The organism is Pseudomonas sp. MM227, from assembly GCF_947090715.1.
Classification (GTDB): domain Bacteria; phylum Pseudomonadota; class Gammaproteobacteria; order Pseudomonadales; family Pseudomonadaceae; genus Aquipseudomonas; species Aquipseudomonas baltica.
Map to the genome: position 1 here is coordinate 57,672 of NZ_OX352319.1, position 44,829 is coordinate 102,500.

A 44,829-nucleotide genomic window follows, 5' to 3' on the forward strand; every position below is an offset into this window, starting at 1 on the left:
AGGCTCCAGGCGAGTGTCACGCAAGTGAAGTGGGAACGATAGCTGGCCCATCGGGAAGGCTAAGACGCATTTGTCATAATCAGGACACATTTCATAACGGCGCTTGACCACTACCCTCGCTGCGGCTCGCCTGATAACGTCGCCTCCTCCAACGTCTCTCGATCCCAGGCTCATGACCCGAACGCAGAAAATCGTGTTTACCCTTGCCGGCGCCCTTGCCCTGCTGATCGGGCTGAGCGTTCATCACCTGCTCAGTGGACAGCGTCAACCCGACCGCGCCGGGTTGGTCGATGCGGGCATCATCCTGTTGGCGCAAAGCCGCGCGATGCCTGCCCTGCACATGACCGACGAGAACGGATCGGTGGTCGACCTGACCCGGCTGCAGGGTAAATGGTCGCTGCTGTTCTTCGGCTACACGTTCTGCCCGGATATCTGCCCCACCACGCTGGCCAACCTGCGCGATGTGCAGAACCAGCTACCGGACGCCACGCGCGAGCGCCTGCAAGTGGTGCTGATCAGCGTCGACCCGCACCGCGACACGCCCGAGCGGCTCAAGCAATACCTGGGTTATTTCAAGGCGGGATTCCAGGGGTGGGTGGCGCCGGTCGACACTCTGCAGACACTGGCCAGGGCCATCAGCATTCCATTCATCGCGGCCGACACGCGCAAGCCCAATTACCTGGTGGAGCACAGTGCCAACCTGGCGTTGATCGGGCCGGATGGGCGCCAGCGTGGGTTCATCCGCGGGCCGATCGACAATGCCAAGATGATCGCCCAGCTTCCAGGGCTGGTCGCGGGCGATTGAGGGACGCGCCGGTCAAGCCGTCACGGGCTCAGAAGGCCGGCAATACTGCACCCTTGTACTTCTCGGTGATGAACTGCTTGAGCTCGGGGCTGTGCAGCGCGGCTGCCAGCTTCTGCATGGCCGGCGCATCCTTGTTGTCGGGGCGTGCCACCAGGATGTTCACGTACGGCGAATCGCTGCCTTCGATGAACAGCGCGTCCTTGGACGGATCTAGCTTGGCTTCCAGGGCATAGTTGGTGTTGATCAGGGCCAGGTCGACCTGGGTCAGCACGCGCGGGATGGTCGCTGCCTCCAGCTCGCGGATCTTCAAGCCCTTGGGGTTCTCGACGATGTCCTTGGTGGTCGCCAGGATGTTGCTCTGGTCCTTGAGGCGGATCAGCCCGTACTTCTGCAACAGCAGCAGCGCGCGGCCGCCGTTGGTGGCGTCGTTGGGCACCACTACGTTGGCGCCGTTGCCCAACTCGTCGAGGGTCTTGATCTTGCTGGAATAGGCGCCCAGCGGCTCCAGATGGACGCCGGTCACGGCGACCAGGTCGGTACCCTTGCCCTTGTTGAATTCATCCAGGTAAGGCTGGTGCTGGAAGAAATTCGCGTCCATGGCTTTCTGCGCCACCTGGACGTTGGGCTGGATGTAGTCGGTGAACACCTTGATGTTGAGGTCCACGCCCTGTTCGGCCAACTGCGGCTTGACGAACTCGAGAATCTCCGCGTGAGGCACTGCAGTGGCTGCCACGCTCAGGGTTTCGTTGGCTTGGGCGGACAGTGCAGCGACGGCGGCCATGGCGGCCAGTAGTCTTTTCATCTTCGGTTTCCTTGTCGGCCCCTGCGGGCCTGACTGTGAACTATTTACCAGGCATGAATGAGGTGCGAGGCATGAATCATTTGCGCGAGAAATGCACGACCAGACGGTCGCCGAGCATCTGCAGCAATTGGACCATCAGAATCAGAATGATCACCGTGACGTACATCACGTTGTCCTGAAAGCGCTGGTAGCCGTAGCGAATCGCCAGGTCGCCCAGGCCTCCGGCGCCCACCACACCGGCCATCGCGGTGTACGACACCAAAGTGATGGTCGTCACGGTGATGGCCGCGATGATCCCCGGCATGGCCTCGGGCACCAGCGCCCGGGTGATGATCTGCCGCGTCGTGGCGCCCATGGCCTGGGTCGCCTCGATGATGCCGCGGTCGACCTCGCGCAGCGCGGTTTCCACCAGGCGGGCAAAGAATGGCACGGTGCCGATGACCAGTGGCGGAATTGCACCGGCCACCCCCAGCGAGGTGCCTACCAACACCACCGTGGCCGGGATGAGCAGGATGATCAGAATGATGAACGGCAGCGAGCGGACCACGTTGACGATGAACGAAAGCACCGCGTACAAGCGTGGCTTTTCGAACATCTGCCGTGGGCTGGTGAGGAACAGCACGACACCCAGCGGCAGCCCCAGAAGGATGGTGAACAGCAGCGAGGTGCCGAGCATCACCAGCGTATCCAGGGTGGCCTGCCAGATTTCGCTCCAGTCGACACTGGCGAAGAAGTTGATCAGGTCCATCAGCGCAGCACCTCCATGTGAACGTCGGCTGCGGTGAAGCGAGCGAAGGCCGCTTCCATGTCGCCGCCGGTGATAGCCAGGGTCAACTGGCCATAGGGGGTGTCCTTGATGCGGTCGATACGACCGGCCAGGATGCTGTAGTCGACACCGGTCTCGCGTGCCACCGTACCCAGCAGCGGCGCATAGGTGGCCTCGCCCTGGAACGTCAGGCGCACGATCCGCCCCGCCACATGGGCGAAGTCGCTGCGCTGCTCGTTCTCGTCGACCTGCTCGTCTTCCTGGACGAAGCGACGCGTGGTTGGATGTTGCGGGTGCAGAAACACGTCGGCCACCGTGCCTTGCTCGACGATGCGCCCGGCGTCCATCACCGCAACCTGGTCGCAGACCCGGCGAATCACGTCCATTTCATGGGTGATCAGCACGATGGTCAATTGCAGTTCGCGGTTGATCTCGGCCAGCAACTGCAATACCGAGGCCGTGGTCTGCGGGTCCAGCGCGCTGGTGGCCTCGTCGCAGAGCAGGATCTTCGGGTTGGTCGACAGGGCGCGGGCGATGCCGACGCGCTGCTTCTGTCCGCCCGACAGCTGCGCCGGGTATTTGCGTGCGTGGTCGGACAAGCCCACCCGCTCGAGCAACTGGGCCACGCGCTGGTCGATTTCCTTGCGCGACAGACGGCCGGCCAGGTTCAGCGGCATCGCCACGTTGTCGGCGACGGTCTTGGACGCCAGCAGATTGAAATGCTGGAAGATCATGCCGACCTGTTGCCGGAAACCGCGCAGGGCGTCGGCGTCGAAGGCAGTGACGTCTTCACCGTCGACGATGATGGTGCCGCCGCTGGGGTTCTCCAGGCGGTTGATCAGGCGCAGCAGCGTGCTTTTGCCCGCGCCCGAGTGGCCGATGAGGCCGAACACCTGGCCTGCCGGCACCGTGAGCCGGGTGGGGTGCAGCGCGGGAATTTCCCTACCGGCCACGCGGTAGGTCTTGTGGACATCTTGGAACTCGATCACGTAGCGAACCTTGTGGGGCGCATGAATGGGGGCAGCGGGTAGCCGGGCGCGCATTTTAGCCCAGGCATGCCGTGGCATTTAGCATTTATTTTCGCGGCGACCTGCGATTTGGCAATAACGCGACTAAAGGCTCGCCCACCCACCGTTCGCGAAAAAAAAGGAACGTCCACGCAATTCGTCCGGTCACTTGCTGAGTATCCCTGGCCCATGCCTGCCGTGATCAGGTGAGGGTACTTATCAGAGTCCGTCCACGGACTGCCGTGAACCAAGGAGTTAAGGCCCGATGAGCAACAAGACCCCCCCTACCGGCAAGAGCGAAGCCGCTGGCACCGATACCCTGGATCGCCAGAACACCAACGCCAAGCTCGAATCGCTCGAGCAGTTCCGTGCCGATGGCACCGGACAGGCGCTGCGCACCAACCATGGCGTGAAAATCAGCGACAACCAGAACACCCTCAAGGCTGGCCCGCGCGGCCCGTCGCTGCTCGAAGACTTCATCATGCGTGAGAAAATCACGCACTTCGACCACGAACGCATCCCGGAGCGTATCGTCCACGCCCGCGGCACCGCGGCCCACGGTTTCTTCGAAACCTACGAAGACCACTCGGCGCTGACCAAGGCCGGCTTCCTGCGCGACCCGTCGAAAAAGACCCCGGTCTTCGTGCGCTTTTCCACTGTACAGGGCCCGCGTGGCTCGGGCGATACCGTGCGCGACGTGCGTGGTTTTGCGGTCAAGCTGTACACCGACGAAGGCAACTTCGACCTGGTCGGCAACAACATGCCGATCTTCTTCATCCAGGACGCGATCAAGTTCCCCGACTTCGTCCACGCGGTGAAGCCTGAGCCGCACAACGAGATCCCGACCGGCGGCTCCGCCCACGACACCTTCTGGGACTTCGTCTCGTTGGTGCCTGAGTCGGCGCACATGGTGCTGTGGACCATGTCCGACCGCGCCATCCCGAAAAGCCTGCGCACCATGCAGGGCTTCGGTATCCATACCTTCCGCTTCGTCAATGGCGAGGGCAAAGGCACATTCGTCAAGTTCCACTGGAAGCCCAAGTTCGGTACCTGCTCGCTGGTCTGGGACGAGGCGCAGAAACTGGCCGGCAAGGACACCGATTTCCACCGCCGTGACCTGTGGGAATCCATCGAGATGGGCGACTACCCGGAATGGGAACTGGGCGTGCAGATCGTGCCGGAAGAAGACGAGCACAAGTTCGAATTCGACCTGCTCGACCCGACCAAGATCATTCCCGAAGAGTTGGTCCCGGTCACTCCACTGGGCCGCATGGTGCTGGATCGCAATCCGGACAACTACTTCGCCGAAACCGAACAGGTCGCGTTCTGCCCGGGCCACATCGTGCCTGGCATCGACTTCAGCAACGACCCACTGCTGCAGGGCCGTCTGTTCTCCTACACCGATACCCAGATCAGCCGCCTCGGTGGGCCGAACTTCCACGAGATCCCGATCAACCGTCCGATTGCGCCGAACCACAACGGTCAGCGTGATGCCCAGCATCGCACCCGTATCGACAAGGGCCGTGCTTCCTACGAGCCGAACTCGATCGACGGCGGCTGGCCGAAGGAAACCCCATCGGCACCGATCGACGGCGGCTTCGAGACCTATCCCGAGCGTGTCGATGCGCACAAGGTCCGCGAGCGCAGCGAATCGTTCTCCGACCACTTCTCCCAGGCCACGCTGTTCTTCAACAGCATGAGCCATGCCGAGAAAGAGCACATCATCGCGGCCTACAGCTTCGAGTTGGGCAAGGTCGAGCGCGAGTACATCCGTGCCCGTCAGGTCAACGAGATTCTGGCCAACATCGATCTGGAACTGGCTTCGCGCGTTGCGGCCAACCTGGGTCTGCCGGCGCCTACCAAGGGCACCGTATCGGTCAAGCCTTCCTCGCTGAAGGAATCGCCTGCGCTGAGCCAGATGAACCTGTTGTCCGGCGACATCAAGAGCCGCAAGGTCGCCATTCTGGTTGCCAACGGCGTGGACGGCAATGCAGTCGCTGCGTTGCAGAAGGCGCTCAAGGCCGAAGGCGCGCATGCCAAGGTGCTGGGCCCTACCAGCGCACCGGTCAAGACGGCCGATGGCAAGACCCTGGCCGTCGACGCGTCCCAGGAGGGCCTGCCTTCGGTGGCCTTCGACGCAGTGTGGGTGCCGGGCGGTGCCGATTCGATCAAGGCGCTGAGCGCCGATGGCGTGGCATTGCACTACCTGCTCGAGGCCTACAAGCACCTCAAGGCAATCGGTATCAGCAAGGATGGCAAGGCGCTGCTCGAAGCGCTGCGCCTGAAGGAAGATGCCGGGCTGCTGGTGGGTGACGATGACAGCACCATCAAGGCGTTCATCGCCGCCATCGCCAAGCACCGCGTGTGGGATCGCGAGCCGGCCGCCAAAGCCATTCCGGCTTAACGGCGCGGTATAAGCACCACTTGGGTCGGTTGTCCGTGGACCACACGGCGACCGACCTTCAGTTGCATCTCTGGCAACTGTTCGCTGACGCGCTGCTTGAGCAGCGCTTCCAGCCGGCGATACTCGCCCGGTTGGGCCACCTGAATGATCACATCGCATTGGTAATGAACGACGTCCGTCGCGATGTCGTGCATCTGTGCGCGCAGCTGCGGCGCGCTGTACATCTTCAACGGCACCGCTGAAACGCTGGCGTTCGGATCCAGCACGAGGGCCTTGGGCCTGGCTTCGGCAGCTTTCAGGGCGGCTTCGGCTTTCTCCAGTTCAGACTTGCGCGCCTGGGCGATGGCGCCGTTGACGCCACCGGTGAGCGCCGGTGCCTGGGGCATCAGCACGCGGGCGCGGCCCAGCGCAGTGGCGGCAGCGTTGACGTCACCCTTCTGCAGCATCACCTGGCTGCGCTGCAGGTAGGCTTCGGCCAGCTGCCGCTGCGCCTCGGTGAGGCGTGGATCCTGCGGTGCCTGCGCCTGCAGCTTGACCAGCTGATCCTCGGCCGTGGCCAGTTCGCTGCTGGCAATGTTTGTTTCCAGCTGCTGCCAAGCATCCGGACCCGCATCAGCGGCGTGGTCGGCTGGTGAGGTCTGGCAAGCGGTCAACACCAGGGAAAGTGTGGCAAGTAGCAGGTAACGGGAGACGAACGGCTTCATTGCTACGACTCTCTGTTTGCCCAAAAAACGGCCAAGTCTACACCGTGGGGGTGTCGGCGAAAATATGGACGCCGAAAATCGCTAGAGCCACGACTCTTTGGCCGAAGCAAGCGGGGTCTGTGCCGTGTCCAGACACCGCTTTGTGATACAGTGAATACAGGTATTACACAGGAGCCCTCGACATGGCAACTTCCATTCGCCTTGCCCCTGAAACCGAGCAGCGTCTCGATTTCCTGGCGAGCAGCACTGGGCGGACCAAAGCCTATTACTTGCGTCAAATCATCGACAATGGCCTGAGTGACCTTGAGGACTACTACCTTGCGGCGGAAGTACTGGAGCGGGTTCGCAAAGGTCGGGAAACCGTGCATTCGGCAGCGGACGTAAGGAAAGACCTTGGCCTGGACGATTGATTACACCGATACGGCCAGAACCCAGTTACGCAAACTCGACAAACAGACAGCCAGGCGCATCCTCGACTTCATGGACGAGCGCATTGGCGGTCGGGATGACCCGCGCAGCACGGGCAAAGCGCTGACGGGTCCGCTGGGCGGTTTGTGGCGATATCGGATTGAAGATTTCCAAGTGGTTTGCGATATCCAGGACGGAGCCCTGCGAGTGCTGGTCGTACAGCTGGGCAATCGACGCGAGGTGTACAGATAACAGCGACTCGCGCCGGCCACTCCACTACCGCTTGGGCAACGCAAAACTCAGCAAAAACAACAGCGCCGCACTGACCACGATCGAAGGCCCGGCCGGCGTGTCCTTGAACCACGACAACGCCAGCCCGGCACATACCGCGATCACCCCCAGCACACTGGCACCCAGCGCCATCTGCTCGGGGGAGCGCGCATGCCGCTGTGCGGCTGCCGCCGGGATGATCAGCAATGAGGTGATCAGCAACACCCCGACGATCTTCATTGCCACCGCGATCACCACCGCAATCAGCAGCATCAAGGCCATGCGCAGGCCCGCCACGGGCAGTCCTTCGATCCGTGCCAGCTCTTCGTGAACGGTGATTGCCAGCAACGGCCGCCACAGGGCGATCAACAGCGCGAGCACGGCCACACTGCCACCGATGATCCAATACAAATCGGTCGGACTGATCGCCAGCAGATCACCAAACAGATAACCCATCAGGTCGATGCGCACGTCGTGCATGAAGCTCAGCACCACCAGACCCAACGACAGGGTGCTGGGCGCGAGAATCCCCAACAGGGTGTCCGAGGCCAGCGGCTGGCGTTGCTGCAGGGTCACCAGTAGTATCGCCAGCAGCAGGCAGCCTACCGTGACCGCCAGTGCCGGGCTGATGTCGAGCACGAAGCCCAGGGCCACGCCCAGCAAGGCCGCGTGGGACAAGGTGTCGCCGAAATACGCCATGCGCCGCCACACCACGAACGAGCCCAGCGGTCCCGCCACCACTGCCAGGGAAAGCCCCGCCAGCAAGGCATACAGTAAAAAATCAGCCATGCTTGCAGCTGTCTCCGTGTACATGAGTGTCACTGACCACGCTGCCGTGCAGGTCATGGGCATGGTCGTGATGGTGGTGATAGATGGCCAGGCTGGGAGCGTGGCTGCCGAACAGCTCGACGAATGCCGGATCACCGCTGACCTGTGCAGGGTGCCCGGAGCAGCACACATGCCGGTTCAGGCAGACCACCTGGTCGGTGGTGCTCATGACCAGGTGCAGGTCGTGGGAAACCATCAGCACACCGCAGCCGTGGCGTTCGCGCAGGCGCGTGATCAGGGCATACAGTTCGGCCTGGCCGGCCACGTCGACGCCTTGCACCGGCTCGTCGAGCACCAGCAGTTCCGGCTCGCGCAACAGTGCCCGGGCCAGCAGCACCCGCTGCATCTCACCGCCGGACACCGTCTGGATCGGGCTGTCGATGGTCTGCGCGGCGCCTACTTCTTCCAGCGCCGCCAGAGCGCGGGCACGGTCCACACCCGGCACCAGGCGCAAAAAGCGCAGGACCGACAGCGGCAGGGTGGGATCCACGTGCAGCTTCTGCGGCATGTAGCCGATGCGCAGTCGCGGCTTGCGCCACACGCTGCCCGAATCGGGCTTGAGCAACCCGAGCACGGCACGCACCAGGGTGGTCTTGCCGGCGCCATTGGGGCCGATCAACGTCACGATTTCGCCGGGCTGCACGCACAAGTGGATGTCATCGAGCACCCGCTGGCCGGCGAATGCCACCGTGACCTGGTCCAGGCGGATCAATGCTTCGCTCATCACGCCCCCTGACAGGCCGCGCACAGGCCGACCACTTCCACGGTTTGCCCCTCGACGACGAAGCCGACACCCAGGGCGCTTTCGACGATGGCGTCGCTGATGGTCTTGTGCTCCAGCTCCACGGCCACGTGGCAGGCGCGGCAGATCAGGAACTGGCCCTGATGCGCATGCTCGGGATGGTTGCAGCCAATGAAGGCGTTGAGCGAGGCAATGCGGTGCACCAGGTTGTTGTCGAGCAGAAAATCCAGGGCGCGGTAGACCGTGGGGGGCGCCGCGCGGCGGCCGTCCTGTTCGCTGAGCACGGCGAGGATATCGTAGGCACCCAGTGGCTTGTGGCTTTGCCAGACCAGTTCCAACACGCGACGACGCAAGGCGGTCAGGCGCAGGCCCTGTTTCAGGCACAAGGCATCGGCTTCGCTCAGCGCGTGGTGCACGCAATGTGAGTGGTCGTGGGGACGGCTGGCCAGCGGTGTTTTGGACATGAGCGGCGACGAATTCTGATAGAGACGTTATTATGTTACCTGTTCTTGCCCCCGAGAGTGTTCATTGTGGTTCGTATTTTTGCTCTTTCCATCGGTTTGCTCGCCGCGTGCCTGACCGCCCTGCCGGCACAGGCGCAAGTGCGGGTATTGACCAGCATCAAGCCGGTGCAGCTGATTGCGGCCGCCGTGCAGGACGGTGTCGGCCAGCCCGAAGTGCTGCTGCCGCCCGGTGCCTCGCCGCACCATTACGCCCTGCGGCCATCGGACGTGCGGCGGGTGGCCGACGCCGATCTGCTGTACTGGATCGGCCCGGACATGGAAGGTTTTCTGCCGCGCGTGCTGCAGACTCGGCAGAAGCCGACGGTCTCGATCCAGACGCTGCCGGGCATGCACCTGCGGCATTTTGCCGAAGACAGCCACGGCCATGACGAGGAAGCATCGGACCACGATCACGACCATCGCCCGGGCACCCTGGACGCCCACCTGTGGCTCTCGACGGTCAATGCCCGGGTGATCGCCACGCGCATGGCCGCCGACCTGTCCGCTGCCGACCCTGCCAATGCGCCGCGCTACCAGGCCAACCTGACCGCCTTCACGCAACGCCTGCAGGCCTTGGACACACGTCTGGCCGCTCGGGTGGCTGGCATTCAGGGCAAGCCCTACTTCGTCTTCCACGAGGCGTTCGATTATTTCGAAGAGGCCTACGGCCTCAAGCATGCGGGTGTATTCGCCGTGGCCGCCGAAGTACAACCCGGCGCACAGCATGTTGCCGCGATGCGTCAGCGCCTGCAGGAAGTGGGCAAGACGTGCGTGTTCAGCGAGCCGCCGATGCGCCCCAAGCTGGCGCAGACCCTGACTGCCGGGCTGCCGGTGACCCTGGCCGAGCTGGACGCTCTGGGCGGCTTCGAAGACGCCACCGCAACCGGCTACGAAACCATGCTGGGCAATCTGGCCGACAACCTCGCCGGCTGCCTGGAAAAGCTCTGAAGCTCCTCGCACATGCCTGAACCCCTGCCCTGTGAGAGAAGGTTCAGGCTAGACGCAGGTTCCTGTGGGAGCGGGCTCTGCCCGCGAAGGCCGCCCCACGGTCTCAAGCCCTAAAAAGCAAACGGCAACGGCACCCCAACTTTCTGCCGCAGCGCCAACCGGTCCTGAAACTCCTTGGGATCATGGATCAACACATCCATCCCGGCAAACGACTGCGCCGCGATCAGGCGCGACAGCCAGAACCGCACGCAAGCCACACGCAACATCAGTGGCCACAGCTGTGCCTCTGCCGCAGTGAATGGCCGCAGGGCTGCATAGGCACCCAGCAATGCCCGCGCGCGTGGCGCATCGAGGGTACCGTGCTCATCCGAGCACCAGTCGTTCACGGTAATCGCCAGGTCATACAGCATCGGCCCGGAGCAGGCGTTGTAGAAGTCGATCACACCCGTCAGGTGGGTGCCCTCGAACATCACGTTGTCACGGAACAGGTCGCCGTGCAGGTTGGCCTGTGGCAGTGCCAGAATCTGTGCGTGATGCGCCTGGATCTCGGCCAGGGCCGGACGCAGCAGCGCCGCGGCTGCAGTATCCAGGTCGGCGACCAGCTTCTCGCCCTCTTCCAGCATCCAGTCCAGGCCACGGTCGGTGCGGCGTACCAACGGTGCGTCGAGGGTGGCGGTGTGAATGTGCCCCAGCAACTCGCCCACCTGCACACAGTGCTGGTTGTTCGGCGCCTGCACATGGCGACCGTCCAGGCGCGGCTGCAGCAGGGCCGGCTTGCCTGCAAGCGTGCGCAGCGCCACGCCCTCGGTGGTGCGCAAGGCATAGGGCACCGACAGCCGAGCGTCGTGCAGTACATCGAGCAGTTCGATGAAGAACGGCAAATCCTGGGTCGGCCCGCGCTCGACCAGCGTCAGCACGTATTCACCCTGCTCCAGGCTGATGAAGAAGTTGCTGTTCTCGGTACCGGCGGCAATTCCCTGGAAGTCCCGCAGACGGCCAAGGCCATAGGGGGCCAGAAAGGTTTCGAGCTCGGCGCGGGTCAAGGGTGTAAACACAGACATGTCGTAGATTTGCCCATACTGGCGCCGCAAGGGGCGGCGCCCGGTTGAATTGAAGGTTACAGCCTCACCACTCGAAGATTTTCCAGGCCGGGATCAGCATGTCCGGCTGGTCGGAGCGGATGAAATTGTCATCGGTGCCATCGGCACGCACCAGGAAATACGGCTTGCCGTGCTTCGGGGTGATCTTGATCGCATACAGGAAGCCGTTCTGGCGATACTCCTTGATGGTCTTGTCGCCGTCCTGGCGAATGGTCACGTCCGGATCGGCCGAAGGCGCGTCGTCCGCAGCCAGGGTCATCAGCGGGCTGGTCAACAGCAGAGCCGCGAGCAACAGGTGTTTTACGTTACGCATGATAACCTTGTCCCTTTGTTGTCACAGTTCTCGTTGTCACAGCTCCGGGCATTCTAACGCCGGGCTTGCCGAAAAGGTTGATTCTGCTCATGAGCAAAGCTCCTCTCGTCCTGGTGGACGGTTCTTCCTATCTGTACCGGGCGTTCCACGCACTGCCGCCGCTGGCCACCTCCAAGGGCATGCCCACGGGTGCGGTGAAGGGCGTGCTGAACATGCTCAAGAGTCTGCGTCGGCAGTATCCGGACAGCCCGTTCGCGGTGGTCTTCGACGCCAAGGGCGGGACGTTCCGCGATGCCCTCTACGGCGACTACAAGGCCAACCGCCCGAGCATGCCCGACGACCTGCGGGTACAGGTCGAGCCACTGCACGCCTGCGTCCGGGCCCTGGGCTATCCATTGCTGTGCGTGGATAACGTCGAGGCTGACGACGTCATCGGCACCCTGGCCCGCAGCAGCGCGGCAGCCGATCGCCCGGTGGTCATTTCCACGGGTGACAAGGACATGGCGCAACTGGTCGACGGCCACATCACCCTGGTCAACACCATGACCGGCAGCGTGCTGGACATCGCCGGCGTCAAGGAGAAGTTCGGCGTCGGTCCCGAGCACATCATCGACTTCCTGGCCCTGATGGGTGACAAGGTCGACAACATCCCCGGCGTGCCGGGCGTGGGCGAAAAAACCGCTCAGGGCCTGCTGACCGGCATCGGCGGCGGCCTCAAGGAACTCTACGAGAACCTCGACAAGGTCCCGGCCCTGGCCATTCGCGGCGCCAAGGCGCTGCCCGCCAAGCTGGAAGAGCACCGGGCAATGGCTTTCCTCTCTTATGAACTGGCCACCATCAAGATCGACGTACCGCTGGACGTGGAAGTCGACCAACTGATGTGCAGCGAGCTGGATCGCGATGCACTGCTTGCCATCTACAGCGAGCTGGAGTTCCGCAGCTGGATCGAAGACGTCGAGCGTGAAGCCCGGCGCGCCGGCGAAGAACTGGCTCCGGCGCAGGAGCCGGTCGCGGCCATCGAAGTACGCTACGAAACGATTCTCGACCAGGCTCGCTTCGATGTCTGGCTGCAGAAGCTCGAACAGGCCAGCCTGTTCGCCTTCGACACCGAGACCACCGGCCTGGATGCCCAGCGCGCGCAGCTGGTAGGCATCTCCTTCGCGGTCGAACCCCACGAAGCCGCCTACATTCCGCTCACGCACTCCTACATGGGCGTGCCCGAACAGCTCGACCGCGATACCGTGCTGCTGGCGCTCAAGCCGCTGCTCGAGGATCCGCGCAAGCTCAAGGTCGGCCAGCACGCCAAGTACGACATCAATATCCTCGCCAACTGTGCCATCGGTGGCGTCCAGGACAACGGCATAGACGTGCAGGGCGTGGCCTTCGACACCATGCTCGAATCCTACGTGCTCGACTCCACCGCCACTCGGCACGACATGGACAGCCTCGCCTTCAAGTACCTGAACCACACCACGATCAAGTTCGCCGACATCGCCGGCAAGGGCGCCAAGCAGCTGACCTTCGACCAGATCGCGCTGGAACAGGCCGGCCCCTACGCTGCCGAAGACGCCGACATCACCCTGCGCCTGCATCAACTGTTCCAGGCCAAGCTGGATGCAGTGCCCAGCTTGCTGCCCGTGCTGCAGGACATCGAAATGCCGCTGGTGCCGGTGCTGGCACGGATCGAGCGCCAGGGCGCGCTGGTCGATGCCAAGCTGCTGGGTATCCAGAGCGTGGAACTGGGTGAAAAGATGGTTGCCCTGGAGCGCGAAGCGTTCGAGATCGCCGGCGAGGAGTTCAACCTGGGATCACCCAAGCAATTGGGGGTGATTCTCTACGAGAAACTCGGCTTGCCGATCATCTCCAAGACAGCCAAGGGCCAAGCCTCCACGGCAGAAGCGGTGCTCGCCGAACTGGCCGAGCAGGACTATCCGTTGCCCAAGGTGCTCATGCAGTACCGTTCCATGAGCAAGCTCAAGAGCACCTACACCGACCGCCTGCCCGAGCAGATCAACCCGCGCACCGGGCGCATCCACACGTCCTACCATCAAGCGGTCGCCGCCACTGGACGCCTGTCTTCCAGTGACCCGAACCTGCAGAACATCCCCATCCGCACCGCCGAGGGTCGGCGCATCCGTCAGGCTTTCATCGCGGCGCCCGGGTATCGCCTGCTGGCGGCCGACTACTCGCAGATCGAGCTGCGCATCATGGCTCACCTGGCCAAGGACGAAGGCTTGCTGCATGCCTTCCAGAACGATCTGGACGTGCACCGGGCCACGGCTGCGGAAGTGTTCGGGGTAGACCTGGCGCAGGTCACCACCGACCAGCGGCGCAGTGCCAAGGCGATCAACTTTGGCTTGATCTACGGCATGAGCGCGTTCGGCCTGGCCAAGCAGATCGGCGTCGACCGCAAGCAGTCGCAGGCCTATATCGACCGCTATTTCGCCCAGTATCCGGGCGTGCTCGAGTACATGGAGCGCACCCGCGCCCAGGCCGCCGAACAGGGCTTCGTCGAAACCCTGTTCGGGCGTCGCCTGTACGTGCCGGACATCAACGCCAAGAACCCCGCCCTGCGCCGCGGGCCGAACGCACCGCGATCAACGCGCCGATGCAGGGTACGGCTGCCGATATCATCAAACGCGCCATGGTTGCGGTGGACAACTGGCTGGCCGAAAGCGGGCTGGACGCACGCGTCATCCTGCAAGTGCACGATGAATTGGTGCTGGAAGTGCGCGAGGACCTGGTCGAGCAGATCGGCACCCAGATCCGCCCGTACATGAGCGGCGCCGCGCAACTCGACGTGCCCTTGCTGGTGGAAGTCGGCGTGGGTTCCAACTGGGACGAGGCGCACTGATTCGAAACCGGGTTGACGGCTTCGCGGCCGCTGACCGCTCCTACGGGCTTTTGCGCGCTGATCCGGCGCGGTGTTGCTGCTTTGCGGCCGCTGACCGCTCCTACGGGCTTTTGCGCGCTGATCCGGCGCGGTGTTGCTGCTTCGCGGCCGCTGACCGCTCCTACGGGCTTCCGCGCACTGCTTCGACGCGGTGTTGCTGTTTCGCGGCCGCTGACCGCTCCTACGGACTTTTGCGCACTGGTTCGGCGCGGTGTTGCTGCTTCGTGGTCGCCGACCATGCCTACGGATGCTCATGCTTTCTGTAGGAGCGGTCAGCGGCCGCGAAGGGGCACACGCTGAATCCACGCCAGATGAGAAACCTGAACCCCACATGAAACCAACGACTTATCGCAAATAGTTTGCATCTGCCAAGGAACTCCCCCGGCCTGTCCCAGTCAGACGTTGGGATTGGCTAGTGAAGCCTTTCGATGCTCCTATGTTGTGTTAAGTGTTGGCAGATATCCGGACCCTCAGCGGTTCGGACCTTGAGCCCCAGACTTCCCCCTCCCCATACGAAGTCCGGGGTTTTTTTTGCCCGGATTTTCTCACTCCGGGCTCAGGCCTCGGCTGTGTTCTTGTCCGGCAGCTCCATCCAGCGTGCCAGCACCGTGTAGGCATCTTCCAGGCCAAGGCGCTTGGGCGCGGAGAACAGCTGGATGCTGACGGCGTCGCCCCACCCCTTGTGGATCTCGGCCTGAACCTTGAGCAGGGTATTCTTGGCTGCGCCGTAGGTCAGCTTGTCGGCCTTGGTCAGCAGAATGTGCATGGGCATGTGGCTGGCCACCGACCAGTCGAGCATCAACAGGTCGAAGTCGGTCATCGGATGGCGGATGTCCATCATCAGAATCAGCCCCTTGAGGCTTTCACGACTGCCCAGATACGCTTCCAGGTGGCGCTGCCAGTGCAGCTTGAGCGGGATCGGAACCTTGGCGTAGCCGTAGCCGGGCAAGTCGACCAGGCGCCGCTCCTCGTCCAGGTTGAAGAAGTTGAGCAGCTGCGTGCGCCCTGGGGTTTTCGAGGTCCGTGCCAGGCTGGCGTGGGTCAGGGTGTTCAAGGCGCTGGACTTGCCGGCATTGGAACGGCCAGCGAACGCGACCTCGAACCCTTCGTCATCGGGGCACTGCTCGACCTTGGCGGCGCTGAGCGAAAAGGTAGCCTGTTGGCACAGGCCCAGGATGGGGTTTTTGAGTTGCATGTGATTTCCGGTAGAGGCAGGGCCCGATGCAGCAGCCGCAAGAACGATGCAGCGAAGTATATAGGGCTGGACAATATGTGGGTGATTTTGCCGGCAATGGCCTGCGTGCGGGCATAATGCGCCCAGGCCGGCCGTACGGTGCGGCAGGTCGAGAACTTCACCTTGGTTGGATCAGTCGATGAGCGCAATGCGTGTGATGGGCCTGCTCTGCGCGCTGCTGGCCAGCAGCGCGGCAAGTGCTGCCGGCACGACGGGCGACAGCGCCCGAGGGCAGCCACTGACGACACTGTGTGCGGCGTGCCACGGCCCGAACGGCAACAGCCTGGTGCCGATCTTTCCGAAGCTGGCCGGCCAGGGCGAGCGCTACCTGAACGAGCAGTTGCTGGACATCCGCGAAAACCGTCGCGTGGTCCCGGAAATGGCCGGTACGCTGGCTGAGCTGAGCGACCAGGATCTGCTCGACATCGCCGCCTGGTACGCCGAGCAGACGCCCGCCCCCACGGAAGCCGCAGCCGTCTTGGCGCAGCGTGGGCAGGACCTCTACCGCAGTGGCGACCCGGCGCTGGGTGTACCTGCCTGCAGCGGCTGCCACGCTCCCGAGGGTGCCGGTACCGCACTGGCCGGCTTTCCACAGCTGCGGGGTCAGCATGCACCGTACCTGATCAAGCGGCTGACCGCTTTTCGCCAAGAGGGCGATGTTGCCGCGATCATGCACGACATTGCGGGCAGGCTCAGCGATGACAATATTGCAGCCCTGGCCACTTATATTCAGGCCCTGCGCTGAACACGTTCAAGCTTTGGCCAGGTGCGGGCCTTCGCGGGCGGCTTACGCCTGGTTACATCTATTGGGCCATGAAAATAGCGCAAAGGCCCTCCTCGTCCACCCTTTTTTGACATCACTGCCGTTACACTAGCCACCTCGATCAGGCAGGTCCGGTGCTGGCACCGATCCGTCCCTTGTATGAAACTGCTCAGGAGTCACGCATGCGTAATCTGATTTTCGGCGCCTTCCTCGTTGTCGCCAGTGCCATGGGCGTGACCGCCCAGGCGGCGGATGTGCCGCTGGAAGCCGGCAAGACCTACGTTCAACTGAACAGCCCGGTAGCCGTCGCCGAGCCCGGCAAGATCGAAGTCGTCGAGATGTTCTGGTACGGCTGCCCGCATTGCTACGCGTTCGAGCCGACCATCAACCCTTGGGTCGAGAAGCTCCCGGCCGACGTCAATTTCGTCCGTATTCCAGCCATGTTCGGCGGCCCGTGGGATGCCCATGGCCAGCTGTTCCTGACCCTGGAAGCCATGGGTGTGGAGCACAAGGTCCACAACGCCGTGTTCAATGCCATCCAGAAGGAACACAAGCCGCTGATCAAACCCGAGGACATGGCCGAATTCGTCGCCACCCAGGGCGTGGACAAGGAAAAATTCCTGCAGACCTTCAACTCTTTCGCCATCAAGGGCCAGATCGCCAAGGCCAAGGAGCTGGCCAAGAAGTATGAAATCTCCGGCGTGCCGACCATGATCGTCAACGGAAAGTACCGCTTCGACCTGGGCACCGCCGGTGGTCCCGAGCAGACCCTGAACGTGGCCGACCAGCTGATTGCCAAGGAACGTGCCGCCAAGTAAGCGGCATCACCCGCGATACGACGTTTTCGCAGCGCACCCATCGCGGGTGGGTGTGAGCTGCAGGTCAACGAGCAATCCTTGTCATGAGTGACGACAGCCAGCGCTGGAAAGAGAAATACCTGCAAAGCATCGACCAGCAGGAAAAGCTCGAGCGGCGCTGGAACGCCCGTCTCGACCTGCTGCGTCGAGGCTTGGTGCGCAGCAGCCTTGCGGCCGAAGGCAGCGACCGGGCGGTGGATGTCTGCATGAAGGAGATGCGCGAGGTGCTGCGTGGCGACGACATGGACGCTCGGCTGGCGGCGCTGATTCCGCGTCTGGAAATTGCCGTGCTGGAGTCCGAGAAGCGCCGACAGTCCCGGGTGCAGCAGATAGGCACCGCGCTGGGGGCTCTGGTTACGCAACTGCAGTCGCTGCCGCTGCCGCGCGATGTCAGCAAACCTTTGAAAAAGCTCGCCCAGGGCCTTGAAGAGCGGGCTGGACAGGCGCGCGAGATGCCCTTGCTGCTCAGTGAGCTCAGTGGTTTGCAGGAGCAGGCGCTCAATACCCTCGACCGACCCTTGCGCGCGCAGCGGGCGGGCCTGCTGCAGCGCTTGTTCGGCAGCCCCGATCCGGCCGACGCCAGCCCTGTGCAGTCCATGCCCGTGCCCGCAGCGCAGGATGCACCGGCAATGGCCGGCTCGACGCCTGATCCTGTCACTGCGGAATCTGACACTGCAGTGTCCGACGCTCACGCGGCCCCCGTAGCCATTGCAGACGAGCCGGCGCCGCAGTCTGCCCCGCTCGCTGTTGCCTTGGCAGTGGCCGACCTGCGCCTGCCAGCGAGCAATACTGCCAGTGAAGCACCCGCGCTTGGCGCTGCAGACCCCGTGGCATCGCCCTTGGTCGAGCAGCCCACCGAGAAGCCCGCTGAACAGCTGCAGGTGCTCGACAGCGGCCTGACCGATGAACAGGCTTTCTATGCCTTGCCGGCCAGCCTTGAACCGCCGTACAGCAGCGTTGCCAGCCATATCGAAACCACCCTGCTCGAGCTGCTCAGCGAGTTGACCTTGCCCGAGCGCTACATGGCCCAGGCCCAGGCCATGCACGCGCGCATCCAGCGCGGGCTGAACTGGTACGAGCTGCTGCCGGTGCTCGATGAGCTCGCCGTATTGATGCTGGCCGTCAATGACGGCAGTCAGCAGGAGTTCGAACGCTACCTGCAACAGCTCAACCAGCGCCTGGAGAATTTCCAGCGCCAGTTGCAGCTGACCCATGGCGACCATGCCGACTCGCGCAGCGCCGCCCTGGCATTGGACGACGTACTGCGTGAACACGTCGACGGGTTGCAGACGAGCATGCGTGGCGCTGTCGATATCGACGGCCTCAAGCAGGTGCTGGAAAGCCGGCTCGAGGGCTTGCTGGCCAGCATGGAGCAGCACCGCCTGCAGCGCGAGGCACGCGAACAGGAAATCACCGCGCGCCTGCAGGGCTTGGGCGAGCGTGTGACGAGCATGGAACGCGAGGCCCTCGACTACCGCGACAAGCTCGAGCAGCAGCGCAACAAGGCCTTGCTTGATCCGCTCACCGGCCTGCCTAACCGAGCTGCCTGGAGCGAGCGACTGGTCCTGGAGCATGTCCGCTCGCAGCAGACCGGCAATGGCCTGCTGCTGGCCATACTTGACCTGGATCACTTCAAGTCGATCAACGACACCTTTGGTCATCAGGCCGGCGACAAGGTCTTGAAGATCATCGCAAACGTGCTGCGCAAAGGCTTGCGCGGTGACGATTTCATCGCCCGCTTCGGTGGCGAAGAGTTCGCCCTGCTGATGCCGGGCAGCGATCTGGGCGGCGGCAGCCGTCTGCTCGAACGCCTGCGTGCGGCCGTCGAACAATGCCCTTTTCATTTCAAGGGCGAGCGTGTGAGCGTGACGATGTCGGCCGGCGTAGCAGTGTTCAAACCCGGTGAGAATGCCAGTCAGGTGCTCAAGCGCGCGGATCAGGCGCTCTACCGCGCCAAGGAAGCGGGACGCAACCAGATCGAGCCGGCTCCCTGAGGCTCCCGCGCCATCCCGCCACGGACGCGCGCGCAACATTCGGCAACGCGACGTAACGCATGCCCGCTGAATCCAGACAACCGGCTACGCTATGCTGATGCCCTGTTCCCGAACCTGCATGTGATCTCCCTATGAAGTTGCTCCTTGTCGCCCTCTCCCTGCTGGTGCTGGCCGGTTGCTCCAACGGCTTGAGCATCGATCGCAGTCACCCGTCTGCGAACCATGACAACCGCGTGCAGTTCGTGGTGCTGCACTACACCTCGGCCGATCTGCCGCGTTCGCTGCAATTGCTCACTCATGGTGAAGTCAGCAGCCACTACCTGATCGGCGACCAGCCGGCCACCGTCTACCAGTTGGTGGACGAGAGCCGCCGTGCCTGGCATGCCGGCGAAAGCCAATGGGACGGCCGCACCTGGCTCAACTCCAGCTCCATCGGCATCGAAATCGTCAACCCCGGCTACAAGGACACCCCGAACGGCCGGGTCTGGTACCCCTACAGCGAAGCGCAGATCCAGGCCGTGATCGCCCTGCTCAAGGATATCGTCCAGCGCAACGGCATCGCCCCGCGCAACATCATCGGCCACAGCGACATCGCGCCGCTGCGCAAGACCGATCCGGGGCCGATGTTTCCCTGGCAACGCCTGGCCGAACACGGCCTGGGCATGTGGCCCGACGCGAAGGCCGTGGCACGCTACCAGGCGCGCTTCCAGGCCAGCCCGCCGAATATCGCCTGGTATCAGCAGCAGTTGGCCCGAGTGGGTTACGAGGTGGTCCAGAGCGGCGAGCTGGACGTCGCCACGCGACACGTGATTGCGGCCTTCCAGATGCACTTCCGTCCGCAACGCTTCGACGGCGAGCCCGATGCACAAAGCGCCGCGATCCTGCAGGCGCTCATCAGCAGGTAACAACCGATTTCACGTCGATATGCTCGAAAGCGCGGGCCAATCGCCATCTGGTTGCTATACATTGATGCCCCCGACTGGATGATCCTCGATGGCCGCCGTTTTCCCGCAGCTCCGCAGTCTTCTGTACCGCCCCTGGGCGCTGGCAACGCTTGCCGCCCTGGCCAGCGCGCTGCTGCTGTTCGCGGCCAGTTTCGCGCTGATCATGCACCAGGTTCAGCTCAACGAACGGCAGCAGATGAATGCCAGTGGCGAACGCTTCCTGATCCGCCTGGAGCAGGTGTTCGGTCAGCTGCGCGAGGGGGTCGATGCGTTGCAGGCTCAACCTGTGCGCCATTGCGGCCCGCAGATGATGGATGCCCTGGAAAAGATCGGCTTCGACAACCGCTTCGTCTTCGAAGCCGCGTTCATCGACGGCGCCCAGCGCTGCTCCAACCGCCGCGGCAAGGACGTCGCCAGCCTGGGTCGACCGCCGGACATCCAGGGTTCTACCTACAGTTACTGGCTCAACACCACCACTCAGCGCAATGACAACTGGGCCGCGCTGATGCTTGGCCGCGGGCCGTTCCGGGTTTCGACCTCGCGGGGCCATCTGAGCGACGTGGTCGACCTGCCCGCCGGTGGCAGCCTGTTGGTGGTGCTCGACCAGGGACGCCGGGCGATCCCGGTGCTGGGTTCAGAGCAGCCATGGCCGCCGGTATCGGGTTGGCGTGCCGATGCGGTCGATGCCTTGCAGGTCACGTCGGACCGGTTGATCTACCGCATGTCGACCAAGTCCCCGGACTTCCAGTTGGTGCTGATCGCTCCGCGCAGCAAGGAACTGCCCATATTCGATACCCCGCTGTGGCTGCTGTTTCCTGTCAGCCTGGTGGTGGCCCTGTGCATCGGCTGGCTGGTTCTGCAACTGATCACCCAGCGCCGCTCGATGGGCGGCGAGCTGCACGGTGCGTTGCGTCGGGGCGAACTGCAGGTGCTCTACCAGCCGATCTTCGACCTGAGCAACCGTCGCTGCGTCGGTGCCGAGGCACTGGTGCGCTGGCGTCGCCCCGACGGTACGCTCACCAGCCCGGAACTGTTCATTCCGCTGGCGGAGCACAGCGGCCAGATCCGCCAGATCACCGACTTCGTCCTGCAGCAGTCGCTCGAGCAGCTCAGCCACCTCTTGCGAGCCAACCCGCATTTGTACATTTCAGTGAATCTGGCGGCGTGCGATGTCACCGTGCCGCGCATTGGCGAGGTGGTGGCCCGGCTGCTCTCCATCTACCGCGTGGCGCCCGAGCAGATCGCCTTCGAGGTGACCGAACGTTCCCTGATCGACGTCGACGTGGCGCGGGAAAACCTTCAGGCCCTTCGCGACGTGGGCCATACGGTATTGATCGATGATTTCGGCACCGGTTACTGCAGCCTGGCGTACCTGCAAAGCCTGCCTGTGGACTGCCTCAAGATCGACAAGGCGTTCATCGACGCCCTGGGCGATGACGTCGAAAGCAGTGGCGTGGCGCCCCACATCATTCGCATGGCTCATGCCCTGGATCTGCGGGTGATCGCCGAAGGCATCGAGCACGAGGCGCAAGCGCTGCTGCTCGAAAGCGAGGGCGTCGACTACGGTCAGGGTTGGTTGTTCGCGCAGGCACTGAATGCGCGACAGTTCAAGGAACTGATCACCAAGGGCCGGCGCCGCGCCGGTCGGCGCGCCGGCGACGAGGCCTGAGGGCGCAAGGCACCCAGGCCATCGCGCTAGATCGACAGGGTCATATAGAACTGGGTGCCCTGGCCGGGTCTTGAGTAGACCCCCATGCGGCCACCGTGCAACTGCACGATCTCCTTGCACAGCGCCAGGCCCAGTCCGGCACCGCCCTTCTTGCGCCCGACCTGTACGAAAGGCTCGAAAATACGCCCCTGCTGGCCGTAGGCGATGCCTTCGCCGTTGTCCTCGACGCTGATGATCACGCGCTCGGCATGGCGGCGTGCCTGCAAGCGGATATGGCCATTTTCCGCTGTGTGCCGCAGGGCGTTTTCCAGCAAGTTGTCCAGCACCCGATCCAGTTGCCCTGCGTCCACGTGCAGACGTGGCAGCCCTTCGGCCAACTCGATGGTCAGCTGGATACCCAGCTCATGGGCGCGGCTGGCGAAGCGCTCGTAGGCGCGCTGCAACAGGTCATCCAGCGCACACGGCGCCAGCACCAGCTTCTGCAGGCCGTTCTGGTAACGCGAGAAGTTGAGCAGGTCGTTGATCAGCTGCATCAAGCGCTGCATCTCTTCGTTCACCGTCATGAGCAGATCGGCCTCGCGACTCTGCTCGGGAAAATGCACACGCTCCTGCAGCAGCCCAAAGGCCATGTGCATGCCCGTTACCGGCGTGCGCAGCTCGTGGGAGGCGCGCAGGACGAATTCGCTGCGTACGCGTGCGAATGCGCGCTGCTCGGTTACATCGTGCAGCACCATGACCGCGCCGAGGATATTGCCTTGGGTATGGGTCACCGGCGTCAGGCTGTACGAAAGCAGACGCGCTTCACCATCGACTTCGAAGCTCAGGTCGTCCAGCGCGCGCTCCAGGCTGCCACCGCGCAGGATCAGGTTCAGCTGCTCGTCCAGATCAGGCCTGCCAAGCGCTTCGCCCAGGCCCAGGCCCAGGCGGTGGTCTTCCCAGCCCAACTGACGCTGCGCTACCGGGTTCAAATGCTCCAGCTGGCCTTGTCGATCGATCATCAGCAGGCCGTCGTCGATGCTGTCCAGCACCGCTTGCAGACGCTGCTGCCCGGCGCGAAGCTCATCGACATTGGTAGCCTGATGCTGGCGTAGTGCGTCGGCCATGGTGCCGAAGCGGCTGGCCAGCCGATTCAATTCCGCCGCCGGTGAAACCGGTAGCTGCACATCGAAATTGCCTTGACTGATGTCGTCCGCCGCCTTGGCCAGCGCTTCGATGGGGCCGCCGAAACGGCGCGCGATACCGTGTGCGGTAAAGAAACCGACGATCAGCACCGCCAGGCCCACCAGACCGAGCAAACCGGATACCCACATCGCCCGTTCGTGAGACTTGTGCTCCAGCGCGGCGATACTTTGCAGAGTGGTCTTGTACGAATCGATCAGGCCCGTGCGCAGGGTATTGAACGCCTGGCTCAGCGGCGGGTTATGGCTCAGCGGCAGGTGTTGCGTGGCGGTGGCCCGGTATTGCTCCACAAAGCCCTGGAAGTTTTCTGCGGACTGGAGAAATCCATAGTGGGCATTGTGACTCTGCTCGTGAGCGATGCCTTCATCGAGCAGCGCCTGAAACTGCTGTTGTGCCTGACCGATGGCCGCGGTATCCGGATCAGGCTCCAGCATCATGACCAATTGATCGCCCAGGCTCTGGCGCATCTTGAGCCCCAGGTCCAGCGTGGTGAAGTGGCTGCGCAGCATGCTTTCCTGCGAAGCAGCCATCTGCATCACGCTGACCAGACCCAACACCAGCCCCAGCAACGCGACCGTAATCAGCGCCGAGATGCTGAGAAACAGCCGGGTGTGCAGCTTCATGGCCAGTTTCATAGGTTGTACTGTTTGCGTTTGCGATAAAGCGTCGAGGCATCGATACCCAGGGTTTTGGCGGCCTGATCCAAGGTATCACTGGTGGCCAAGACGGCACCGATGTGGGCCTTTTCCAGTTCGTCCAGGCTCAGCGCCGCGCCGATGCGCGGTGCATTGTTGGCGGGCTGCTCGGCCATGCCCAGATGGCTGACCTCGACGCGCTCCTGAGGGCAGATGATGCTCGCCCGTTCGATCACGTTGCGCAGCTCGCGGATATTTCCCGGCCAGCGATAGTTGAGCAGCGCCGCCCGTGCCTCCTCGCTGAAGCCTCTTGCTGGCCGCGCGTACTCCTTGACGAAGCGCGCCAGGAAACGATCGGCCAGGGTCAGGATATCCTCGCTGCGCTCGCGCAGCGGCGGAAGGTGCAGGGTGATCACGTTCAGGCGGTACAGCAGATCCTCGCGAAAACGGCCCTCGCGAACCATGTCTTCGAGGTTGAGGTTGGTCGCCGCCAGGATGCGCACATCGGCGCGCCGCGTCACGGGGTCACCTACCCGCTCGTATTCCTTGTCCTGAATGAAACGCAGCAACTTGGGCTGCAAGGTCAGGGGAAAGTCACCGATCTCGTCGAGAAACAGAGTCCCGCCATCGGCCTGGTTGACGCGACCCAAAGTGCTTTCACTGGCACCGGTGAAAGCACCGCGACTGTGGCCGAAGAGTTCGCTTTCCATCAGCTCGGCAGTCAGCGACGGGCAGTTGATGGTTACGCAGCTTTTCTTGGCGCGCTTGCTCCAGCCATGAATGGCGCGTGCCAGCTCGCCCTTGCCGGTACCCGATTCGCCAAGGATGAGGATGTTGGCATCGGTCACCGCCACCTGGCGCGCGGTTTCCAGCACGACCATCATGGCAGGGCTGTGTGAATCAAGGCCGTCCTTGGGCTTGCGCACCTCGCCTTCGAGCGCTTCGAGCCGAGCCGACAATTGACGTACTTCCAATTGCTTGGCGGTCGCCAGGCGCAACTGATCGGGGCTGCAGGGCTTGACCAGATAGTCGGCGGCGCCGGCCTGAATTGCATCGACGGCGGTATCCACCGCCGAGTGCGCGGTGACGATCACCACACGCATCCATGGTGCCTGCACACGCATCTGTGCCAGTACATCCAGGCCGTTGTCCTCGCCCAGGCGCAGGTCGAGGAAGCACAGGTCGAACACCTGCCGCTGCATCAAGGTGTCTGCCTGATTCGCGCTGTTGGCCGTTGCCACGCTGTAGCCTTCGTCTTCCAGGCAATAGCGGAAGGTACGCAGGATGGCGGACTCATCGTCCACCAGCAGAATGCGGCCTTTATGCTCCGTGCCAGATTCCATGTTCCTACGCTCCTCAGAGAAAATTCTTGGTTAGTCCCGGACAAATCGGGCAGGTTGCATGGTCGATTCTGATTGATTCGGCAGGCTGCATGGTAGCTATTAGCAGATTACATTTCTAACTGTATGAAATATCTGAGCTTTCAGTAAGTAAAAAGTTTGGCATATGCCTTGCGATATCAACCGATCGTCTTCAATGGGAGGAGAGTACGAATGCGCGGTATCAAGCGACTCACGTTGGCAAGCGTCATCGCAGGTCTGGTAGGCCTGTCGACATTGGTCTCGGCGGCCACCCCTGCCAATCTCGAGAAACACGATGGTGAATCATCCAGCCTCGAGAGCAGGCTGCAGGCAGCACGCCAGGAGGGCTCCATCTGGACAGCGCTGGCTTTGAATCGACAGCTCAACGGCTTCGAGTTCGGCGTGCAGGTCCGTGAGGGCACCGCTACGTTGACCGGTGCCGTGGAAGACCAGGTCGATCGCGAGCTTGCCGAGCAGGTAGCCCTCAATACCCAAGGCATCGACAAGGTCGATAACCGCCTGACCCTCAATCCGGAATTGGTTGAGCACGTCAATCAGCGTCAGCAATTCGCCCAGCATCTGGAAGACGCCACGCTCACGGCAATCGTCAAGTCCAAGTTGCTGTGGAACACCAGTACCCAGGCACTGGATATCGTCGTCACCACCAGCGACGGTGTCGTGACGCTCAAGGGCCAGGCGCAGACTGCCGATGCCAAGCAACTGGCTGGCAGCCTGGCGACCAATACCGATGGCGTCTATCAGGTGAACAACCTGATCAGCCTGGGTGCAGCGGATACGGCGACGACGCGGGCCGAGACCAAGGCCAAGAAGACCGAAGAAGCCTTGAGCGATACTTGGGTGACCAGCAAGATCAAGGCGAGCCTGTTGCTCAATCGCGATCTGGACGGGCTGAGCATCGATGTCGAGACGCGCACGGGCATGGTAGCGCTCAAAGGTGACGTCGCCAGTTCCGAGCAGAAAACCCTGGCGGTCGAGGTGGCACGCAACATCCGCGGTGTCCGTGGCGTGGATGCCGATCTGTTGAAAGTGTCCAAGCCAATACTGTGATCGTGCAAATCGCCCGAGCCCAGGCGCGTTATCGTGCAGGTTGCTATTGAGTATTGAACGTCTATTAATACAACCAACTGATTTTAAAGGGTTTAATCGGAGATAAGAGGTTGGCATGCAGGCTGCAATACTTGTTTCAAGAACACGTATTCAGTCGCTATCCCAGTGCAAGGAGTTTCCGGATGAACCGTCCTCAAGCAGCTCAAGCGTCCGCCCAGTCCCAATCAATGCGCCAAGCGTTGTTTCTGGTTCTGGCGATGCTGGTGACCCTGCTGGCGGTGCAGCTGTATGCAGGCTGGGCATCTGCCCAGCAGCAGGAACTTCTTCTGCCACCTCAGGAGCGTCTGGTCGACACCGCGCACCTCAATCCAGCCAGTGCGCATTGGGTCGGGCGTCAGCAATCTGGAAACATTGAACGCGTACAAGCGAACGAGCCGGTTGAACACATTCGCAGTTGGGTGTTCTGAGGTACTGGCAACGCATCTGATCAACCGATAAAACACGACAAATCGTAAAGGAGATACACCATGCTGAGTTGGGCAGTCACATTCCTGATCATCGCCATCATCGCCGCCGTCCTGGGCTTCGGTGGTATCGCCGGCACCGCAGCAGGCATCGCCAAGATCCTGTTCGTAGTATTCCTGGTGCTGTTCGTCGTCTCGTTCATCTTTGGCCGTCGCGGTCGAGGCTGACCATGACCAGCATGACCCTCAAGGGTATAGCCATGGCGCTGTCGCTGGTCGGCAGCAGCATGGCAATGGCCGCCAATGACGGTCAGGCTCGCGTCAGCGAGCTACTGGGTTCGAGCACCGAGTACCGCGATACCTGGCAGTCGGTGATCAAGTCCGAGGAACGTGTTCCGGACTGGATCATCAATCTGTCAGGCGTTTCGCCCCAGCAGATGTCTGCAGTCCCTGAGGACGGCGACAATTACCTGGTGGGGCCGCTGTGTGAAACTGCTGAGAGCTGCAAAAGCGGGCGACTGCTCGTAGCCTTCAGCATGGACAAGGAAGATGCCTACGCATTGTATGTCCAGGTACCTGCCGGCTTGCCTGCCGATAAGTCGCCGACGCGTCACGCGACCTATCGCTTTCTCGGCAAGCCCGACGAAGGCATGCAGCAGATGCTCATGGAACAGTTGAAGAAAGACCCTGACTGGTACTGACTTCCTGTGATGCCGTGATGGTTTGCGCCATCACGGCAGTGCATCAAAAATCTACAGATTGGGCTGGGTCATCCTGGTCCGAATGGCCGGCACTCAGAAGGTGGCGGTCATGACCATGGGGTCGGGTTGTTCTGAATGCAGTCGGTTCGGAGTGACCTAGGGGTACAGGGAGGACCTCCGAACCGGGCCGGGTCAGGCAACAGCTGCTGCGCAAGCGGTGTACGATCATTACGTGCCCGGCTTGCGCAGAGCCTATCTTTGCAGCGTCGAGCTGCCTTCCATCTTGTTTCATCTTTTTCCAGCAGAAAATTCCCCGCGTTCGGTTTCGCGAACGTCGTTGGTTTTTTTGCACCCGCTTTTCGGCAAACCTGCCAATTCCTTCGGTATGGCCAGTCGTCTATCCGAACGCACATATCAAAGGCAGTAAATCACTCAATCGCGTTATGCCGATTTTGCATAGGGTAGTCGCATCCGGCATTAGACGCTGCCGCAGTGCATCGGAATAGTTGCGCCTTTTTTCGTTCGCCAAAGCGTTTCGCCATGGCGTGAAGAAACCTCTACGGATGGCCGTTCGGCTTGCGAACAGGCATCACGAGTTGACTTGGAAAAAGGGTAACGACATGAAGAAGGCAAAACTGAGCCTCGCCTGGCAAATACTCATCGGCTTGGTACTGGGCATCGCACTGGGTGCAGTGCTCAACCACTTCAGTGCCGAGAAGGCCTGGTGGATCGGCAATATCCTGCAGCCCGCAGGCGACATCTTCATCCGCCTGATCAAGATGATCGTGATCCCCATCGTGATCTCTTCTCTGATCGTCGGCATTGCCGGCGTGGGCGATGCGAAAAAGCTCGGCCGCATTGGCGTGAAGACCATCCTCTATTTCGAAGTGGTGACCACCATTGCCATTCTGGTTGGCCTTGGCCTTGCCAACTTGTTCCAGCCTGGACTGGGTATCGACATGAGTACCTTGGGCACCGTGGATATCTCGCAGTATCAGAAAACCACGGCTGAGGTGCAGCATGACCATGCGTTCGTTGCCACCCTGCTCAACCTGATTCCGTCCAACATCTTTGCGTCGATCGTTCGCGGCGACATGCTGCCGATCATCTTCTTCTCGGTACTGTTCGGCCTGGGCCTGTCGAGTCTGCCAGGTGAAACCCGCGAGCCTCTGGTCAAAGTCTTTCAGGGCGTATCGGAAAGCATGTTCAAGGTCACTCACATGATCATGAACTACGCCCCAATCGGGGTTTTCGCGCTGATTGCCGTCACGGTGGCCAACTTCGGCTTCGCTTCACTGCTGCCCTTGGCCAAACTGGTGGTGCTGGTGTATGCGGCGATCCTGTTCTTCGCCATCGTCGTGCTCGGTGTCATCGCGCGCCTGTTCGGCTTCTCGGTCTTCAAGCTGTTCCGCATCTTCAAGGACGAGCTGGTACTGGCGTATTCCACGGCCAGTTCGGAAACCGTCCTGCCGCGCGTGATCGAGAAGATGGAAGCGTATGGCGCACCGAAGGCCATCAGCAGCTTCGTGGTGCCCACCGGCTACTCGTTCAACCTCGACGGCTCTACCCTGTATCAAAGCATCGCGGCGCTGTTCATTGCCCAGCTGTATGGCATCGACCTGTCGATTGGGCAACAACTGATGCTGGTACTGACCTTGATGGTCACTTCCAAAGGCATTGCAGGCGTGCCGGGCGTGTCGTTCGTGGTCTTGCTGGCCACCTTGGGCAGCGTCGGCATTCCGCTCGAAGGCCTGGCCTTCATTGCCGGCGTCGACCGCATCATGGACATGGCCCGTACCGCGCTCAACGTCATCGGCAATGCCTTGGCCGTGCTGGTGATCTCGCGTTGGGAAGGTATGTACGACGATGCCAAGGGCGAGCGCTACTGGAACTCCCTGCCGCACTGGCGCACCAAGGACCGCGTCGCCCCCTGACGCGGCTCTGTGGGAGCAGGCTCTGCCCGCGAACGGCGCGCCGCGATGATACCTGCATCCGCAACCTACCCGGTGACGCGGCTCGTACCCTGTAGCAGCGGTGCAAGCCGCGTCCGGCCTCACGCGAAAACCCTGACACACCACGCTGCCCTGCGGGGCAGAATCCAACCTCGCTTTGGGCTATCATCCGGGCATCTTCGAACGAGGGAATACCCATGCTGAACGGCCTGTGGCTCAGCTTCTTTCTGATCGCCGCGATTTCGGCCTTCGGCCAATGGCTCATCGGCGGCAATGCCGGCATCTTCGCCGCGATGGTCGAAAGCCTGTTCGCCATGGCCAAGCTGTCGGTAGAAGTAATGGTCCTGCTGTTCGGCACCCTCACCTTGTGGCTGGGCTTCCTGAAGATTGCCGAGAAGGCCGGTATCGTCGATTGGCTGGCCAAGGTCCTGGGGCCGCTGTTCAGCCGACTGATGCCCGAGGTGCCACGCGGCCATCCGGCACTGGGGCTGATTACCATGAACTTCGCCGCCAACGGCCTGGGCCTGGACAACGCCGCAACCCCGATCGGCCTCAAGGCCATGCGCTCGCTACAGGAACTCAACCCCAGTGCGACCACCGCCAGCAACGCGCAGATCCTGTTTCTGGTACTCAACGCCTCGTCGCTGACCCTGCTGCCGGTGTCGATCTTCATGTACCGCGCCCAGCAAGGCGCCCTCGACCCGACCCTGGTGTTCCTGCCGATTCTCCTGGCCACCTCGGCCAGTACCCTCGCCGGGCTGCTGGCAGTGGCCGTGATGCAACGTCTGCGGCTGTGGGATCCAGTGGTGCTGGCCTATCTGATTCCCGGTGCGCTGCTGCTTGGCGTGTTCATGGCGTTCCTGGGCACCCTCTCGGCTACAGCCCTGGCGGGGCTGTCCTCGATCCTGGGCAACCTCACGCTGTTTGGCCTGATCATCCTGTTTCTGGTCATCGGCGCGCTGCGCAAGGTTCAGGTCTACGAGGCCTTCGTGGAAGGCGCCAAGGAAGGTTTCGACGTTGCCAAGAGCCTGCTGCCGTATCTGGTCGCCATGCTCTGCGCGGTAGGTGTGCTGCGCGCTTCGGGCGCCCTGGAGCTGGGCCTGGACGGCATTCGTCACCTGGTCGAATGGCTGGGCATGGACACCCGGTTCGTCGACGCCCTGCCGACCGCGCTGGTCAAGCCGTTTTCCGGCAGTGCCGCGCGCGCGATGCTGATCGAGACCATGCAGTCCCATGGCGTGGACAGCTTTCCGGCGCTGGTTGCGGCGACCATTCAGGGCAGCACCGAGACCACGTTCTATGTGCTGGCCGTGTACTTCGGTGCCGTGGGCATCCAGCGGGCACGTCACGCTGTCGGCTGTGCACTGCTGGCGGACCTGGCCGGAGTCATCGCCGCCATCGTGGTCTGCTACTGGTTCTTCGGTGCCACGGCGGCCTGAACCGCGTCGTCGGTCACCGTGAAGCGCAGCACGCCGACGATCTGACCGTCCTCGGTCAACACCCGCACCTGCCATTTCCCCGCGACGTTGCCGGGGAAATTCTGCTTGTGGCTCCAGGCGCGATAGCCCTCCTTGCGCCCGCCGTGGATGTCCAGGGCGATGCGATCGACCTCGGTGCCGTTCTGCTGCCACACATGATAGATACGCTCGTCCAAGCCTCGAGGCGCATTGATGGCGGTGTAGGCGTACAGCCCGCTGCTGCGCAACTGCGCCGCGCTGACCGTATCCAGGCTGTCGCCATGGGTGCGGCTGCGGTTGTCCAGCTCGGTGGTCACCGCCACCTCGGTCAGCCATAGCGTGGCCGGCGGCACCCAGGAGCGCAGCAGCCATCCAGCACCGCCGATCATCAAGGTCGCCAAGACCAGCGCCACGCCGCGACGCCAATGGTTGATCGGGAAACTGACGGCCAGGCTCGGAAAGGCCAGCAGCATGGCGGTGGCCAGCGCCAGCTTGAAACTTTCATCGGTGGTCAGGTGCAGGATGATCGGCAGCGCCGTGAGCAACGCCGCGAACAGTGTGAAAGTGTGCAGCGCCATGAACAGCCAGCGCCGGGGCGCGACCCACTTGTAGTACAGCGGGTCGATGATCGACACCAGCCCGGCCAGCGTCAGCAGGCCGGTAAACACCAGCTGGCCGCTGTTCCAGGTGGTGGTGATATAGAAGAAAGGCAGAACGAAGAACAGGCTTTCCTGGTGGATCATCTGGGTCGCGTAGCGCAGCACCGGCGTGGGTATCTCACGCTTGAACAAGCGGGTGAACAACTGGGTGAAGGTGTTCTCCAGCATCAACCAGATCCAGGTCAGCAGCATCACCACCGCGATCCAGCTGGCCAGGCCGGCCTGGCGATCGACCAGCACGAAGCTGCCGATGCCGGACAGGAAACCGCCCAGTGCGATCACACCCGGGTAGCGTTTGATAAGGTCGATGAGGCGCTGAACGATGTACGGCATGGTCTTCCATAGAAAATAGACAATGAAACGGTATTCAGGATACCGCCTCGGCAGCGATCAACGTCGTTTCGCGCGCCGCCAGACGATCAGCCCCACCAGCAATGCTGCCATGCCGATCAACACCGCCCAGGCGATCCGATAGAGCTCGTCATAGCTGAGCAGGGGTTTTTCGACACGGATATACCCCTGCGTCCCTACCATCTGACGCAAGGCAGTGTTGGCGTCCTCGACGGTGACCTGAGTCAACTGCCGCGCCGGGCTGGCGAAGCGGCCGTCGGTATAGTCGGCCAGTGCTCCCCAATAGTAGTCGGCCAGCGCCACGTTGCCTTGCGCCGCCCAGGCTTGCCGGGCGATCGCAAGATTCTTCAGGCGCTTGAAGGTCTCCGCGTCCACACCGTTGTCGCGCAGACGCGCGATCATCTGCCCCATGACCAGGCCGGTCTGACCGATATCGGCTCGATCCACATCGGCGTTCAGGCTCAGCAGGCCGCTGTCGCCGTACGACTCGCGGGCCACCCAGGGTCCGTACGACAGGCCGTGGGCAAGCCGCAGTTCGCGGTAAAGCTCCCATTCCAGATACATCTGCAGCAGGTCCAGGGTAGCGGGATGCGCGGTTTCAAGCACCGGTTCGACGAAGTACAGATGAAGCTTGGCGTCCTCGCCCAGCCAACCGCGGGTCAGTTCAGCCTGCGGCTCGGCCGCATGGGTGACCGAACGCAGGTCCTGATGGTCGCTGGGTTCCACCGCATCCAGCGCACCCCAGGTACGCTCCAGATAGGCCGGTAGCAGCTTATCCAAGCCCCCTACCACGATCAGGCTCATGTTGTTCGGTGCGTACCAGTTTTGCCGGACATCACGCACCTGCGCCAGCGTCAGGTCGGCGACTTCGGCAGGTTGCGGACACTTGAGGCCTAACTCGATAGCCAACTGACTGCTGGCATCGCTGTCCCGAGCGGGCTTGTCGAGCAAGCGCTGCAGGTGGGAATGATGGCCGCCGTCTTCGTGCTCGATGATGCGCTTGGCGCTGGCCAGGGCTTTTTCGTCGATGGTGGTCCGAGTGACGGCAGCCAGCAGCAGGTCGAGTACCTTGCGCTGGTTGTGCGCTGGCGCTTCGATGACGAAGGTGGTGTCGGCACTGCTGGTGAACGCATTCCATTCCCCGCCCAGCGCCTGCATGCGTTCTTCGAGACCGCCTTCGCCGTGCTCGTCGATACCGCTGAACAGAAGATGCTCGAGCAGGTGGGGCAGTTCTTGATCAGTACAGGAGAAGTCGTCGAAACCGACGCCAACCACCAGGCGAATCGACACGTGGGCACGCTCGTCGCCAGGTTTGAGCAGCAGTTGCAGGCCGTTGGGCAACAGATACCCTTCGACCTGGAAGCGGTCCAGCGCCACGGCTTCACGGCCGGCGCACAACAGCGTCGCCGCCAGGAGCCACAGGCACAGCAGACGATGCTGTGTGCCGGGAGCGCTTTTCACCCGCTCGTGCATGAATCCCTTCCATTGAAATCGACCAAGTCAATGGAACAGACCCCCTGGCCGGTCAGTCGTTCATAGCACATTGCTGGCCACTACCGCACGCTGCCAGTGCAACGCGCGGCTTTCCAGGCTCAGGACTCTTCCTGGGACTCGCGACGCTTGCGAGCCATGGCAGTACGCATCTTGATGTTCACGGCTTCCACAGCCAACGAGAACGCCATGGCGAAATAGACGTAGCCCTTGGGTACATGCACGTCGAACGCTTCGGCGATCAGTACGGTACCGACCACCAACAGGAACGACAACGCCAGCATCTTCAGCGATGGATGCTGGTCGATGAAGCGACTGATGGTGCCCGAAGCGACCATCATCACCAATACCGCAACGACGATGGCAGCGACCATGACCGGTACATGGGACACCATGCCCACCGCGGTGATGACCGAGTCCAGCGAGAACACGATGTCGATGATGGCGATCTGGATAATGGTGTAGATGAAGTTGCCACCCTTGCCTGCAACCTCGTCACCGCCCTCTTCTTCGCCTTCCATGCCGTGGTAGATCTCTTGCGAGCTTTTCCACAACAGGAACAGACCACCGAAGAACAGAATCAGGTCACGTCCGGAGATACCCTGGCCGAACACTACGAACAGGTCGGCGGTCAGGCGCATGACCCAGGTGATCGAAAGCAGCAGCAGAATGCGCGTGACCATGGCCAGCGCCAGGCCGAAAATCCGTGTGCGTGCCTGCATGTGCTTGGGCATGCGGCTCACCAGAATCGAGATCATGATGATGTTGTCGATGCCCAGCACGATTTCAAGTGCCGTCAGGGTCAAGAAAGCAACCCAGATTTCCGGGTTGGTGAACCATTCCATGTGAAGTCCTTCGTGTTGAATGTCAGGGCGGCGCAAGGCCGGATGCTAAAGCGCCGCTACCATGGGGTAGCGGCGCGACGGCGTCCGGCCTGGCTCGCGAATAGAATTTATAGACTGCTGAACAGAGGAAAGATCCCCATTGCCAGCGCGGCGAACATTATGCACAGGCAAACCAGTACTGCCCACTTGAGGGTGAAGCGCTGGTGGTCACCGAACTCGATACCGGCCAGGGCAACCAGCAGGTAGGTAGAGGGTACCAGCGGGCTGAGCAGGTGTACGGGTTGTCCGACGATCGAGGCACGGGCCATTTCCACCGGCGAGATGCCGTAGTGCGCCGCGGCTTCGGCCAGTACCGGCAATACGCCGTAGTAGAAGGCATCGTTGGACATGAAGAAGGTGAACGGCATGCTGACCAGCGCGGTGATCACGGCCAGGTACGGGCCCATGGCATCCGGAATCACGGCCAGCAGGCTCTTGGACATGGCATCGACCATGCCGGTGCCGGTCAGGATGCCGGTGAAGATACCGGCGGCGAAGATCAATCCGACCACGGCCAGAACGCTGCCGGCGTGGGCTGCGACACGTTCCTTCTGTGCTTCCAGGCACGGGTAGTTGACGATCATGGCGATACTGAATGCGACCATGAACAGCACCGGCAGAGGCAGCAGGCCCATGATCAGGGTGATCATCAGCAGCAGGGTCAAGCCGCCGTTGAACCAGATCAGCTTGGGCCGGCGTGCGTCAGGGAACTGCGACACGCTGATTTCGCTGTGGTCGATCTCGTCACCGGGCAGGTGCAGCTCGCCCAGACGAACGCGCTCGCGCTTGCCGTACATGTAGGCAATCACCAGGATGGCGACAACACCGACCGCCATGGCTGGGATCATCGGCACGAAGATGTCCGAAGGGTCGACATGCAGGGCACTGGCAGCGCGCGCGGTCGGACCCCCCCACGGCGTCATGTTCATGACCCCGCCTGCCAGAATGATCAAACCGGCCATGATCCTTGGGCTCATGCCGATGCGCTGGTACAGCGGCAGCATGGCGGCAACGCAGATCATGTAGGTGGTCGCGCCGTCACCGTCCAGCGAAACGATCAACGCCAGTACGGCCGTGCCGACCGACACTTTCAGCGGGTCGCCCTTGACCAGCTTGAGGATCTTGCGCACTGCCGGGTCGAACAACCCCGAATCGATCATCAGGGCGAAATACAGGATGGCGAACATCAGCATCACGCCGGTCGGCGCAAGCTTGGTGATGCCCGCAAGCATCATCGGGCCGATTTCCGGTGCGAAACCACCGAACAGAGCGAACAGGATAGGCACGATGATCAAGGCGATCAGCGCAGAAAGGCGCTTGGTCATGATCAGGAACATGAACGTGATGACCATGGCAAAGCCAAGGAATGTCAGCATGGGAATACTCCAGGCACAGCGCGGCTAAAGACGAAGAACGAGAGGTTCAGCGAGGAATGGCAAGAGCCGGGAGTATGGGAAGGGTGGCACTGCGGGTAGGGATCATCAAGGACATCGGTTTCACCATTGTTGTTGTTCAAGAGGCCGAAAGCGCACCTGAGTGCTGCCATCTGGCCGGCCGGTCTTACGCCGGGGGTGAGTCGATCCTATGTCGGCAAGCTTTCAACAACCTTTCGCCATTCAAAACGATACAATTGTCCTTGTGGGAGCGGGCTCTGCCCGCGAATACTCGTGCCCCGCTCCAAAACAACACAGTCCCCCTGTGGGAGCGGGCTCTGCCCGCGAATGGCGCCCCCTCGATCTCAAGGCAATACCAACCCACCCGCCGCCTTGTGCAACTCGCGCAGGTGTTCCCCCACCTGCTTCAGATTCGCTTCACTGGCCGCAATCTCCGCAGCCCGCTCAGGGGTCAGCAGCGCCCTCACCTCCTTGTCCAAGTCGGTACTCAGGCGCTGCAACCGTTGCTGGCGCTGACTGCTTTCCGATTCCAGCCGCTGCCACTCCGCCGTCTGCGGCAACCCGTAGCCACCGTTGTCGAGCAGCTCCGCCGGCCGGCTGAGAAAACCACTGTTGGCCAGGATTTCCTGCAGCATCTGATTGGCATTGGCCACGCTGCCATCCCCCAACTCGCGGGCGCCCAGATAGCGTTGCTTGACCTCATCCTGCGCCAACAGCAACTGGCGCCGGTAACTGGCCTGCTCCAGCAGCAACAGCGCAGCACTGGTGCGCAGGTCAGCCTGGGCAAACCAGGGCCGTCGCTGCTGAGCGTCCTGCGCCAACCAATCCTCGACGGTTTGCTGAGGGATGGGCAGGTGCTTGCGCAGCACCTCGAACATGGCCTGGTAACGATCGCGATAGGAATCGAACCGATACCCCAGTCGCAATGCTTCACGCGGATCATCGAGCACACTGCCATCGGCCAGCCCGCGCCCTTCCAGCACCTCGAGCAAACCGTTGGGCAAGATACTGTCGATGCCCTGGAGCCTCGGATCATGGGTACCGCTACGCAGCAGCTTGAGGTTCTCCACTGCACAATTGTTGGACAGGAAGTAATAGCTGCCGTCGTAGCTCCAATGCATTTCCGCGGCATGCCGCACCAGCGACTCGATCTCGGCGCGGTCCAGCTTGAGCGGCACCGACGCCAGGCTGCGCAACTCGGTCTTGGTGTACTCGTCGATCACCTGGGACAGCGGCAACACGAACAGTCGCGACGGGTATTGCCCCATCAGACCGCCCCACGTGGACAGCTGCACATCATTGACGAATGCCCGGTAAGACAGCACCAGATGCTGCTCCAGATCCAGTCGGCAGTCCGGCCCCCGCGGGCGTCCCGGGGCGCAGATGACCAGGCGCAGCATGCTGTGCCCCCAACGGCTGGCGAGGTTCTGATTGGCTTCGGCAAGCAGGTAGTCCACCGCGTAGACACGTTGCGGATCGATCTTGCCCAAGGGCGTCTTGCCGAAGTCGCTGCCGGCATTCAGGTAAGGCAGGCCTTCGGCGCAGCTTTGCTGGCGCGCCGGCGCCCAGTTGAAACGCGCCTTGAAGTACTCGAACAATGCCGGCCGACGGCAGGCATAAGCCGGGTCGAGGAGAAAGTACTCCATGTTGACCGCGACGAATTCCTTCGGACTGCTGACTTCGTAGATGTCGGGACTGCGTACGATCTGACGGTTCTGCTCTTCGCGCTCGCCCCGGCGTCCGACGTATTGCTGCCAACCGGCCAGGTCCAGCAGGCGCGGGTCGTCGCTCAGGGTAAAGCGCCGCATACCCTGGCCACGGCACTCATCGGGCAAGCCAATCTTGCCAAGGCTGGCATTCTGACGGTTGCAGCGGTTGATCAGTGCACGGTCCGCAGGTGTCCACAGGCGCGCCCGATCATAGATATGCGTGAGTTCGTGCAGCACGGTGGCCAACAGCTCTTCGCGCACTGTGCCATGAGGACGGTCGGTCTGCCGCTGAGCGGAAGAGCCGTCGGCCAGCCCCTGCAATTGATTGAGGTTCAATTCCAGGCTGGATACCAGAGACGCTTGGCCATAGGCATTGTCGGGCATGCGCGATGACCAGCTGACGTCGATACGCCGGTCCAGCTGCGCGACGAACTGTGGTGGCAATGCGGCCATCGCATCGTCGAGCAGCGCCTGGCTGGCATCGGCCTGCCGGGCATCCAGCCCGCTGCGGTCAAGCACCAGCTGCAGGCTGGCAGAAGCCTGCGCAGCCGTCAGCAGAAGGCCTGCTGTCAGCAGCCAGCGGGCCAATCGCCTCACAGTGCGAGAATGGCTTCGGCAAGGTCCTGGTCACTGGCGGTGCGCGCCTGTGGAACGCGCTCACGCAGCGCATTGAAGGCGGCCTCCAGCTGCGCGCCACGGATGTTGCCCTGGCTGGCCACATAGCTGGCCGCGTCGTCCCGCGCTTCCAGGACCACCTTGGCGTCGCGGATCGAGGTCGTGGTGTCGGAAGTGAAATCGATCGACCGGCCAAATGCACGGACGATGATATTACTGGTGGCCACGACAGTTTGGGCCTGGGCCACATCGGCCAGCAGGAACAGGCCGAGGGTAGCGGCAATCAGCGGGGTACGCATGGAGCTTCTCCGTAATACGAGGTGTTTATTGGACGAGTATCGCCTGCGCCAGTTCAAGGTCGCCGGCAGCCATTCGAGGGTGCGCCTGGCGAATGACGGCCATGGCCGCTTCGAGCCGTGCGCCGCGGCATTGGCCGCCGCTGGCGACGAAGCAGGCGGCATCGTCCCGGGCAGACAGAATCAACTTGCGATCGAACGGTGCCGTGGTGACTTGGCTGGTCACATACAAGGTGATTACCGATGACTGCAGGCTCACATCGAAGGCCGCAGCCGACGACGCCCAGAGGGCAAGCAAGAATGGCAAATAACGCATCGGGCTTCAGGTGTCGAGCAATTGGGACGGCAAGGCTAGCCCAACGCCTGCGCGAGAGCCACCTCCGATGTCCGGCAGCCGGTAGCCTGCCGGTTCTTTCATCTGGAGCAGCACGCGCTGCAACGTATCAGATGGCAAGGATTGCCTGGGCCAGTTGGGTGTCGCTGGCTTGCATCTGAGGTGCAACCTTGCGGATGTGGGCAAAGGCACTTTCCAGCTTCACGCCGCGGATGTCGCCCTGGCTGGCCACGAAGCTTGCAGCGTCATCGCGCGCTTCACGGACGATCTTGTCGTCACGCAGCGAGGAAGACAGGTCGGACGTGGCGTTGGTCGACGCGTTGACCCCACGCACCAGCGCATCGGTGGTGACAACGAAGCTTGAAGCCTGTGCGCCACTGGCCAGAGCCAACAGTACGGCGGCACTGAGCAAATGATTACGGGTCATGATGAATCTCCAGGTCTGAACGAGGTTTGAGCGCAATAAAGCTTATTAGAGCGCCTGGAAGCCTCGGGCGCCAGCACTCCGACCACACCGGCAGCGCAATGACTCAACTGTTATGGTTATAAATTAATAACCAAAAACTGTACTTGTCCTGTTTCACGCAGGCGAAAAAAAACCCGTCAGCGTAGACCGCGACAGGTTTCTTGAATTCGGTGCTGGTTCGGCCTTCAGGCTCTGTTACCAGCGGGGCGTTGCATCAACGCCAGAACGGCTTGCTCAACTCTTCGCAACGCTGGGCTTCGCTGATACCGGCATCGGCCAGCAGACGAGCATCCAGACGAGCCAGTTGATGACGGCTGGCGATACGGCGCTGCCAGAGCATCAGGTTGGCGAAGAAGCGCAGAGGAGCCGAAGTTTGCGCGGTTTGGGTGTTGGCCTGGAACAGGTCGGAACTGAGGGTACGTTCCATGATGTACATCCTTCCGCTTGTGGCGGGGCTGAGTAGTGGTTTATCTGGTACCCATTTTCCACGCTCGCCGTCCATAACAGTAGGCACAGTTCACCTGTATTGTGTGCAGTCAGTTAGCTGTGAAACCAAACTGTCTCGCTCTCGAATGAGGCAACTGTATGGGTCTGCACCAATTTAATGCATTTATCGTCAATCCAGTGCTCTGGGGTGCCTCGATTCTCATTTCTTTACCAGTACAGTAGTACAGTTAAATTTATTCGCTGCGATCTCTGATCACGTTGCACAAAAGCTCAGTCGCTGCAGCCTGCAACTGTATGCGTGGGTGTGCAACCCGGTACTGATTTCACGTAGATCGGTGCGCCATTGCAGTGCCGAGCGCCTACGGGTCCGCAGTGCTCGTTCAGCTCTGCCAGCTGTTCTCCCTCCCTAAAGAAAAACCCCGCCATGGGGCGGGGGTTTTCAGTACGGCAGCCCATCAGGTGCGTGGGCTCGGAATGCTATTCCACGGCCTTTACCATGTCTTCGATGACCTTCTTCGCATCACCGAACACCATCATGGTCTTGTCCAGGTAGAACAACTCATTGTCCAGTCCCGCGTAGCCACTGGCCATCGAGCGCTTGTTGACGATGATGGTCTTGGCCTTGAACGCCTCCAGGATCGGCATGCCGGCGATGGGCGACTTCGGATCGTTCTTGGCGGCAGGATTGACCACGTCGTTGGCACCCAGCACCAGTACCACGTCTGCCTGACCAAATTCGGAATTGATATCGTCCATCTCGAAAACCTGGTCGTAAGGCACCTCGGCCTCGGCCAGCAGCACGTTCATGTGCCCCGGCATGCGCCCAGCCACCGGGTGGATCGCATATTTGACAGTCACTCCCGCGTGGGTCAGTTTTTCCGTCAGCTCTTTCAGCGCATGTTGCGCGCGGGCCACCGCCAGGCCGTAACCCGGCACGATGATCACGGTGTCGGCGTTGGTCAGCAGGAACGTGGCGTCATCCGCCGAGCCCGATCTCACCGGCCGCGCTTCCTTGGCGCCAGCCGGGCCTGCGTCTGCAACGGCACCGAAGCCTCCGCCGATGACATTGAAGAACGAACGGTTCATGGCCTTGCACATGATGTAGGAAAGAATTGCGCCGCTGGAGCCCACCAGCGAGCCGGCGATGATCAGCATCGAGTTGTTCAGCGAAAAGCCGATGCCGGCTGCCGCCCAGCCCGAATAGCTGTTGAGCATCGACACCACCACCGGCATGTCCGCGCCGCCGATCGGGATGATCAAGAGCACGCCCAGCACGAACGCCAGTGCCAGCATCAGGCCAAAAGCGGCATAGCTGCCGGTGAACATGAAGATCAAGCCACACAGCAAGGTGCCCAGACCCATCAGCAGGTTCAGCTTGTGCTGCCCGGAGAACTGCACGGGTGCACCCTGGAACAGGCGGAACTTGTATTTTCCGGACAGCTTGCCAAAGGCGATCACCGAACCGGAAAAAGTGATGGCGCCGATTGCCGCGCCGAGGAACAGCTCCAGGCGATTGCCGGTCGGGATCGGATCGCCCAGCTGCGCGACGATGCCCAGGGATTGCGGCTCGACCACGGCGGCAATGGCAATGAACACCGCCGCCAGCCCGATCATGCTGTGCATGAACGCCACCAGTTCCGGCATCTTGGTCATTTCCACGCGCTTGGCCATGATCGACCCGGCAGTACCGCCAACCAGCAACCCGACCAGCACGTAGCCGATCCCGGCGGTGGCCAGTTCTGCGCCCAGCTTGTAGATCAGACCGACGGTGGTGAGCACCGCCAGCGTCATGCCGAGCATGCCGAACAGATTGCCGCGCCGGGACGTGGTCGGATGGGACAAGCCTTTGAGCGCCTGGATGAAGCAGACCGATGCCACCAGATAAAGAAGCGTAACCAGGTTCATGCTCATTGTTTGGATGCCTCATCCTTCACTTTCGGTGCTTTCTTCTTGAACATCTCCAGCATCCGCCGGGTTACCAGGAACCCCCCGAATACGTTCACCGCGGCCAGCGCAACGGCCAGCGTACCCATGGTCTTGCCCAGTGGCGTCACGGTGAGCGCTGCGGCGAGCATGGCGCCGACGATGACGATGGCCGAAATGGCATTGGTCACGGCCATCAGCGGAGTATGCAGCGCGGGTGTCACGTTCCAGACCACGTGGTAGCCAACATAGATGGCCAGCACGAAAATGATCAGGTTGTAGATACCGTGGGAAATCAGCATGTCTTCCATTGTTATTGTCCTCAGCCGTTCTTGCGCACGATCTGGCCATCGCGGCACATCAAGCATGCGGCGACGATGTCGTCTTCCAGGTTGATGGTGAACTGCCCGTCCTTGTCGAACAGCAGCTTCATGAAGTCCAGCAGGTTGCGTGCATACAAGGCCGACGCATCGGCACCCACCTGCGCCGGAAGGTTGGTCGGGCCCACGATGGTCACGCCGTTGTGCACCACGATCTGATCGGCCACGGTCAGCGGGCAGTTGCCGCCCTGCAGCGCCGCCAGGTCGATGACCACCGAGCCTGGCTTCATCTGCGCCACCGTCTCGGCGCCAAGCAGCGTGGGTGCTTTGCGGCCGGGAATCAGCGCGGTAGTGATGACGATGTCAGCCTGCTTGGCGCGCTCGTGAACCGCTTGCGCCTGACGCCGCATCCAGCTGGCGGGCATGGGGCGGGCATAGCCGCCGGTACCGACGGCACATTCACGTTCTTCGTCGGTTTCGTACGGCACATCGAGAAACTTCGCGCCCAGCGATTCGATCTGCTCCTTGACTGCCGGGCGCACGTCGGAGGCCTCGATCACCGCGCCCAGGCGCTTGGCGGTGGCGATGGCCTGCAAGCCCGCAACGCCAGCGCCCAGAATCAGCACGCGAGCAGCTTTGACGGTACCGGCGGCAGTCATCAGCATCGGCATGAAGCGCGGATAGTGGTGCGCGGCCAGCAACACCGACTTGTACCCGGCAATGTTGGCTTGCGAAGACAGTACGTCCAGGCTCTGTGCGCGTGAAGTGCGCGGGGCCGCCTCAAGGGCAAAGGCGCTGACGCCTCGCGCGGCCATCTTGGCGATCACTTCGTTGTTGAACGGGTTGAGCATGCCCAGCAGCACTGTACCGGCAGCCATCTGCTGCAGCTCTGCGTCACTGGGCGCATTGACCTTGAGCACCAGTTGCGTGGCAAATGCCTGGGCAGCACTGCCAATGGTCGCGCCAGCGGCCTGGTAGGCATCGTCGGTCACGCTGGCGAGAACCCCCGCACCACGTTCAACCGTCACCGCATGGCCTTGAGCGACCAGCTTCTTGATGGTTTCCGGGGTAGCGGCTACACGTGTTTCGCCCTGCTGCGTTTCGAGAGGAACACCAATGTGCACGTTATATCTCCTGCTGGATCTTTTTCCTGGTCGTACCCAAGCCCTGGCCATGGCCATCGTGCCAGAGCGCCATCAGCGCGATACCGCCTGAGAGCGGCGGGCCGCGGCATTTTGCAGGCCCCGACGAGCGGCTTCAACAGGTTATGGAGCGATACACTCTGGGCACTACAAGTCACGCTGTGACCGAATGTCACAGCATTCCTGCTTCCGCCCTTCTAGTACGGGCGTTGCAGGCGCGGCTGGGCTTCTCGAAATATTTTGCGAAATATTTATCGGCTGCAGGCGATAGCGTGTCAAAAACCTGCCATATGCAGGCAGTTCAACGGCTGTAGCGGAAATACCGCGGTTTATCAAAGCTTTCAATAACGCGCCAGAAACGTACATCTGTAGGTTGCTACCGTTCGCCACTACCGATTTCCAGTCCATGTGGCAGGGGTTGGCGATAATCCTCTGCCTGCTGCATCAACCAGTCGCGAAATGTCCGCAGTGCCGCCAGCTCGCGATGCCTTTCTGGCACGGCAAGGTAGTAGGCCTTGCTACTGCGCAACTCGTGGGCATTGGCAACGACCAGGCTGCCCTCGCGCAACTCGCGCTGGATCAGGAACGGAGGAATGAGCGCCAGCCCCATCTCATGTACCGCCGCCTGGGCCAGCATGGAGAATAGTTCATAGCGCGGCCCACTGAGGTCGCGGGACACGTTCAGCTCAAGGCTGGCAAACCATTGCCGCCATGCATAGGGGCGTGTGCTTTGCTGCAACAGCGCAAGCTCGGCAATGCGTGTTGGCGCCAGCGCTGGCTGCCCCTGCAGCAGCGCCGGGCTGCATACCGGGACAGGATGCTCTTCCATCAGCCTGCTGGTCTGCGTCCCCGACCAATCACCATCACCGAAGTAGATCGCCGCATCGAAGTCGGTATCGGCGAACAGAAAGGGTCGAGTTCGGTTGGTCAGGTTGACCGTGATCTGCGGATGACGCCGCTGGAAGTCCTTCAGGCGTGGCAACAGCCACTGCGTACCGAAGGTCGGCACCACCGCCAACTCCAAGGTGCTGGCACCTTGCTGCCCCATCACCGCCAGTGTCTCGCGCTCGACAGCATCGAGCTGCGCGGCCACCCGGCGGCTGTAAGACAGCCCAGCCTCGGTTAGCTTCACGCCACGCTTCGAGCGCCGGAACAGGCGCACGTCGAGAAACTCCTCGAGGTTGGCAATCTGTCGACACACCGCGCCCTGAGTCAGGAACAGTTCCAGGGACGCCTTGGTAAAGCTCTCATGGCGTGCCGCCGCTTCGAAACAGATCAGTGCCGCCGTACTGGGAATTCGTCTACGCATGTAACTGTTCCTCACATCACTGCCGGCTATGTTGCCTGGCGCAGGTTCTTGAAGTGAGAAATTATCACAAGCTCATGCGTAATACTCCTTTGCTCACCAGCGCATGAGCACCTACCCTCGGGCTATACAGCTTTTCCGAGGACGCGCACATGGCAAGCTTCAACTGGATCGACCCACTGCTGCTGGACCAACAACTGACGCAGGAAGAGCGCATGGTGCGCGACTCTGCCGAGCAATACGCTCAAGGCAAGCTGATGCCGCGAGTGCTGGAGGCCTTTCGCCACGAAACCACCGACCCTGCCATCTTTCGCGAGATGGGCGAGATGGGTCTGCTCGGTGCGACCATCCCCGAAGAGTTCGGCGGCAGTGGCCTGAATTACGTGTGCTACGGCCTTATTGCCCGTGAGGTCGAGCGGGTGGACTCTGGCTATCGCTCGATGATGAGCGTGCAGTCGTCGTTGGTCATGGTGCCGATCAATGAATTCGGTACCCAGGCGCAAAAGCAGAAATACCTTCCCAAATTGGCCAGCGGTGAATGGATCGGCTGCTTCGGCCTGACCGAGCCCGACCATGGCTCGGATCCAGGGGCGATGGTCACGCGAGCGCGCAAGGTCGAAGGCGGCTACCGCATGAGCGGTAGCAAGATGTGGATCACCAACAGTCCGATTGCCGACGTATTCGTGGTGTGGGCCAAGGACGATGCGGGAGACATCCGCGG

42 protein-coding genes and 1 pseudogene (1 of these 43 cut by a window edge) are annotated in these 44,829 nt (G+C 62.0%); 18 read left to right on the plus strand and 25 right to left on the minus strand.

Translation table 11 applies throughout. From position 1 onward, the window contains the following. Positions 1-172: 172 nt before the first annotated feature. Entirely contained in the window at positions 173-805 is a 633-nt protein-coding gene (locus ONG87_RS00270; protein WP_192055218.1) for an SCO family protein, read from the plus strand. A gap of 28 nt (positions 806-833) precedes the next feature. Here ONG87_RS00270 and ONG87_RS00275 read toward each other — a convergent pair whose 3' ends face one another. From ONG87_RS00275 to ONG87_RS00285, 3 genes are all read right to left on the minus strand, one after another. Further along, positions 834-1,607, minus strand: coding sequence for a MetQ/NlpA family ABC transporter substrate-binding protein (locus ONG87_RS00275; protein WP_264382003.1), 774 nt, complete (start codon positions 1,605-1,607; stop codon positions 834-836). Between the two features lie 76 nt (positions 1,608-1,683). Beyond that, positions 1,684-2,355, minus strand: a complete 672-nt coding sequence (locus ONG87_RS00280) for a methionine ABC transporter permease (RefSeq protein WP_122480089.1) — start codon at positions 2,353-2,355, stop codon at positions 1,684-1,686. Continuing rightward, positions 2,355-3,362, minus strand: coding sequence for a methionine ABC transporter ATP-binding protein (locus tag ONG87_RS00285; protein WP_192055222.1), 1,008 nt, complete (start codon positions 3,360-3,362; stop codon positions 2,355-2,357). Before ONG87_RS00285 ends, ONG87_RS00280 begins: the two co-directional genes overlap by 1 nt. Positions 3,363-3,645: 283 nt before the next feature. Between ONG87_RS00285 and katE the strand changes: the two genes are divergently transcribed. Further along, a complete protein-coding gene (katE, locus tag ONG87_RS00290; protein ID WP_185794590.1) occupies positions 3,646-5,784 on the plus strand; it encodes a catalase HPII in 2,139 nt (712 codons plus the stop codon). Here the strand turns inward: katE and ONG87_RS00295 are convergent. Then, complete coding sequence (locus ONG87_RS00295) at positions 5,781-6,488, minus strand: PA5502 family lipoprotein (RefSeq protein WP_192055224.1); 708 nt, start codon at positions 6,486-6,488, stop codon at positions 5,781-5,783. The two genes, katE and ONG87_RS00295, sit on opposite strands and share 4 nt — an antisense overlap. 182 nt (positions 6,489-6,670) lie before the next feature. Here ONG87_RS00295 and ONG87_RS00300 point away from each other — a divergent pair, with 182 nt between their 5' ends. Next, the gene (locus ONG87_RS00300) at positions 6,671-6,898 is read left to right on the plus strand and encodes a CopG family transcriptional regulator (RefSeq protein ID WP_264382004.1); all 228 of its coding nucleotides are present in this window, start codon (positions 6,671-6,673) and stop codon (positions 6,896-6,898) included. Then, a complete protein-coding gene (locus ONG87_RS00305; RefSeq protein ID WP_264382005.1) occupies positions 6,882-7,148 on the plus strand; it encodes a type II toxin-antitoxin system RelE/ParE family toxin in 267 nt (88 codons plus the stop codon). The genes ONG87_RS00300 and ONG87_RS00305 overlap by 17 nt, the downstream gene beginning before the upstream one ends. A gap of 24 nt (positions 7,149-7,172) precedes the next feature. Here ONG87_RS00305 and znuB read toward each other — a convergent pair whose 3' ends face one another. Genes znuB through ONG87_RS00320 form a run of 3 tightly spaced genes read right to left on the minus strand, consistent with a single transcriptional unit; the run spans position 7,173 to position 9,200 of the window. Next, complete coding sequence (znuB, locus tag ONG87_RS00310) at positions 7,173-7,955, minus strand: zinc ABC transporter permease subunit ZnuB (protein ID WP_122480093.1); 783 nt, start codon at positions 7,953-7,955, stop codon at positions 7,173-7,175. Further along, entirely contained in the window at positions 7,948-8,718 is a 771-nt protein-coding gene (znuC, locus tag ONG87_RS00315) for a zinc ABC transporter ATP-binding protein ZnuC (protein WP_122480094.1), read from the minus strand. Before znuC ends, znuB begins: the two co-directional genes overlap by 8 nt. Then, complete coding sequence (locus ONG87_RS00320; RefSeq protein ID WP_122480095.1) at positions 8,718-9,200, minus strand: Fur family transcriptional regulator; 483 nt, start codon at positions 9,198-9,200, stop codon at positions 8,718-8,720. The genes znuC and ONG87_RS00320 overlap by 1 nt, the downstream gene beginning before the upstream one ends. A gap of 75 nt (positions 9,201-9,275) precedes the next feature. Between ONG87_RS00320 and ONG87_RS00325 the strand changes: the two genes are divergently transcribed. Continuing rightward, positions 9,276-10,187 (plus strand): zinc ABC transporter substrate-binding protein, encoded by a 912-nt coding sequence (locus tag ONG87_RS00325; RefSeq protein WP_264382890.1) that lies wholly within the window; start codon positions 9,276-9,278, stop codon positions 10,185-10,187. Between the two features lie 110 nt (positions 10,188-10,297). Here the strand turns inward: ONG87_RS00325 and ONG87_RS00330 are convergent, their stop codons facing one another. Then, positions 10,298-11,248: a homoserine kinase gene (locus tag ONG87_RS00330; RefSeq protein ID WP_185794585.1), complete on the minus strand. Its 951-nt coding sequence runs from the start codon at positions 11,246-11,248 to the stop codon at positions 10,298-10,300. Positions 11,249-11,312: 64 nt separating this feature from the next. Beyond that, positions 11,313-11,600: a DUF2782 domain-containing protein gene (locus ONG87_RS00335; RefSeq protein ID WP_264382006.1), complete on the minus strand. Its 288-nt coding sequence runs from the start codon at positions 11,598-11,600 to the stop codon at positions 11,313-11,315. A gap of 89 nt (positions 11,601-11,689) precedes the next feature. Between ONG87_RS00335 and polA the strand changes: the two are divergent. Then, positions 11,690-14,454 (plus strand): annotated as a pseudogene (gene polA, locus ONG87_RS00340) (DNA polymerase I). A gap of 595 nt (positions 14,455-15,049) precedes the next feature. Here the strand turns inward: polA and yihA are convergent. Then, positions 15,050-15,688: a ribosome biogenesis GTP-binding protein YihA/YsxC gene (yihA, locus tag ONG87_RS00345; RefSeq protein ID WP_122480098.1), complete on the minus strand. Its 639-nt coding sequence runs from the start codon at positions 15,686-15,688 to the stop codon at positions 15,050-15,052. Positions 15,689-15,866: 178 nt separating this feature from the next. On the opposite strand from yihA, the gene ONG87_RS00350 reads away from it, so the two are divergent. From ONG87_RS00350 to ONG87_RS00370, 5 genes are all read left to right on the plus strand, one after another. Then, positions 15,867-16,472 (plus strand): cytochrome c, encoded by a 606-nt coding sequence (locus tag ONG87_RS00350; protein ID WP_264382007.1) that lies wholly within the window; start codon positions 15,867-15,869, stop codon positions 16,470-16,472. Between the two features lie 200 nt (positions 16,473-16,672). Continuing rightward, on the plus strand, positions 16,673-17,308 hold the full coding sequence (locus ONG87_RS00355; protein WP_122480100.1) for a thiol:disulfide interchange protein DsbA/DsbL: 636 nt from the start codon (positions 16,673-16,675) through the stop codon (positions 17,306-17,308). A gap of 83 nt (positions 17,309-17,391) precedes the next feature. Beyond that, positions 17,392-19,341 carry a GGDEF domain-containing protein gene (locus ONG87_RS00360; RefSeq protein WP_264382008.1) on the plus strand — a complete coding sequence of 650 codons (1,950 nt, stop codon included), beginning with the start codon at positions 17,392-17,394 and terminating at the stop codon, positions 19,339-19,341. Between the two features lie 131 nt (positions 19,342-19,472). Continuing rightward, positions 19,473-20,246, plus strand: coding sequence for an N-acetylmuramoyl-L-alanine amidase (locus ONG87_RS00365; RefSeq protein WP_264382009.1), 774 nt, complete (start codon positions 19,473-19,475; stop codon positions 20,244-20,246). Positions 20,247-20,334: 88 nt separating this feature from the next. Beyond that, positions 20,335-21,954, plus strand: a complete 1,620-nt coding sequence (locus tag ONG87_RS00370; protein WP_122480103.1) for an EAL domain-containing protein — start codon at positions 20,335-20,337, stop codon at positions 21,952-21,954. A gap of 26 nt (positions 21,955-21,980) precedes the next feature. On the opposite strand, the gene ONG87_RS00375 is transcribed toward ONG87_RS00370, so the two are convergent. Together ONG87_RS00375 and algB are read right to left on the minus strand one after the other, a co-directional pair. Then, a complete protein-coding gene (locus tag ONG87_RS00375; RefSeq protein WP_264382010.1) occupies positions 21,981-23,768 on the minus strand; it encodes a KinB sensor domain-containing domain in 1,788 nt (595 codons plus the stop codon). Continuing rightward, the gene (algB, locus tag ONG87_RS00380) at positions 23,765-25,111 is read right to left on the minus strand and encodes a sigma-54-dependent response regulator transcription factor AlgB (protein ID WP_049860524.1); all 1,347 of its coding nucleotides are present in this window, start codon (positions 25,109-25,111) and stop codon (positions 23,765-23,767) included. The genes ONG87_RS00375 and algB overlap by 4 nt, the downstream gene beginning before the upstream one ends. Positions 25,112-25,321: 210 nt before the next feature. On the opposite strand from algB, the gene ONG87_RS00385 reads away from it, so the two are divergent. The 6 genes from ONG87_RS00385 (at position 25,322) to ONG87_RS00410 (ending at position 30,753) form a co-directional block, all read left to right on the plus strand. Then, on the plus strand, positions 25,322-26,197 hold the full coding sequence (locus tag ONG87_RS00385) for a BON domain-containing protein (RefSeq protein ID WP_192059206.1): 876 nt from the start codon (positions 25,322-25,324) through the stop codon (positions 26,195-26,197). A gap of 182 nt (positions 26,198-26,379) precedes the next feature. After that, entirely contained in the window at positions 26,380-26,664 is a 285-nt protein-coding gene (locus ONG87_RS00390) for a hypothetical protein (RefSeq protein WP_264382011.1), read from the plus strand. A gap of 60 nt (positions 26,665-26,724) precedes the next feature. Beyond that, positions 26,725-26,889: a DUF1328 domain-containing protein gene (locus tag ONG87_RS00395; protein ID WP_043191899.1), complete on the plus strand. Its 165-nt coding sequence runs from the start codon at positions 26,725-26,727 to the stop codon at positions 26,887-26,889. Positions 26,890-26,891: 2 nt separating this feature from the next. After that, positions 26,892-27,362: an inhibitor of vertebrate lysozyme family protein gene (locus ONG87_RS00400; protein WP_192055232.1), complete on the plus strand. Its 471-nt coding sequence runs from the start codon at positions 26,892-26,894 to the stop codon at positions 27,360-27,362. 620 nt (positions 27,363-27,982) lie between these two features. After that, positions 27,983-29,296 (plus strand): glutamate/aspartate:proton symporter GltP, encoded by a 1,314-nt coding sequence (gene gltP / locus ONG87_RS00405; RefSeq protein ID WP_264382012.1) that lies wholly within the window; start codon positions 27,983-27,985, stop codon positions 29,294-29,296. A gap of 215 nt (positions 29,297-29,511) precedes the next feature. Continuing rightward, on the plus strand, positions 29,512-30,753 hold the full coding sequence (locus ONG87_RS00410) for a nucleoside recognition domain-containing protein (RefSeq protein ID WP_122480109.1): 1,242 nt from the start codon (positions 29,512-29,514) through the stop codon (positions 30,751-30,753). Here ONG87_RS00410 and ONG87_RS00415 read toward each other — a convergent pair. The 13 genes from ONG87_RS00415 to gcvA all read right to left on the minus strand — a co-directional run bounded on the left by ONG87_RS00415 (position 30,723) and on the right by gcvA (position 44,111). Then, a complete protein-coding gene (locus ONG87_RS00415; protein WP_122480110.1) occupies positions 30,723-31,763 on the minus strand; it encodes a DUF5924 family protein in 1,041 nt (346 codons plus the stop codon). The genes ONG87_RS00410 and ONG87_RS00415 overlap by 31 nt on opposite strands. Before the next feature lie 57 nt (positions 31,764-31,820). Further along, positions 31,821-33,254 carry a pitrilysin family protein gene (locus ONG87_RS00420; protein WP_264382013.1) on the minus strand — a complete coding sequence of 478 codons (1,434 nt, stop codon included), beginning with the start codon at positions 33,252-33,254 and terminating at the stop codon, positions 31,821-31,823. 119 nt (positions 33,255-33,373) lie between these two features. After that, entirely contained in the window at positions 33,374-34,117 is a 744-nt protein-coding gene (locus ONG87_RS00425) for a TerC family protein (protein WP_122480112.1), read from the minus strand. 107 nt (positions 34,118-34,224) lie between these two features. Then, positions 34,225-35,532: a CitMHS family transporter gene (locus ONG87_RS00430; protein ID WP_122480113.1), complete on the minus strand. Its 1,308-nt coding sequence runs from the start codon at positions 35,530-35,532 to the stop codon at positions 34,225-34,227. A gap of 362 nt (positions 35,533-35,894) precedes the next feature. Next, a complete protein-coding gene (locus tag ONG87_RS00435) occupies positions 35,895-37,856 on the minus strand; it encodes a DUF4105 domain-containing protein (RefSeq protein WP_264382014.1) in 1,962 nt (653 codons plus the stop codon). Further along, positions 37,853-38,173, minus strand: a complete 321-nt coding sequence (locus tag ONG87_RS00440; protein ID WP_122480114.1) for a DUF2388 domain-containing protein — start codon at positions 38,171-38,173, stop codon at positions 37,853-37,855. The genes ONG87_RS00435 and ONG87_RS00440 overlap by 4 nt, the downstream gene beginning before the upstream one ends. A gap of 25 nt (positions 38,174-38,198) precedes the next feature. After that, complete coding sequence (locus tag ONG87_RS00445) at positions 38,199-38,486, minus strand: DUF2388 domain-containing protein (RefSeq protein ID WP_185794574.1); 288 nt, start codon at positions 38,484-38,486, stop codon at positions 38,199-38,201. 127 nt (positions 38,487-38,613) lie between these two features. Further along, entirely contained in the window at positions 38,614-38,931 is a 318-nt protein-coding gene (locus ONG87_RS00450; RefSeq protein WP_192137781.1) for a DUF2388 domain-containing protein, read from the minus strand. 253 nt (positions 38,932-39,184) lie between these two features. Further along, positions 39,185-39,397, minus strand: coding sequence for a DUF1127 domain-containing protein (locus ONG87_RS00455; protein WP_122714881.1), 213 nt, complete (start codon positions 39,395-39,397; stop codon positions 39,185-39,187). 497 nt (positions 39,398-39,894) lie between these two features. Beyond that, the gene (locus ONG87_RS00460; protein WP_122714882.1) at positions 39,895-41,328 is read right to left on the minus strand and encodes an NAD(P)(+) transhydrogenase (Re/Si-specific) subunit beta; all 1,434 of its coding nucleotides are present in this window, start codon (positions 41,326-41,328) and stop codon (positions 39,895-39,897) included. Then, entirely contained in the window at positions 41,325-41,651 is a 327-nt protein-coding gene (locus ONG87_RS00465) for an NAD(P) transhydrogenase subunit alpha (protein WP_043191874.1), read from the minus strand. Before ONG87_RS00465 ends, ONG87_RS00460 begins: the two co-directional genes overlap by 4 nt. Positions 41,652-41,662: 11 nt before the next feature. Further along, entirely contained in the window at positions 41,663-42,784 is a 1,122-nt protein-coding gene (locus ONG87_RS00470; protein WP_264382015.1) for a Re/Si-specific NAD(P)(+) transhydrogenase subunit alpha, read from the minus strand. A 394-nt stretch (positions 42,785-43,178) separates the two neighbouring features. Beyond that, positions 43,179-44,111: a transcriptional regulator GcvA gene (gcvA, locus tag ONG87_RS00475; protein WP_264382016.1), complete on the minus strand. Its 933-nt coding sequence runs from the start codon at positions 44,109-44,111 to the stop codon at positions 43,179-43,181. Positions 44,112-44,260: 149 nt separating this feature from the next. On the opposite strand from gcvA, the gene ONG87_RS00480 reads away from it, so the two are divergent. Then, positions 44,261-44,829 carry the start of an acyl-CoA dehydrogenase gene (locus tag ONG87_RS00480; RefSeq protein WP_185794571.1) on the plus strand. It continues 604 nt past the right edge of the window, so 569 of the gene's 1,173 nt are visible here — the first part of the coding sequence; the start codon lies at positions 44,261-44,263; the stop codon falls past the right edge of the window.

Coding starts and splice junctions, on each gene's coding strand:
- ONG87_RS00270 (WP_192055218.1), top strand. CDS start 173: ATGACCCGAACGCAGAAAATCGTGTTTACCCTTGCCGGCGCCCTTGCC.
- ONG87_RS00275 (WP_264382003.1), bottom strand. CDS start 1,607: ATGAAAAGACTACTGGCCGCCATGGCCGCCGTCGCTGCACTGTCCGCC.
- ONG87_RS00280 (WP_122480089.1), bottom strand. CDS start 2,355: ATGGACCTGATCAACTTCTTCGCCAGTGTCGACTGGAGCGAAATCTGG.
- katE (WP_185794590.1), top strand. CDS start 3,646: ATGAGCAACAAGACCCCCCCTACCGGCAAGAGCGAAGCCGCTGGCACC.
- ONG87_RS00295 (WP_192055224.1), bottom strand. CDS start 6,488: ATGAAGCCGTTCGTCTCCCGTTACCTGCTACTTGCCACACTTTCCCTG.
- ONG87_RS00300 (WP_264382004.1), top strand. CDS start 6,671: ATGGCAACTTCCATTCGCCTTGCCCCTGAAACCGAGCAGCGTCTCGAT.
- znuB (WP_122480093.1), bottom strand. CDS start 7,955: ATGGCTGATTTTTTACTGTATGCCTTGCTGGCGGGGCTTTCCCTGGCA.
- znuC (WP_122480094.1), bottom strand. CDS start 8,718: ATGAGCGAAGCATTGATCCGCCTGGACCAGGTCACGGTGGCATTCGCC.
- ONG87_RS00320 (WP_122480095.1), bottom strand. CDS start 9,200: ATGTCCAAAACACCGCTGGCCAGCCGTCCCCACGACCACTCACATTGC.
- ONG87_RS00330 (WP_185794585.1), bottom strand. CDS start 11,248: ATGTCTGTGTTTACACCCTTGACCCGCGCCGAGCTCGAAACCTTTCTG.
- ONG87_RS00335 (WP_264382006.1), bottom strand. CDS start 11,600: ATGCGTAACGTAAAACACCTGTTGCTCGCGGCTCTGCTGTTGACCAGC.
- yihA (WP_122480098.1), bottom strand. CDS start 15,688: ATGCAACTCAAAAACCCCATCCTGGGCCTGTGCCAACAGGCTACCTTT.
- ONG87_RS00350 (WP_264382007.1), top strand. CDS start 15,867: ATGAGCGCAATGCGTGTGATGGGCCTGCTCTGCGCGCTGCTGGCCAGC.
- ONG87_RS00355 (WP_122480100.1), top strand. CDS start 16,673: ATGCGTAATCTGATTTTCGGCGCCTTCCTCGTTGTCGCCAGTGCCATG.
- ONG87_RS00360 (WP_264382008.1), top strand. CDS start 17,392: ATGAGTGACGACAGCCAGCGCTGGAAAGAGAAATACCTGCAAAGCATC.
- ONG87_RS00365 (WP_264382009.1), top strand. CDS start 19,473: ATGAAGTTGCTCCTTGTCGCCCTCTCCCTGCTGGTGCTGGCCGGTTGC.
- ONG87_RS00370 (WP_122480103.1), top strand. CDS start 20,335: ATGGCCGCCGTTTTCCCGCAGCTCCGCAGTCTTCTGTACCGCCCCTGG.
- ONG87_RS00375 (WP_264382010.1), bottom strand. CDS start 23,768: ATGAAACTGGCCATGAAGCTGCACACCCGGCTGTTTCTCAGCATCTCG.
- algB (WP_049860524.1), bottom strand. CDS start 25,111: ATGGAATCTGGCACGGAGCATAAAGGCCGCATTCTGCTGGTGGACGAT.
- ONG87_RS00385 (WP_192059206.1), top strand. CDS start 25,322: ATGCGCGGTATCAAGCGACTCACGTTGGCAAGCGTCATCGCAGGTCTG.
- ONG87_RS00390 (WP_264382011.1), top strand. CDS start 26,380: ATGAACCGTCCTCAAGCAGCTCAAGCGTCCGCCCAGTCCCAATCAATG.
- ONG87_RS00395 (WP_043191899.1), top strand. CDS start 26,725: ATGCTGAGTTGGGCAGTCACATTCCTGATCATCGCCATCATCGCCGCC.
- ONG87_RS00400 (WP_192055232.1), top strand. CDS start 26,892: ATGACCAGCATGACCCTCAAGGGTATAGCCATGGCGCTGTCGCTGGTC.
- gltP (WP_264382012.1), top strand. CDS start 27,983: ATGAAGAAGGCAAAACTGAGCCTCGCCTGGCAAATACTCATCGGCTTG.
- ONG87_RS00410 (WP_122480109.1), top strand. CDS start 29,512: ATGCTGAACGGCCTGTGGCTCAGCTTCTTTCTGATCGCCGCGATTTCG.
- ONG87_RS00415 (WP_122480110.1), bottom strand. CDS start 31,763: ATGCCGTACATCGTTCAGCGCCTCATCGACCTTATCAAACGCTACCCG.
- ONG87_RS00420 (WP_264382013.1), bottom strand. CDS start 33,254: ATGCACGAGCGGGTGAAAAGCGCTCCCGGCACACAGCATCGTCTGCTG.
- ONG87_RS00425 (WP_122480112.1), bottom strand. CDS start 34,117: ATGGAATGGTTCACCAACCCGGAAATCTGGGTTGCTTTCTTGACCCTG.
- ONG87_RS00430 (WP_122480113.1), bottom strand. CDS start 35,532: ATGCTGACATTCCTTGGCTTTGCCATGGTCATCACGTTCATGTTCCTG.
- ONG87_RS00440 (WP_122480114.1), bottom strand. CDS start 38,173: ATGCGTACCCCGCTGATTGCCGCTACCCTCGGCCTGTTCCTGCTGGCC.
- ONG87_RS00445 (WP_185794574.1), bottom strand. CDS start 38,486: ATGCGTTATTTGCCATTCTTGCTTGCCCTCTGGGCGTCGTCGGCTGCG.
- ONG87_RS00450 (WP_192137781.1), bottom strand. CDS start 38,931: ATGACCCGTAATCATTTGCTCAGTGCCGCCGTACTGTTGGCTCTGGCC.
- ONG87_RS00455 (WP_122714881.1), bottom strand. CDS start 39,397: ATGGAACGTACCCTCAGTTCCGACCTGTTCCAGGCCAACACCCAAACC.
- ONG87_RS00460 (WP_122714882.1), bottom strand. CDS start 41,328: ATGAGCATGAACCTGGTTACGCTTCTTTATCTGGTGGCATCGGTCTGC.
- ONG87_RS00465 (WP_043191874.1), bottom strand. CDS start 41,651: ATGGAAGACATGCTGATTTCCCACGGTATCTACAACCTGATCATTTTC.
- gcvA (WP_264382016.1), bottom strand. CDS start 44,111: ATGCGTAGACGAATTCCCAGTACGGCGGCACTGATCTGTTTCGAAGCG.